Origin of the sequence: Algoriphagus aquatilis (assembly GCF_042657405.1) — a bacterium.
Classification (GTDB): Bacteria; Bacteroidota; Bacteroidia; order Cytophagales; family Cyclobacteriaceae; genus Algoriphagus; species Algoriphagus aquatilis.
Genome location: NZ_JBHSKS010000002.1, coordinates 1 through 57,671 on the forward strand (window position 1 = coordinate 1; position 57,671 = coordinate 57,671).

The 57,671-nt window shown below is 43.0% G+C and carries 51 protein-coding genes and 1 other RNA gene (1 of these 52 running past the window's edge); 13 read left to right on the forward strand and 39 right to left on the reverse strand.

Annotation, left to right across the window (positions count from 1 at the left end; all coding sequences use genetic code 11):
* Positions 1-200: 200 nt before the first annotated feature.
* Positions 201-2,741, reverse strand: coding sequence for a M14 metallopeptidase family protein (locus ACFPIK_RS02280; RefSeq protein WP_377911796.1), 2,541 nt, complete (start codon positions 2,739-2,741; stop codon positions 201-203).
* Positions 2,742-2,877: 136 nt separating this feature from the next.
* Here ACFPIK_RS02280 and ACFPIK_RS02285 point away from each other — a divergent pair, with 136 nt between their 5' ends.
* Positions 2,878-3,645 (forward strand): 3-keto-disaccharide hydrolase, encoded by a 768-nt coding sequence (locus ACFPIK_RS02285; protein ID WP_377911798.1) that lies wholly within the window; start codon positions 2,878-2,880, stop codon positions 3,643-3,645.
* A 199-nt stretch (positions 3,646-3,844) separates the two neighbouring features.
* A complete protein-coding gene (locus ACFPIK_RS02290; RefSeq protein WP_377911800.1) occupies positions 3,845-5,188 on the forward strand; it encodes a Gfo/Idh/MocA family protein in 1,344 nt (447 codons plus the stop codon).
* Positions 5,189-5,250: 62 nt separating this feature from the next.
* On the opposite strand, the gene ACFPIK_RS02295 is transcribed toward ACFPIK_RS02290, so the two are convergent.
* From ACFPIK_RS02295 to ACFPIK_RS02370, 16 genes are all read right to left on the reverse strand, one after another.
* The gene (locus tag ACFPIK_RS02295; RefSeq protein WP_377911802.1) at positions 5,251-6,639 is read right to left on the reverse strand and encodes a glycoside hydrolase family 30 protein; all 1,389 of its coding nucleotides are present in this window, start codon (positions 6,637-6,639) and stop codon (positions 5,251-5,253) included.
* Between the two features lie 63 nt (positions 6,640-6,702).
* Positions 6,703-7,293 carry a hypothetical protein gene (locus tag ACFPIK_RS02300; RefSeq protein ID WP_377911804.1) on the reverse strand — a complete coding sequence of 197 codons (591 nt, stop codon included), beginning with the start codon at positions 7,291-7,293 and terminating at the stop codon, positions 6,703-6,705.
* A gap of 126 nt (positions 7,294-7,419) precedes the next feature.
* A complete protein-coding gene (locus ACFPIK_RS02305; RefSeq protein WP_377911806.1) occupies positions 7,420-7,989 on the reverse strand; it encodes a GNAT family N-acetyltransferase in 570 nt (189 codons plus the stop codon).
* 257 nt (positions 7,990-8,246) lie between these two features.
* Complete coding sequence (locus ACFPIK_RS02310) at positions 8,247-9,209, reverse strand: transketolase family protein (RefSeq protein WP_377911808.1); 963 nt, start codon at positions 9,207-9,209, stop codon at positions 8,247-8,249.
* Positions 9,210-9,233: 24 nt separating this feature from the next.
* Entirely contained in the window at positions 9,234-10,085 is an 852-nt protein-coding gene (locus ACFPIK_RS02315) for a transketolase (protein WP_377911810.1), read from the reverse strand.
* A 9-nt stretch (positions 10,086-10,094) separates the two neighbouring features.
* Positions 10,095-10,544, reverse strand: a complete 450-nt coding sequence (gene bcp, locus ACFPIK_RS02320) for a thioredoxin-dependent thiol peroxidase (RefSeq protein ID WP_377911812.1) — start codon at positions 10,542-10,544, stop codon at positions 10,095-10,097.
* 30 nt (positions 10,545-10,574) lie between these two features.
* On the reverse strand, positions 10,575-12,470 hold the full coding sequence (locus ACFPIK_RS02325; protein ID WP_377911814.1) for a M23 family metallopeptidase: 1,896 nt from the start codon (positions 12,468-12,470) through the stop codon (positions 10,575-10,577).
* Complete coding sequence (locus tag ACFPIK_RS02330; protein ID WP_377911816.1) at positions 12,439-13,050, reverse strand: fumarylacetoacetate hydrolase family protein; 612 nt, start codon at positions 13,048-13,050, stop codon at positions 12,439-12,441. The genes ACFPIK_RS02325 and ACFPIK_RS02330 overlap by 32 nt, the downstream gene beginning before the upstream one ends.
* A gap of 102 nt (positions 13,051-13,152) precedes the next feature.
* Complete coding sequence (locus ACFPIK_RS02335; protein ID WP_377911818.1) at positions 13,153-13,845, reverse strand: SGNH/GDSL hydrolase family protein; 693 nt, start codon at positions 13,843-13,845, stop codon at positions 13,153-13,155.
* A gap of 80 nt (positions 13,846-13,925) precedes the next feature.
* The gene (locus ACFPIK_RS02340; RefSeq protein WP_377911820.1) at positions 13,926-14,963 is read right to left on the reverse strand and encodes a S66 peptidase family protein; all 1,038 of its coding nucleotides are present in this window, start codon (positions 14,961-14,963) and stop codon (positions 13,926-13,928) included.
* Positions 14,964-15,245: 282 nt separating this feature from the next.
* Entirely contained in the window at positions 15,246-15,833 is a 588-nt protein-coding gene (locus ACFPIK_RS02345) for a hypothetical protein (RefSeq protein WP_377911822.1), read from the reverse strand.
* Positions 15,823-16,329 carry an RNA polymerase sigma factor gene (locus tag ACFPIK_RS02350; protein ID WP_377911824.1) on the reverse strand — a complete coding sequence of 169 codons (507 nt, stop codon included), beginning with the start codon at positions 16,327-16,329 and terminating at the stop codon, positions 15,823-15,825. The genes ACFPIK_RS02345 and ACFPIK_RS02350 overlap by 11 nt, the downstream gene beginning before the upstream one ends.
* Complete coding sequence (locus tag ACFPIK_RS02355) at positions 16,326-17,180, reverse strand: alpha/beta fold hydrolase (RefSeq protein ID WP_377911826.1); 855 nt, start codon at positions 17,178-17,180, stop codon at positions 16,326-16,328. The genes ACFPIK_RS02350 and ACFPIK_RS02355 overlap by 4 nt, the downstream gene beginning before the upstream one ends.
* A 304-nt stretch (positions 17,181-17,484) precedes the next feature.
* Positions 17,485-18,777: a D-alanyl-D-alanine carboxypeptidase/D-alanyl-D-alanine-endopeptidase gene (locus ACFPIK_RS02360; protein ID WP_377911828.1), complete on the reverse strand. Its 1,293-nt coding sequence runs from the start codon at positions 18,775-18,777 to the stop codon at positions 17,485-17,487.
* A 1-nt stretch (position 18,778) separates the two neighbouring features.
* Positions 18,779-19,159, reverse strand: coding sequence for a DUF423 domain-containing protein (locus ACFPIK_RS02365; protein ID WP_377911830.1), 381 nt, complete (start codon positions 19,157-19,159; stop codon positions 18,779-18,781).
* On the reverse strand, positions 19,156-19,836 hold the full coding sequence (locus ACFPIK_RS02370; protein ID WP_377911832.1) for a YggS family pyridoxal phosphate-dependent enzyme: 681 nt from the start codon (positions 19,834-19,836) through the stop codon (positions 19,156-19,158). Before ACFPIK_RS02370 ends, ACFPIK_RS02365 begins: the two co-directional genes overlap by 4 nt.
* Before the next feature lie 60 nt (positions 19,837-19,896).
* On the opposite strand from ACFPIK_RS02370, the gene ACFPIK_RS02375 reads away from it, so the two are divergent.
* The 4 genes from ACFPIK_RS02375 (at position 19,897) to ACFPIK_RS02390 (ending at position 22,559) form a co-directional block, all read left to right on the forward strand.
* Entirely contained in the window at positions 19,897-20,520 is a 624-nt protein-coding gene (locus ACFPIK_RS02375; protein ID WP_377911834.1) for a LysE family translocator, read from the forward strand.
* A gap of 311 nt (positions 20,521-20,831) precedes the next feature.
* Positions 20,832-21,512, forward strand: coding sequence for a DUF6992 family protein (locus ACFPIK_RS02380; protein WP_377911836.1), 681 nt, complete (start codon positions 20,832-20,834; stop codon positions 21,510-21,512).
* A 72-nt stretch (positions 21,513-21,584) separates the two neighbouring features.
* Positions 21,585-22,118, forward strand: a complete 534-nt coding sequence (locus ACFPIK_RS02385) for a DUF4136 domain-containing protein (RefSeq protein WP_377911838.1) — start codon at positions 21,585-21,587, stop codon at positions 22,116-22,118.
* 99 nt (positions 22,119-22,217) lie between these two features.
* On the forward strand, positions 22,218-22,559 hold the full coding sequence (locus tag ACFPIK_RS02390) for a zinc ribbon domain-containing protein YjdM (protein WP_377911840.1): 342 nt from the start codon (positions 22,218-22,220) through the stop codon (positions 22,557-22,559).
* Between the two features lie 96 nt (positions 22,560-22,655).
* Here ACFPIK_RS02390 and ald read toward each other — a convergent pair whose 3' ends face one another.
* Entirely contained in the window at positions 22,656-23,771 is a 1,116-nt protein-coding gene (gene ald / locus ACFPIK_RS02395) for an alanine dehydrogenase (protein ID WP_377911842.1), read from the reverse strand.
* A gap of 426 nt (positions 23,772-24,197) precedes the next feature.
* On the opposite strand from ald, the gene ACFPIK_RS02400 reads away from it, so the two are divergent.
* Positions 24,198-26,609: an alpha-ketoacid dehydrogenase subunit alpha/beta gene (locus ACFPIK_RS02400; RefSeq protein ID WP_377911844.1), complete on the forward strand. Its 2,412-nt coding sequence runs from the start codon at positions 24,198-24,200 to the stop codon at positions 26,607-26,609.
* Positions 26,610-26,666: 57 nt separating this feature from the next.
* On the opposite strand, the gene ACFPIK_RS02405 is transcribed toward ACFPIK_RS02400, so the two are convergent.
* Positions 26,667-27,338, reverse strand: a complete 672-nt coding sequence (locus tag ACFPIK_RS02405) for a hypothetical protein (protein WP_377911846.1) — start codon at positions 27,336-27,338, stop codon at positions 26,667-26,669.
* Between the two features lie 379 nt (positions 27,339-27,717).
* Between ACFPIK_RS02405 and ACFPIK_RS02410 the strand changes: the two genes are divergently transcribed.
* A complete protein-coding gene (locus ACFPIK_RS02410; protein WP_377911848.1) occupies positions 27,718-28,404 on the forward strand; it encodes an acyl transferase in 687 nt (228 codons plus the stop codon).
* A gap of 186 nt (positions 28,405-28,590) precedes the next feature.
* Here ACFPIK_RS02410 and ACFPIK_RS02415 read toward each other — a convergent pair whose 3' ends face one another.
* On the reverse strand, positions 28,591-29,748 hold the full coding sequence (locus tag ACFPIK_RS02415) for a sigma-54-dependent transcriptional regulator (protein WP_377911850.1): 1,158 nt from the start codon (positions 29,746-29,748) through the stop codon (positions 28,591-28,593).
* 15 nt (positions 29,749-29,763) lie between these two features.
* An RNA gene (rnpB, locus tag ACFPIK_RS02420) (RNase P RNA component class A) lies at positions 29,764-30,184 on the reverse strand.
* A 433-nt stretch (positions 30,185-30,617) separates the two neighbouring features.
* On the opposite strand from rnpB, the gene ACFPIK_RS02425 reads away from it, so the two are divergent.
* A complete protein-coding gene (locus ACFPIK_RS02425; protein ID WP_377911852.1) occupies positions 30,618-31,181 on the forward strand; it encodes a DUF3109 family protein in 564 nt (187 codons plus the stop codon).
* A 15-nt stretch (positions 31,182-31,196) separates the two neighbouring features.
* Here the strand turns inward: ACFPIK_RS02425 and ACFPIK_RS02430 are convergent, their stop codons facing one another.
* The 8 genes from ACFPIK_RS02430 to rocF form a co-directional block, all read right to left on the reverse strand.
* Entirely contained in the window at positions 31,197-31,904 is a 708-nt protein-coding gene (locus ACFPIK_RS02430) for a GDSL-type esterase/lipase family protein (protein WP_377911854.1), read from the reverse strand.
* A 6-nt stretch (positions 31,905-31,910) separates the two neighbouring features.
* On the reverse strand, positions 31,911-32,264 hold the full coding sequence (locus ACFPIK_RS02435) for a translation initiation factor (protein ID WP_377911856.1): 354 nt from the start codon (positions 32,262-32,264) through the stop codon (positions 31,911-31,913).
* Between the two features lie 55 nt (positions 32,265-32,319).
* Positions 32,320-33,174, reverse strand: a complete 855-nt coding sequence (locus ACFPIK_RS02440; RefSeq protein ID WP_377911858.1) for a universal stress protein — start codon at positions 33,172-33,174, stop codon at positions 32,320-32,322.
* Between the two features lie 70 nt (positions 33,175-33,244).
* The gene (locus ACFPIK_RS02445) at positions 33,245-34,153 is read right to left on the reverse strand and encodes a 1,4-dihydroxy-2-naphthoate polyprenyltransferase (RefSeq protein WP_377911860.1); all 909 of its coding nucleotides are present in this window, start codon (positions 34,151-34,153) and stop codon (positions 33,245-33,247) included.
* 15 nt (positions 34,154-34,168) lie between these two features.
* Complete coding sequence (locus tag ACFPIK_RS02450; RefSeq protein ID WP_377911862.1) at positions 34,169-34,753, reverse strand: glutathione peroxidase; 585 nt, start codon at positions 34,751-34,753, stop codon at positions 34,169-34,171.
* Positions 34,754-34,755: 2 nt separating this feature from the next.
* Positions 34,756-36,546: an arginine--tRNA ligase gene (gene argS, locus ACFPIK_RS02455; protein ID WP_377911864.1), complete on the reverse strand. Its 1,791-nt coding sequence runs from the start codon at positions 36,544-36,546 to the stop codon at positions 34,756-34,758.
* 211 nt (positions 36,547-36,757) lie between these two features.
* Entirely contained in the window at positions 36,758-37,114 is a 357-nt protein-coding gene (locus ACFPIK_RS02460; protein WP_377911866.1) for a GxxExxY protein, read from the reverse strand.
* Between the two features lie 222 nt (positions 37,115-37,336).
* The gene (gene rocF / locus ACFPIK_RS02465; RefSeq protein ID WP_377911868.1) at positions 37,337-38,287 is read right to left on the reverse strand and encodes an arginase; all 951 of its coding nucleotides are present in this window, start codon (positions 38,285-38,287) and stop codon (positions 37,337-37,339) included.
* Positions 38,288-38,472: 185 nt separating this feature from the next.
* On the opposite strand from rocF, the gene ACFPIK_RS02470 reads away from it, so the two are divergent.
* Both ACFPIK_RS02470 and ACFPIK_RS02475 read left to right on the forward strand, forming a co-directional pair.
* Positions 38,473-38,916 (forward strand): hypothetical protein, encoded by a 444-nt coding sequence (locus tag ACFPIK_RS02470; protein ID WP_377911870.1) that lies wholly within the window; start codon positions 38,473-38,475, stop codon positions 38,914-38,916.
* 207 nt (positions 38,917-39,123) lie between these two features.
* Entirely contained in the window at positions 39,124-40,512 is a 1,389-nt protein-coding gene (locus ACFPIK_RS02475) for an arginine decarboxylase (RefSeq protein ID WP_377911872.1), read from the forward strand.
* A 158-nt stretch (positions 40,513-40,670) separates the two neighbouring features.
* Here ACFPIK_RS02475 and ACFPIK_RS02480 read toward each other — a convergent pair whose 3' ends face one another.
* From ACFPIK_RS02480 to uxaC, 6 genes are all read right to left on the reverse strand, one after another.
* Entirely contained in the window at positions 40,671-41,390 is a 720-nt protein-coding gene (locus tag ACFPIK_RS02480; RefSeq protein WP_377911874.1) for a DUF5715 family protein, read from the reverse strand.
* 102 nt (positions 41,391-41,492) lie between these two features.
* On the reverse strand, positions 41,493-42,431 hold the full coding sequence (locus ACFPIK_RS02485) for a UDP-glucuronic acid decarboxylase family protein (RefSeq protein ID WP_377911876.1): 939 nt from the start codon (positions 42,429-42,431) through the stop codon (positions 41,493-41,495).
* 133 nt (positions 42,432-42,564) lie between these two features.
* Entirely contained in the window at positions 42,565-44,346 is a 1,782-nt protein-coding gene (locus tag ACFPIK_RS02490) for an acyl-CoA dehydrogenase (RefSeq protein WP_377911878.1), read from the reverse strand.
* 151 nt (positions 44,347-44,497) lie between these two features.
* Positions 44,498-45,679, reverse strand: coding sequence for a mannonate dehydratase (gene uxuA, locus ACFPIK_RS02495; RefSeq protein WP_377911882.1), 1,182 nt, complete (start codon positions 45,677-45,679; stop codon positions 44,498-44,500).
* Between the two features lie 152 nt (positions 45,680-45,831).
* Positions 45,832-46,653: an SDR family oxidoreductase gene (locus ACFPIK_RS02500; RefSeq protein WP_377911884.1), complete on the reverse strand. Its 822-nt coding sequence runs from the start codon at positions 46,651-46,653 to the stop codon at positions 45,832-45,834.
* Positions 46,654-46,655: 2 nt separating this feature from the next.
* Positions 46,656-48,095 (reverse strand): glucuronate isomerase, encoded by a 1,440-nt coding sequence (gene uxaC / locus ACFPIK_RS02505; protein WP_377911886.1) that lies wholly within the window; start codon positions 48,093-48,095, stop codon positions 46,656-46,658.
* A 180-nt stretch (positions 48,096-48,275) separates the two neighbouring features.
* Here uxaC and ACFPIK_RS02510 point away from each other — a divergent pair, with 180 nt between their 5' ends.
* Positions 48,276-49,301 (forward strand): LacI family DNA-binding transcriptional regulator, encoded by a 1,026-nt coding sequence (locus tag ACFPIK_RS02510; protein WP_377911888.1) that lies wholly within the window; start codon positions 48,276-48,278, stop codon positions 49,299-49,301.
* Between the two features lie 224 nt (positions 49,302-49,525).
* Here ACFPIK_RS02510 and ACFPIK_RS02515 read toward each other — a convergent pair whose 3' ends face one another.
* From ACFPIK_RS02515 to ACFPIK_RS02530, 4 genes are all read right to left on the reverse strand, one after another.
* Positions 49,526-51,202, reverse strand: coding sequence for a RagB/SusD family nutrient uptake outer membrane protein (locus ACFPIK_RS02515; protein ID WP_377911890.1), 1,677 nt, complete (start codon positions 51,200-51,202; stop codon positions 49,526-49,528).
* Between the two features lie 17 nt (positions 51,203-51,219).
* A complete protein-coding gene (locus tag ACFPIK_RS02520; protein WP_377911892.1) occupies positions 51,220-54,237 on the reverse strand; it encodes a SusC/RagA family TonB-linked outer membrane protein in 3,018 nt (1,005 codons plus the stop codon).
* Between the two features lie 468 nt (positions 54,238-54,705).
* The gene (locus ACFPIK_RS02525) at positions 54,706-56,055 is read right to left on the reverse strand and encodes a Gfo/Idh/MocA family protein (RefSeq protein ID WP_377911894.1); all 1,350 of its coding nucleotides are present in this window, start codon (positions 56,053-56,055) and stop codon (positions 54,706-54,708) included.
* Between the two features lie 23 nt (positions 56,056-56,078).
* Complete coding sequence (locus ACFPIK_RS02530; RefSeq protein WP_377912612.1) at positions 56,079-57,401, reverse strand: 3-keto-disaccharide hydrolase; 1,323 nt, start codon at positions 57,399-57,401, stop codon at positions 56,079-56,081.
* Positions 57,402-57,618: 217 nt separating this feature from the next.
* Here ACFPIK_RS02530 and ACFPIK_RS02535 point away from each other — a divergent pair, with 217 nt between their 5' ends.
* A protein-coding gene (locus tag ACFPIK_RS02535) for a THUMP domain-containing class I SAM-dependent RNA methyltransferase (RefSeq protein ID WP_377911896.1) crosses the window boundary here: on the forward strand, positions 57,619-57,671 show its 5' portion. It continues 1,108 nt past the right edge of the window; 53 of the gene's 1,161 nt are visible here — the first part of the coding sequence; it begins with the start codon at positions 57,619-57,621; its stop codon lies off the right edge, out of view.

Sequence of the window (57,671 nt, forward strand, 5' to 3'; positions counted from 1 at the left end):
AGCTGTACTTTAGTCGGATAACCCATATCTAGTCTAATAACTAGATACAATATCCATAAAAAAAGGCCATAACTCCAAATTATGACCTACTTTTTTTCATCGACTAGTAAAGAGCCAAACATCAGGAAATGGCTGTCGAACCTCTGTTCGACAGCCATTTTTTATTCTTCAATCTCTTTTCATCCTCTCATTTTCTCAACCTAATCCATGTTATCCCCATGAAAAATAGCATTCAAAAACAGCTTGTTGGTGCCAAACCAAGCACCTCTGAAATTAGGGCTATCAAAGAAGTGAACAACGCGTCCTTGACCTGCCGAGGAAATGACTACTCCAGCACTCTGTTTTAGTTTATCAAGGTTGCTCGTTGAGATGTAGCCTCCTAAATGAGGATTTGCCGTGTATTTAATCGGAGTCAGGTATTTGTCTGCGGATGGTTTGATGAAAATATCTGTGTTTCGATAGACAGGGAGGTTTTTTCGATGATAGCCATAAGCGATCGGATGAGTCAAGTCCAAATCGGCTAAGTAAATACTTCCTCCTACTTCTTTGGCACCTTCAAAGTCATTGCGGGTATTGAATGGGAGGGAAGCCGGTTCTTTTTCGTCTTTGAGGGTCACTGGTTCTTCTTTGGTAATACATTTTTGATTGAGCCAAAGGGAGGCACTTTTCATGGAGATGATGGTTCCACCACGATTTACCCAATCTTTCAGATTATTGACTTGTCCTTCGGAAAGGGCACTGTAACTGCCGGAAGGAAGAATCAGCGAGTTGTATTGGTGAAGGTTGACTCGGCCAAATTGCTCCATATTCACTTTGGTGATTGGCATACCAAAATGCTGGTCCAGCAGGTTCCAGATTTCTCCCGCTTCATTGGCGTTGATACCTGTACCGACCATCATCAGTACTTTTGGATGTTGCACCGCTGATACCAAATTGGAGCCCAAATCGATGCCACTTAAGTTTAATCCAGTCTGTACTGCGTAGACTTTTTGGGCATTTTTGGCGGCTAATTCTTTGATTTTTACACTGACTTCTGCTGCACTGAGCTTTTGGAAGCCCATCGGAATCATCAAAGTTCCTGCGGGAAAATCCACTTTTCCGTCTTGTGTTTGTGAAGAAAAAGCCCGGTGAACAGACTCGACATGGATTCCTGCTTTTTGGAGTTCAAAGAGCATCTTGGGAGCATAGTAATCTGACCAGTCAATTAGGTAAGCATAAGCTTTTCCTTCAGGAAATGCGAAATAAGGAGCTCTGACTTCTGAGACTTGGCTTCCTGCTTTTGCCGTAGGCGCTGCCGCAAAAGGCATCCCATAAGCTGCTGCCATGGTCCAAGCAGAAGCATCGTAAAACACTGAATCTGCAAACTCTTTCACATATTCAAACATGGTCCGCACCATGCGGTATTGGGGTTGATTGGTAGGTACTACCCAAGACTTTCCTTTTTTGAATGACTGGCCAGAAGCAGTTAAATCGGCTGTGTTTTCAAAGACTTTGATTTTGTGATCGAGAAGAAACTGCACAAAAAGTCTGTTTCTGCTTTCATCAAATTCGTCTCCGAAGACATAATTTTTTGCAGGATCTTTGGCTCCTTCCGCCACCGCAGTTTGAAAAAACTCTCGTAGGTAATCATGCATGTATTCCCGATTATCCAATGCAGCTTCCATGGTGGCGAGCGAGTTTACGACATGGTTTCGGATGGTAAAGGCAAAAGTGATGTCACCTCGCTGACTGCTTTGCACATGGCCTCGGGAGCTGGCAGTTTCAAAAACCAAACCCAACCCGCCATGAATGTCAGGATAAGTCGATCCATATCCCGGATAGCTGTTGTCAAAGACCTCTTTGGTCCAATAGAGACTGCCGATCTGATCCATGTACTTGGCGAAATACTTTGCAAATCGCGGATTGATATCGTCGTAATTCTTTCTCGGTACCACCGGATTTTCTGAGCCATATGGTTTGGTGGGTTCGAAGAAATAGGTGCTGTTGGTGCCCATTTCGTGGAAATCCGTGGTCACGTTAGGATACCATTGATGATACCATTCGACTTTTACCTTGGACTCTGGATGAGCGAGTGGTAACCAGTCGCGGTTTAAGTCAAACCAGTAATGGTTGGTTCGGCCACCCGGCCAAGCTTCGTTGTGCTCTCTATCCAAAGGATCGGCGACAGCCGGAAAACCTTTGTTGGAATTGGCCCAAAGGCTATGTCGGTCACGTCCGTCAGGATTCAGCGTTGGGTCGATGTGAACCACGGTGTTTTCTCTAAGATTATTTGCCAAATCAGACTGTGAAGCCATCAGCCAATAGGCGGTCAGCATGGCTGCTTCTGCAGATGAAGGCTCGTTTCCATGAACTCCATATCCAAGGTGGATGATGGAAGGCATGTCGGCTACAGTTGGTTTTGGCTGAGATGGGTCAGCCAATTGAAGTTGTTTTTGGCGGATTTGCTCCAGATTACCCATGTTTTTGGCTGAGGCAATAATCAGGATGACCTTGGGTCTATGCTCATGAGTGTAACCGATGGTTTGCAGTTTAGCAGTTTCGCTGAGCTGATCGAGTTTTTCGAAGTACTTTACAATCAGGTCGTAGCGCGTGTGCCAGTCTCCGATTGGGTAACCCAAAAACTGAGAAGGTGAGGGGATAGCGGGATCAAATTTTTCTCCGGGGAAATAATATTCCTCCTGGGCAAAGGCTTGTAAACTGAATAAAAAGCCGAAAATCAGTCCGAGTAAAGGTCTGCGCATAGCGGTGGTTTTTTTCAGAAAAGTAGAAAAGTAATAGGGCAATTCCATCAAAAATCCATCAACGGCTTTTCGTTTCACACCTTTTTTCCAGTAATTTATTGGATTAGTGAAGTATCCTAAAATAATCTATTGTACTATGAAAAAATTATTTTCTCTTGCCTTGATGGCAAGCGGTATGATGTTGAGCCAATTGACCCTAGCCCAGCAAAATCCAACCCCACCTCCCATGCCTCCTCAGGCGACGGAATTTTACACGCCTGTTCCTCCTAAAATCACTCCGGGGGCTCAAAACAACCTTCCACCTTCTGATGCAATCGTGCTATTTGACGGAACAAGCCTCAACAACTTTGTTTCTGCAAAAGATGGAAATGCGCCGGCTGAGTGGAAAATCGAAAACGGTGAATTGGTAGTTGTTCGTGGAAAGGGAGATATCCAGTCCAAGCTTCCGTTTGGTGATGCGCAGTACCATGTGGAATGGTCTGCACCTACCGAGATCGTGGGTGAAGGACAAGGCAGAGGCAACTCCGGTTTTTTCCTAATGGGTATGTATGAAGTGCAAATCCTCGACAGCTACGAAAGCAAGACTTACACCAACGGTCAGGCCGGATCTATCTACAAGCAGCATCCGCCTTTGGTTAATCCACTTAGAGCTCCAGGAGAGTGGAATTACTATGATATCATCTTCAAAGCTCCACGTTTTGACAAAAATGGCATGGTAACTTCTCCTGCTACAGTGACTGTCTTGATCAATGGGGTAGTGGTGCAAAACAATGTAATTCTAAAAGGTCCAACTGAATACATCGGAATCCCTAACTACAAGGCTCATGCTGAGGCGTTGCCGATTAAGCTGCAAGACCATGGCAATCCGGTGAGATTTAGAAATATTTGGGTGAGACCGTTGTGATTTATGAATGAAGATTCTTAAAATTTACGATTTTCTAATGACGATTTACGACATATAAATTAGAGTTATGCACCAATTTGGATTCAATCCATTAATTGTCGAATTGTGCAAAAGGGATTGAAACTTCTCAGAATCTCGTAATTCGTAAATCTGAAATCGTGAATATCTCAATAACAAATAACTCAATAACCTAAAAACCATGACTTCAAGAAGAAAATTTATACAAAACACCATGCTGCTAGGAGCCGGTTTGAGTATGCCATCGGTTCTCACTGCGGCTGATTTTGGTCGATTCACAAGGACAATTGGTCCAAATGACCAGATCAACTACGGCTTAATCGGTTGTAAAGGAATGGGCTGGTCCAATATGAATGCCCACCTGAAAATCCCTCAAGTCAATTGTGTGGCAATCTGTGACATCGATCAGAGTGTGCTCGATCAGCGAAGCGAGGATGTATTCAAGTTCCGTGGCACCCGTCCCAAGCAATACAAAGACTATCGTAAAATGCTCGAGGACAAGGATATCGATGTAGTGATCGTTGGTACTCCGGACCATTGGCATTGCCTGAACATGGTAGATGCAGTATCTGCTGGAAAGCATGTCTACGTAGAAAAACCGATAGCCAATACCATTGAAGAATGCCAAATCATGGTCAAAGCCCAAGAACGCTACGGCAAAATTGTCCAGGTTGGACAGTGGCAACGGTCTGGTTCGCAATATGATCAGGCTATTCAATATGTAAAGTCTGGAAAACTGGGACAGATCCGTCTGGTGAAATGCTGGGCATATCAAGGTTGGATGAAACCGGTACCTGTAGTAGCCAATGGTCCTGTTCCGGCTGGAGTGGATTACAACATGTGGCTGGGTCCTGCTCCGAAAAGAGAATTCAATGCCAATCGATTCCATTTCAATTTTCGTTGGTTTTGGGATTATGCGGGCGGATTGATGACGGATTGGGGAGTTCATGAGATCGACATTGCACTCTATGCTATGGGTGTAAGTGCTCCTAAATCAGTGATGGCTTCAGGTGGGAAATTTGCTTATCCAGATGATGCTTCTGAGACGCCTGATACTCTTCAGACTGTGTATGAATACGACGGATTTAATATGCTATGGGAGCATGCTACAGGTATCGACGGAGGAAACTACGGCACCACAGAAGGAATTGCGTTTGTTGGAAACAATGCGACCTTGGTCGTTAATCGTGGTGGTTGGAAAGTAATCCCGGAAACCGAAAACGTAGACGGTCAGCGAAAGCCAAAGGTAGAAGAAGTACCCCATACCCGACCTGCAGGACCTAGTGCTTTAGACCTTCATGCGGTCAATTTTGTAGAGGCCATGACCGCTAACGATCCCAAGTTGCTTAAGTGCGCTATTCAGACCGGGTCAGTTGCCGCGATCAATGCCCAAATGGGAAATATTGCTTACAAGACAGGCAAGAAAGTGTACTGGGATGCTGCCAAAAATCAATTTACTGATGCAGATGCCAACCAATTAATGAAAGCCAATTACCACAATGGCTGGCAGGTGCCAAAAGTGTAAATAGGAAGTACGAAATTAAAACTGCAAACCCTCCGGAAAGATTCTGGAGGGTTTTTCATTGCTTACCAAACCCAAGTTCCGGTAGCTCCGGGACTTAAGGAGCCGTAAATGAATTTTTCATTTTCCTGAATTTTGAAATGAATTGGCTGGGAAGAATCATTCAAAGCAATGAGGACTTTTTTGCCGTCAGGGCGGATGAAAGCTACATTTGGAAGGCCTTCAGCAACACTTGAGTCGATCCTAAATGATCCCGGATCCACAAATTTGCTGGCATGGGCAATCACGAAGTATGCAGGATTACGCGCAATAAAGTCTCCATCAATGGTAACTGCGCCAAGACATTTTTCACATCCACCTCGATCGGTGTGAGGGGTAAGTTCGGGATTCGAGCTGAGGTTCCATTCCAAAACAGATTTGGCCCAGTTGCGGGGAGCGCCGATCAATAGATTTTTCACGTGCCAAGGGATGTCTCCCTCCAAGCTTCCAGGAGCGCCAACCCATTGCTCGGTAAAATAAATGTTCTTGTCAGGAAAAGCCTGATGAACTTCAGAAAGCGCATCAATTTGTCCTCCATACAAGTGAAAAGCCGATCCATCAATAAATGGATTAGCAATTGAATCGCTCAGGACAGTAATGGGATAGTCTGGACGGTCGGCATTGTGGTCATAGACCAGAATCTTGGTAGTGATTCCTGATGCCTGAAATGCTGGCCCGAGGTGTCTTCCAATAAATCGGGCTTGCTGTTCAGGATGCATCAGGAGGGATGGGTTGTTTCCTGGATGTAAGGGTTCATTTTGAATGGTCAAAGCCTCGATCGAGAAACCCAACTTCTCCATTTCCTGGATGTACTTCACCAGATATTGGGCGTAAGCAGGTTCAAATTCCTCCAATAGTGATCCCCCCCGAGAGTCTTTGTTGTCCTTCATCCACTTGGGAGGAGACCAAGGTGAAGCCATCAGTTTGATAGTGGGGTTTATTTCCAGGATTTGCTTTAAGACCGGAATGACATCCAAGGTATCGTAACTAAGGTTGAAGTTTTTCAACTCGGGATCTGTAGCCAATGAATCCTTCAGGTCATTGTAGGAAAAAGGAAACTCATTTAGGTCGGAAGCTGCCACAGGAAGCCTTAGGTAAGACACCCGTATGTCTTTTTCTCCATTTCCAAATAATTCCTTAAGCAAAGCGGATCGGGCAGAATCACTCATGGCCAAAAGATGTTTGGCCGATCCCTGACTCAAGGTAAAACCAAATCCATCCATGGTTTGGTAGGTGGTTTCTGGATCAACCACGATGGTTTCAAGCGAATCTTTAGGACTTTGCACTTCCTTCACCATTTCAAAGAGAATGCCTCCTCTAGGATCCGTAAGCCAGAATTCCTGTATTGGAGTAGGTTTGCTACAGGATATGAAAACTGAAAAAAGTAGAGAAAGGGAGAGGTATTTGTAACTCATCGGATGAATAGATAAGGTCGTAAGAGAGACTTTTTTGAAGTCAGGTAAAGTTAACAAGAAGCTTTAATTCCAGCCCTGCTCCAATCTTTTTAAGATTTCTTCCGGAAAGATAAGTTTGGTGATTGGATCCGTCGGTTTGTATTCTCCAAAATACCATTGCTCCGAGTTGAGCAGCGAAGAGGCAATCAGTGTGCTTTTTGCCCTGATCGTAAAGCTCATCCGCTCTCTATCAAAAGAAATATCCTGACCGCCGTAGACAACTTCAAAACCGGTTGATATTGATTTCAACATGTCAGGATCTTGGTATCTGCTTGGATTTAGGTCAACGATTAGGGTGATTTTATAGTCTACAGGCACGTAGGTAGTATCTCTCCATTCTACCCCTTTTCTGATTTTCAGAATTTCCATTTCCGTGAAATTCATTTCCATTCCGGCATCCGATTCCATTTGGGAATAGAGTTGGACCATTTGTTCCTTTGCGGTAAAACTGAAAACCTTGGGATTGATCATTTCTATGACTGCCTTCCAGTCCTTGTTTTGGGTGGCTTGAAAATACATCTCCAGTCTAGATTCCACTGCGCTGTATTCCTGTTGACAACGTGCCTGAAAGCAAGTCAAAAAAACTAAATAAGAAAATAGGAGGATCTTTTTCATGAAGGCTATTTGAAGAAAATGTACGCTAAAAACCGGGAACTTTGCTAAACAAAAGAAATACACATTTGGAAGCCTAATTATGCTCCTGAAAGGATTTCAATACACCCTGAAAAATTAGCATTTAAATTACTTTTTTGGATAGGGGTCATGGATGATCTCTTTCTTCCAAATCTCAATACCCCGGTACTCCGGGAAAATGTGATCAAAGTCTAAAACGTAATGAAACACTTTTTCGAAACCGCATTTTTCATAAAAACGCTTGGCTTTAGGTTGACATTCCATGACTTCCAACCAAATAGTGTCTAGGTTATTTTCTTTTGCCACTGCTTCACAATGAGACATAAGCAGCCGAGCAATACCTTTTCCATGAACTTTAGGATGAAGGTAGAAACGGTGGATTTTCATCGCATTGGGAAGGTCGATTTCCCTGGGAGAAAAAGGAAAGTCAAACTTCAAAATTCCCATTTTTTCACCTCCCAATTCCACAAAAAAGTAATGAGTAGTTTCCCTGGAAAGCTCCTTGAAGACCGTCTCGGGTTTATAGATCAACTCCACATACCAATCGCCTCCATCATCCCAAATGTACCGATAGCTTGCTCGGTAAACTTCGTCCATGAGTCTGTACAGGAGAGGCTGGTCTTCTGGCTGAATCGGATGTAGCTGTAGGTCTAAGGTTGAATTCAAGATAATCTTCATGGCCTGAAATTAGGAATTGAAGGGGGATTTCTTGCTTGCTGTTTTGCTTTTTGAGGGGAGAGACCTTTGGGGTTTTCAAGAATCCCGAAGGGATGAGATTCATAGGGCAACCTTTGAGATTTTTGAAAATCTCAAAAGTTGCCTTAGCCGTTGTCTCGCTTTTCCGAACGCAGGACTGGTTGAAATAAAAAATCCTGCTTCTGGAGAAGCAGGATAATATAAGTTCCAAACCTTAGAGGTTTGGAAAACCTCAAAGGTTATTTCCTCGCCAAAGCTCTTTTCGCGGCCTTCACGATATTTTCAGCATTCAGGCCATATTTTTCAAGCAGTTGAGTTGGGGTACCGGATTCGCCGAAGCTATCATTTACGCCCACATACTCAAGCGGAGCAGGATTGTGTCGGATCAGAGTTTGTGCAATGCTGTCTCCCAAGCCACCATTGATCTGATGCTCTTCGGCAGAAACGGCGCAACCTGTCTTTTTCACGGATTCCAAGATTGCCTCTTCGTCCAAAGGTTTGATCGTGTGGATGTTGATGACTTCCGCATGGATGCCTTCTTCGCGAAGCATGGCTTCTGCCACTACGGCTTCCCATACGAGGTGCCCGGTAGCGAAAATGGTCACATCCTTGCCATCGATCATTTTCCAAGCCTTTCCGATTTCGAATTTCTGATCAGCAGGCGTGAAGATCGGCCAGCTAGGTCGACCAAATCTTAGGTACACTGGACCTTCGTACTCAGCTATCGCCAAAGTGGCTGCCTTGGTTTGATTGTAGTCGCAAGGGTTGATGACTGTCATGTGTGGGAGCATTTTCATCATGCCCAAGTCTTCCAAGATCTGATGCGTTGCGCCGTCTTCTCCAAGGGTCAAACCCGCATGGGAAGCACAGATTTTCACGTTTTTGTCGGAATAGGCGACCGATTGACGGATTTGGTCATAGACTCTGCCGGTGGCAAAGTTGGCAAAAGTGCCTGCAAAAGGGATTTTACCTCCGATGGCCATACCAGCTGCCAAACCAATCATATTGGCTTCTGCAATCCCGGTCTGGAAAAAGCGATCAGGGAATTCCTTTTGGAAATCGCCCATTTTCAAGGAGCCAATCAAGTCAGCACAAAGGCCAACCACATTCGGATTTTTTCTTCCTGCCTCGAGGAAACCGTCACCGAAACCGGAACGGGTGTCTTTTTTTTCTGTATAAGTAAATTTTAAGTCTAAGCTCATCTTCGTGTCTTTTGGGATGGGAAATCAATAATCACCGAGTGTCTCTTCCAATTGACCCAAAGCCTTGGCCAATTGCTCGTCGTTTGGAGGGGAACCATGCCACTTGTGCGTGCCGACCATGAAGTCTACGCCGTAGCCCATTTCGGTGTAGAGCAAGTTCATTACCGGCTTTCCTTTACCGGTCAATGATTTCGCCGATTCCAAACCTTCGATCACTGATTTCAGGTCGTTTCCGTTTTTCGTCTCGATAACTTCCCAGCCAAAAGCTTCCCATTTGGCTTTCAGATTTTTTAGGTCCATCACTTTGGTCGTCGGACCATCGATCTGCTGACCATTGTAATCTACCGTGGCAATCAAATTGTCCATTCCATAATGAGCTGCATACATGGCAGCTTCCCATACTTGACCTTCCTGTAACTCTCCGTCACCCATCAAAAGGTACACAAGCTTGTCATCTCCATTGAGTTTTTTGGCTTGAGCTACTCCCAAGGCTACAGAAAGACCTTGACCCAACGAACCGGAAGCTACCCGAATACCCGGTAGGTGCTCATGGGTAGCAGGGTGACCTTGAAGTCTGGAGTTGAGCTTACGGAAGGTTTTCAATTCTTCTACAGGAAAATAGCCACTGCGTGCCAGGACTGAATACCAGCCAGCTGAGAGGTGTCCATTGGAAAGGAAGAAAAGGTCTTCTCCTTTACCATCCATGTTGAAGTCAGGGTTGTGGTGAAGCTGGTCAAAGTACAGCGCGACGAAAAATTCAGCACAGCCCAGCGGTGCGCCCGGATGACCGGACTGAACGGCATGGACCATTCTCAGCACATCTCTTCGCAGCTGTGTGCAGATGTTTTGGAGTTCTTCAATTGATTGTTTTTTCATTAGCTAGGTTTACTTAAGGATTTGAGCAGTATGGTTTTTGGTGTCGACTTTCTCGATCACCTCTGCAATTTTCCCTTCCTCATCGATTACAAAAGTGGTTCTGGCTGTACCCATGTACTTACGGCCATACATGGATTTTTCTACCCAGGTACCGTAAGCCTCGTGCACCTTTAGATCTGTATCTGCGATCAAGGGAAAGGGGAGAGATTGCTTTTCTATAAATTTCTTGTGTGATTTTTCATCATCTGAGCTTATTCCGAGGACCACATAGCCGGCACTAAGCAAGGCATCGTAATTGTCTCTCAGGTTGCAAGCTTGGGCAGTACAGCCCGGAGTGGCGTCTTTTGGATAAAAGTAAAGCACCACCTTTTTACCTCTGTAATCGGATAGCTTGATAGTCGCTCCGGTTTCAATTTTTGCTTCGAATTCAGGTGCCAATTGGCCTACTTCTAGTGACATGTTGTTGTTGATTTTAGAATGGAACAAGATTTAACTGATGGTACCCCGCCACTCGGCCACATTACCGGCCATGTCGGTTACCTTGAGTAAAACTGAACCTTTGAGCGGTTGTTCATTCAATGTTTCGGACCAAATTACCGCCTGCTTGTGCTCGTATCGCATCAAGACCCATTCACCGTTGATAAAAGCTTCAAAACTCTTGATGCCTGATAGGTTGTCTTTGATCGTAAATCTCATGCCTTGGGCATTGACCCGGATCGGAGCGATGGTCGGTTTTACATTGTCCTCAGCCAAAACAAAACTACCAAAATTTCTGGTTTTGAAGCGGATTTGACCTTCTATCCATTCACCACCCACAAAACTTCTGGCTCCATTTCCAGCCCGTTGGTACACGTGGGTTTTACTTTTATCCCCTAGATACCCATTCACATTCCAAGTGACTTCGATCGGATTCCAAAGGTATTCGGTAGGTTCCTGTAGCCTCAAAACCGGCGCACTTGCAGGTCCGGAATGGGAAACTCTCAAGTAAAGATCTTCCAAAAGACTGTTTTCTTCAGTTCGAATTCTCAGCTTATCTTTTGCGTGAAGATGTTCTTTTCCTACCGGAAAATGACCGATAATCTCAGGAATGTAAATTTCTGAACAAAGGTCAATCTTGCTTGGGATACCAAATCTCAAGTCCCAGAGGTAGGTTCGACTTTGGGTATCCTGATAGGCAGGCAAAATCTCATAGATCTGATTTCCAATAAAATACTGCGCTAATCCTCCTTTATCGCTCTGCTTGACTTTGATCTTCATGATGTTTTTGAAGAACGTCACCTGAGGAGATACCGGTGCACCACCGTCCGCTAGGGTAGAATCCAGATCTGCTCCGGTCAGCGTGAGATTGACTAATCTCGAATTGCTGTAGGCATCGAGGAGACGAATCTGCACATTTTTTTTCTGACCTGCTTCCACCTGAAAAGCACCTGTCCCAGGAGTATTGGGAGTAAAGAAATCGAATTTCAGATCAGGCTGGTGGTAAAGTCGGGTGAAACGGTTTTGATGGGTATGCAGCAGGAAATGTCGGGTGAAATTGAAATCCACTTTATTTACATGAAGGGTGTAGAGCAGCCCTTTTTCATCGGAGATTTCAAATTTTGGAAAGCCATTTTGATTTTCAGCTCCATCGAGCTTGTCATAGCTTTGGATTTCCAGCCCAACTTTTCCAGTTACGCGGATCGTTTCCGGGATGCGGTAACTTGCCCCGCTGAGTACGGGAGTGAGCTCGATCCGTTGAAATTTGCCATTCACCCGACTGTCGATTTCCAAGGGGACAATAGCGATTTTCTGTGGAGTAGGAGGGATGTTGTCCAGTATCTCTGAAAAGCCGGCCAAAAGTGGATCCATAGCTCTGTCCAAACTGTCGCGGATTTCAAAGTGAAGGTGAGGTCCACCCGAGCTCCCGGTATTGCCACCATTGGCGATCAATTCCCCTTTTTTAACCGGTAGTTCGCCTTTCTCAGGATATAATTCAAGTTCATTCAGTTTTGCCTCGTACATTTTTTTCTTCATCCAAGCATGGATCTTGGGATTGAAGTTTCTGAGATGCCCATATAGGGTGATATGTCCGCTCGGATGCTTGAGGTAAATCACATTTCCATAGCCGAAAGATGAGATTTTGATCCGATGCACCCAGCCATCAGCCACAGCATAGATGGGTTCCCCCTCGACTCCTCCAAATTTGTAATCCAAACCCGTATGGAAGTGGTTGGGACGGAGTTCGGAAAAGTTGCCGGAAAGGTAATTTCTAGCCCCAGGTTTTACAGGTGAGCGGAAATAGCCTTTTTGGATCTCCTGGGCGGAAATTTCAGATAAAAAGAAAAGACTAAAAAGGAGGAAAATCGAGCTTAGCTTATTTGACTTCAAAATCGAGCATTTTTTCATTTCCGATAAAACCTGTTAGGTGATCTCCGATTTTTACGGGACCAACGCCCGCCGGTGTTCCGGTATAAATCAGATCGCCTTTTTTCAAGGTGAAAAATTGGGAAACGTATGCGATAATGGTCGCAAAGTCAAACAGCATCAGGCTGGTATTTCCCTTTTGCTTGAGTTCGCCGTTGATTTCTAAGTGGAAGTCAATGTCTTTCAGGTCTGCAAAAGCAGTCACAGGCTTGAAATCACCGATCGGTGCAGAACCGTTGAATGCCTTGGCAATTTCCCAAGGAAGACCTTTCGCCTTGCATTGGTCTTGGAGATCGCGCGCAGTAAAGTCGATGCCTAGACCAATTTCATCAAAGTATCGGTGGGCAAATTGAGGTTGGATGTACTTTCCTTCTTTGCTGATTTTCAGGACAAGCTCGACCTCGTGGTGGATATTTTCGGAGAAATCCGGGTGAAAAAACGGAGCGCCGCCTTTCAACAAAGCGGTATCTGGCTTGAGGAATACGACTGGTTTTCCGGGTTTTTCGTTTTTGAGTTCTTCAATATGTGCGGCGTAGTTACGGCCGATGCAGATGATTTTCATAGGTTACTTATCAAAGAATGAAAAAGGTGTTCATTAGCCTTTGCGCTGTGAAAATAAGCATTCCAAACTTAGAATTGGTTCTGTCTATATAATTGAAGTAGATCAAAACTCAATTTTTTTCACTTCCTCAATAAGCTTCTCTGTCCATCGGGTATATACCAAACCTGAAGGGTGAAGCCTGTCTTCCGCCATCATTTCCGGCTGACCACCAATGACTCTGTATTCTTGAGTAATATCTATGAATGTGACTTTGTACTTGTCGCAGATGGCTTTTTTGGCAGCGTTGTAGGCATCGATTTCTGCCCCTACTTTCTTTTGATCGGTGTTGCGTGCTTTTGCAAATCCTGTCACAGCCCAATCGGGAATGGAGAGTACGATGACGCGATCATTCTTCCCACGGGCAAAACCAATCGCTCGCTTGAGCATTGCCTCAAAGTCTTTTTCGTAATCCGCAACCGGTCTTCCTCGGTATTGATTATTGACTCCGATGAGTAGCGTGACCAGGTCGTATCCTTTCGCAGAAGGTTGTCTTTCAGTGATTCCGGCGTCCAATTCATCGACGGTCCAGCCGGTCTTCGCGATAATTGTGGCCGGAAAAAATAACTGACCACCTATCGCGTTCATTCGGTCGACGAGCTGATTGGGATAGCGGTCCTTTTCATCCACACCTTCTCCGATGGTGTAGCTATCGCCTAGTGCGAGGTAATTGATTGTCTTTACAGGCATGGGTTCTTTAGGATTGCAAAGGGTAACCAAAAATAGGGAAGAGACAAATGAGATTAGGGAAATGAGCATCTTTCAATAAATAGGGTTCAGTATGCAGATAGAGTTTCTATACAAATTGTTTCAAAAAACTCATGATCCAGCCAGTAATTTTATCCAAATATGGGTTCGAGCATCACGAAGGTTCCGGTATCTGCATTCATACTCACTTTTGCCCCGACAGGTACGATAAACTGACGTGGAATGTGTCCGATCATGGCCCCGATGTAGGCCGGAATTCCCAAAGGAAGAACATATTGGTCCATGATCTGATCGATGGTAAATGCACCATAGCCACCTCCCGGTTTGCAATCCGAACACTGACCAAAAATGAACCCCTTGATCTTAGACAAAGTACCATTCAATTGCAGGGTGCTCATCATTCGATCGATACGGTAAGGATCTTCTCCCACATCTTCAATAAATAAAATAGCGTCTTGAAAATCAGGATAATAAGGAGTACCTGATAAAGCACTTAACACGGTTAGATTTCCACCCAAAATCCTACCTGAGGCTGTTCCGCTTTTCAGAGTTTGAATACGGTTTCCTTTGGCTACCAAGTCATCGCCTTTGGTCACTTCATTCTGGAAAGTCATCAGTTTTTTCTCGAAAAACAGTTGCTGAAACTGCTTGACATGGAAGCTATTCCAACTGCCCGAACCGTTGGGACCATGAAAAGTGGTCAGGCCCGTCTGACTCTGAATGGCGCAGTGCAGAGCCGTAATGTCCGAATAGCCCATCAGGGGCTTTGGGTTTTTGCGGATGGTTTCGTAATCAAGCATCGGAAGGATTCTCGCTGCACCCGAACCGCCGCGCAGGCAGATGACCGCTTTTACTTCCGGGTCTGCAAACATGGCATTTAGATCTCCCGCCCGTTCTTCATCTGTTCCTGCAAGATGGCCAAACCGATTTTTGAAGTTTTCTCCCACTTTTACCTTAAATCCGAGTGCCTCCATCGCTTCTTTCGCATAGGTAAATTCCATGCGGTCGGCTGTGGCGGCTGAGGGAGAAATAATTCCTACCGTATCTCCTTTTTGAATGGCCTTGGGAAAAAGAGTGGCAGCAGGAGAATTACTTTTAAAATCAAAGCCTAGCAAGGATGCCGAAGCGGTGGCAAGGCCGAAAGATTTGAGAAAGGCGCGTTTGTTCATAGAATTCAAATTGGAATTGAAATTACTTTCTTTTCCAACTAAAAGAAAAACCCTGCCAAAATGCATCGGCTGGTACCTTTAAATTTGAAATAGATCTTGGTAAGAACTGGGATTCTCTAGTTTACTGGGTTTTTACTAACTATTAAGGAAATTGAGAGAATTAAGGACTTTAACATGAGGATATTTTTTAAAATTTCATTTCTTGGTTCGAAAACCCATCTTTATTGCCTTAATTCTCTTAATGTTTCAAATTCAAATGGTTATAAATGGAATTGGCGCAAATTAGGCCTTCAATTCCAATAGCATTTTTTCTAGCTGTTCCATGATTGGCTTGAGGGTTTGATCATATTTTTTGATCCTCCTGCGGATGCTAATATGCATGACCGCAAACATCATTACGGTAATCCCGAGATGGGTGCCAATTCGGATGGTCGCAGATAAAGGCTCGAGGAGCACGAAATAAGCCACATTGATTGCTACTGCCAACAAGAATGCATAGAAGTACATGTAAATTCCGGCGATTTTGTAGCGTTGCTTCAATTTGGAAAGTTGGGTTTCGATGTAGGCTTTGTTAGAGAAACTCTCTGAATCTTCACTTGGCTTCAGTGCCGAACTGAAGCTCAACCAACCCACCCAAAGCATCGCTGCGGCGATGACCAACAAGCTCAGTAAGATAGCTTTGCTTTCACCCCAAGGCATTACTGTAAAGAGAAAAACCAAAGTGGAAGGAGTGATGATCGCGATAGCTATTCGTTCTTTCCGCTGTTTTTCTTCGGTTTTCTTAAGACCTGCAATGAGCCCTTGGAGGTCAAAATTACTTGCTTTCTGGCTTTGCCAGAGTTGCTGTATGTCGTTGAAGTTAGTTTCCATGAGGATTGAGTTTTTGGGTGAGAGAGGTTTTGATGCGGTTGACTTTCACTGCCACATAGTTTTCGCTGATGCCGCTGATTTCTGAGATGGTTCTGTAAGGAGTGCCTTCCAAGAGCAAAGTGGCTATGATTCGATCCAGCTCGGGCAATTCGGAAATGGCCTGGTAAAGAAGCTGGAGCTGTTTTTCCTGTTCTTGGGAAAAGCTTTCAGGCTCTGCGAGGTCTAGACTTTCCGGTATTTCGGTCTCTTGATCAGCCTTTTTCTTTTCCTTAGTAGAAAACGTAAGTGCCGTGTTGTATGAAATCCGATAGATCCAGGTACTGATGTCGCTTTCACCTTTGAAGCTCTCGAGATGCCTCCAGATTTTGATCAGTATTTCTTGGAAAAGGTCGTTGGCCAGTTCTTTTTCCCTGACAAAACCCAGGCAGAGTCGGTAGATTTTGTCCTTGTGGCGTTGATACAAGGCTTCAAAATCCTGTTCTTTTTGGGTTCTCATCGGAGAAAGGTGCTTAGTTTTTCCATAAACCATTCCGGATTATCCCACATGATGAAGTGGTGGGCAGTCGGTGCCATCTCAATTTGGACGTTTTCCGCCATGCTATACTGATCGGCGAATGATTTTTTCACGCTTTCCTCTGTTAATCCATAGTTCTTTCCCGAGGCCCAAGCGCCCAAGACCAAGATTGGTATCTTTACTTCCGCCAATTCGTCTCTGAAGTCCGTGGTCATCAACTCGTAGAAAGCCTCCGCCGTGGTGCCTCGGTCACTTTGCATGGACCATTCGACAGCGATTGGGAGTTTTTCAGGATTGATCGTCATCATGGGCATGCTCGCCTGCTGCTGGGCGCGGTATTGCTCGGGACTTTGAGAAAGCATCAGTTGCTTCATCTGGGAGGCCATTCCTACCATGTTTTCTTCGGTGGCTGCGGGATTAAAGGCAGCGGAGTAAAAGGGAAAGGAGTCGACGATGATGGATTTTTGGATAGGATCGGGGAGACTCCGGGAGAGCCTGAGCGAGAGAAATCCGCCCAGGCTGTGTCCGATTAGGGTGACTTTTTCTTTTTGAGCTAAAATGTAATCAGTAATGAGTTTTTCCATGGTAGTTAAAAATCCCGAAGGCATTTCTACAGCGGGATTGGTCCCAAATCCGGGAAGGGTGAGTACATGGCATTCGTAGTTTTTGGAAAGTTGGGCCACCGTTTCATCCCAAACTTCGCCGGAAGATGCCAGTCCGGGGATCAGGATGATTTTAGGCCCTTGGCCAGAAACTGTGACTTTAAGTTCTTGCGCATGTGCTTGGGTGAGACTTCCAAAAATGAAGAGGTAAAGAAGAATTAGCTTGTTCATGGTTTTTGCTTGTTTTCTTCTTTAGACTAAAGAGAGGGAGGAACCTTACAGATTCAGATGAAATTTTTCAAAAAGTTTTTATTGGTCTTTGGGAGCTAAGTCAGTATGGATGTTGTCAGGTTGTCGAGTTGTCCTGTTGACCCATTCTCGAGTTTTCCGGTTGTCACGTTGTTGCGTTGTCAGGTTGTCAAAGGCTCAGTGATTATTTGTACGATAGAAAATTTGGCAACCAGATATCTGGACATTATTGTAAAATATAACTCGACAACCCGATAACAAGACAACCTGACAACTCAAAAAAACTCTAAAACCCATCCCGGACAATCACCATCACCTTTTCCACTTCTTTTCTCACGGTAGATGCAGGGTAGGGGAAGTTGGTATTCATAAAGGCGAAAGCATAATTTTTTCCGCTTTTGGTTTTGACTAGACCGACGAGGCTGTAGTTGTTACTCATGCTTCCGGTCTTTGCAAAAATGTAGGGTTCTGCGGCCTGAAAGCTGTTTTTCAGCGTTCCTGTTTTTCCGCCAATGGCTAGGTATTCATTCAGCTCAGCTTCTGGTAGCAGGCGGTAGAGCTTCTCAAAAAGCGTCACCATCGATCTCGGAGTAAATAGATTGTGCCGGCTGAGTCCGCTGCCGTCTACCCATTTGGGTTGGTCCGGAAGGTCGTTGAGGTAGGTTTTGACCATGTACTCAATGGCCCGCTCAGTGTCCAAGGTCTGGAAAAGGCGGTCTGAAATCATGAAAAGCAGCTGTTCCGCCAGGAAATTGTCACTTTCCTGCATCATTTCTTTGAGGATCGGAGTGAGGGCTGAAGCTCTCCAAACAAGATGATCGGAGGGCAAAGGCTCGGGTTTGTAAATCCATCTCTTCCCAGTTTCGGCTTCAGCTAGTTGGACCAAAATCTCCGGAGAACTCAAAAACGGGATAAAGCGCTCTCTACCTACATAGATGGAAGGATTGTAATAGAACCGATTGCTGTGAAAGTCCCGCTCAAGTTCTTTGACACGCTTGGAAGTGGGGACTATCTGATTTTGGAAAAAGGAGGGTAGCAGCTCCAGTTTGGCTCCATTTTTTTGAATCTGAACCAAGTTTCCATAGATCGGAAGGGAACTGCGCTCGGCGGAATAGTCATAGTAATAATCGTCCCATTGCCATCCATAGCCCAAGGCAGGAGAAACCTGATTGGCGTCGGAATACTGAATGACGGAGTGATTGCCAAGAACCTTTTGAAAGTCCGGCTGAGCAAATTCTTTATACTTCCACGTAGGATCGCCGGATCCCCAGATTTTCAAGGTGTCTCCTGCGGAAACATATCGGAGCGTTTGTGTGCTGTCTTGAAGAATCACCAAGGAAGCAAACAGGGTAAATAGTTTGGTGGTAGAAGCTGGAAGAATGCGGATTTGGCTGTTTTTCTCAAATTCCACATGTTGTGAATCCAAATCATATAGCATAAACCCGGTCAAATGTCCGTTGAAAAAGCTCTCGGGTCCCAAAGCTTTTTCTAAAGCGAGGTAGTTTTCCTGCTTGATTTGGGCGGAAAGCTGTTGCTGAACCAGCAGGATCAAAAAAAGAAAAAAGCCTCTTTTGATCATATCAGGCATTTTTCAAAACAGCATAGGCCAAAGCCAACCAACCCAAAATAAACCCAACTCCTCCGATCGGGGTGATGGCACCAAGCCAGGTGATCCCAGTCAGGGAGAGAATGTAAAGCGAACCCGAGAAGATCAAAATTCCTAGAAACATGCCCCAAGCAGCAAGACTCAATCCTTTCCACTCCGGCTTGATCATCGCCAAAATCCCCAATCCCAACAAGCCTAAGGTATGGTAAAAATGGTAGCTGACGGCAGTTTCGAAGGTGTCCAACCGTCCGTATTTAATCAAAATCGGTTCTAAGCCATGGGCTCCAAAAGCACCAAGACCTACAGCTAACGCGCCGGATATCCCGGCAATTGTGAGTATGTTTTTACCAGTCATCCTTGTGAATAGTTTCTTGCTCCAAATATGGCCGAACCGATCCGCACCATCGTACTGCCTTCTTCCTGCGCGATCTGATAATCTCCACTCATGCCCATGGAGAGTTCGGTCATTTTCATAAAGTCAGGTAGATTGCGGCTTTTTAGTTCATCGAAAAGCTGCTTCAATCCACGGAATTCTTGTCGGATTTGTTCCTGATTTTCGGTGAAGGTCGCCATTCCCATCAATCCTTCGATTTTGACATGGGTGAGGTTTGTGAACTCCGCCGAAGTCAGCATTTCCTCCAACTCAGCCCGGTCAAAACCGAATTTGCTTTCCTCCATCGCGATGTGCATCTGAAGCAACACGGGAATCGCCCGATTGATTTTTTTTCCCACTTTGTCGATTTCCTTTAGCAGTTTGAAGGAGTCCACACCATGAATCAGGTGGACAAAGGGAGCGATGTATTTGATCTTGTTGCTTTGCAGGTGGCCGATCATGTGCCAGTGGGTATCCGCAGGCATCTCGGGTTGCTTGGCTTGGATTTCCTGCACTTTATTCTCTCCAAAGTCACGGATGCCAGCTGCGTATGCTTCGCGAAGGTCTTCCAAGGGCTTGGTTTTGCTTACTGCGATAAGGGCACAGTCGGGATTGACGAAAGATTTTTTGACAGATTCAAGATTCGCTTGGATGCTCATGTGGTAAACTTTGCGTGGGGTGGACAAACAAATATAGGTCAGGACAAGCTACTTTTGGAGATGCAAGCTGCGATTTTGGAAGGAATTGGAATGGGCTTATTACTGTCTATGATGGTAGGGCCTGTTTTTTTTATGCTGATCACGACCAGCATGGAACAAGGATTTCGAATCGCCGCTGTATTGGCCTTGGGGATTTTGGTCAGCGACCTGATTTACGTGTTGATTACGTACTTTGGCGTGAGCTTTTTGACCCAATACCCTTTGATAGAAAAGGGCTTGGGTTATGTGGGGGGCTGTATTTTGGTTGGTTTTGGGATCAGTTTTTGGAGGAAAAAAGTCAGCGATCGGCCTAATTCCGGAGGACTGATTTCAGTAAAAGCCAAGAAGCGAACCGCCTTTGCCAAAGGATTTGGAGTAAATGGGGTCAATCCTTTTGTGATGTTGTTTTGGATTTCCATTGCCAGCTTGGTGTCTTCCAAAGCCGAATGGGAATCAGGAGATCGATTTTTTTACTATTTCGGCTTGCTGTTGACCGTGTTTGGAATTGATATAGGAAAAGCCTTTGTGGCAGGAAAACTAGCTCACCTGATGACTCCGAGGCTAAGAGGATTTTTGAATAAAGGCGTAGGAATCCTGATCTGCTATTTTGGGGTGAAGATGATTTGGGATACTTTGAAACTATAGGGTCCGATGTCAGTTGTCTGATGTCCGATGAAGCTGTCAGGCTAAGCACCTGAGAGCCGAGAGTCTCGAAGTCGAAGCACTTGATCTATAAAAGAGGGGAGAACCAAGACGGAAGGTTGGAGAAGAAAGCCTAAACTTTTCCAAAGTTCGAAACTTTGGAAAAGTTTGAACACCACTCTTTTCTACAAACAATAATGAGTTATCGAGCTCTATATTAAAATATCGAACGTCGAAAGTTGAATATCGAATAGCGAAAAAGGCAACCTCGAACCTATGGAAGTTCTGGATGTGTTATCCAAGCCAAATACAAAATGTCGGATATCGAACGTAGAACAACGAACGTAGAACGATTAAAAACCAATCATAAAATTGTAGGTTTAAGAATTATGCAAACACCGACTCAACCTGCTCTTAAATCAGCACTGATTTTATTTTTCTTTTTGGTTTCCATTCCATTGATGGCCCAGGAAATTCCCGCTCTACAAGACTTCAACCAAACAAGGCTCGATTACAACCGAAGTGGAATGCTGATTTTGGGATCTTGGGCTCTCGGAAATATGGTGTGGGGCGGGATAGGAGCGAACCAAAGTACCGGTGAGGTCAAAGCTTTTCATCAAATGAATATGTATTGGAATACAGTAAATCTTGCCATTGCAGGTTTTGGGTACTATCAAGCGACCAAGGAAGTTCCGGGTACTGATTTCTGGGCCACCCTAGAGGCTCAGCAAAGCATAGAGAAAATCCTTCTGGTCAATTCAGCTCTTGATGTAGCTTATATGGCCGGAGGATTTTATTTGAAAGAAAGAGGACTAAGAACCGACAATACCAGATTGGTTGGATTTGGGAAATCGGTGATTTTGCAGGGGGCTTTTTTGATGGCTTTTGATGCGGTGATGTTCGGGTTTCATCAGACTCATGGAAAAGAAATTCCGGGTTTGATACAAAATGTCAGTTTGGGTCTCTCAGGAGTCAATTTTAGATTGAATTTCTAAATAGCAGGTTGATTTTAAACTAATTATTGAATAAATCGTATTTTTAGTCAATTGGTAAATAGACCTTGAAATATGAAGAACTTCTTTCCTTTACTCGCTCTGATTTTTGTTTTAGGTTCCTGCAAGGTTTCCGAAACCGTCACCGTTGATTCCATTGCCAATGCAGAAATGCTGGAAGGATATCAAAACTTTAAACTAGTAGAGGAAGATTATGCAGATAAACGGAATGAACGAATCAAGCTTACCTTTAGGGACAAACTGCTCGAATATGGTTTTGAAGAATCTTCCGAAAATCCTGATTTTTTAATCCAGGGAGTGGTAGTTACCCGCAAATTCATCCAAGAACTTGGGCAGACTTCTTCTATTCCGGGCCCTTTTTACAGTGCAAATAATTCTACTAATAATAGCGGTGGTGGCACTAGTGGTGGTAGGAGTACCTTTGTAGTGAATCGAGGAATGATTGGGAAAGTGATTTTTTTGATTCAGGATGCTAAAACCAATGAAATCGCATGGATGGGTGTCAGCACCGGAGTAATCTATGGAGGTGGTCTGTTAAATCCAGAGGATTTGGATTTTGCACTGCATGAATTGTTGGCCTCGCTTTAAGAATAATTTTTTGCTCACCCGTGCGGTCATTATGGACTTAGCGGAGCTCACTGTAAGGGCAGCCAAAGGTTTGGTATAAATTATTTTTATCTTTGGACTATGGAAAATTTATCACCTTGTCCCAAATGTAAATCTGAGTACACCTATGAGATGGATGGCCAAATGGTCTGTCCTGACTGTGGATTAGAGTGGAACCCCTCTGAAAGTGAAGAAGAAATCGAGACCGGATTGGTCGTGAAAGATTCCAATGGGAATATTCTGGCGGATGGAGATTCGGTAGTCACCATCAAAGATCTTCCTGTAAAGGGTGCGCCAAAACCGATCAAAGCTGGCACTAAAGTGAAAAACATCCGATTGGTGGAAGGAGATCACAATATCGACTGCAAAATCGATGGATTTGGATCGATGGCTTTGAAGTCGGAGTTTGTAAGAAAGGCCTAGGAAACACCTGCCAGGTTTTCAAAACCTAGCAGGTCTAGGCAATAAAAAATCCCACTGAGTCTCTCCAGTGGGATTTTTTATAAAATGGATTAGTAATTAAGCCAAGAAGTTTTCTACCGGAGTGTATGGCATATTAAATGCATCTGCAACCGCTTTGTAAACGATCTCTCCGTTGATCACATTTAGTCCAGGGACTAATTCCGCATTTTGCTGTGCTGCCTTTTTCCAGCCTTTATCTGCAAGTTGGATGGCGTAAGGAAGGGTAGCATTGGTCAAAGCAAGAGTAGAAGTGTATGGTACAGCTCCTGGCATGTTGGCTACGCAATAATGAACGACATCGTCTATTACAAAAGTTGGATTTTCGTGCGTGGTAGGCTTACAGGTCTCGATACACCCTCCTTGATCCACTGCAACGTCTACCAATACTGCACCTTTTTTCATGTCTTTGAGCATGTCTCGGGTGATCAAATGCGGAGCTTTTGCACCCGGAATCAACACGGCACCAACAATCAGGTCGGCATGTTTGATCATTTCGCGGATGTTATATTCGTTGGACATCATGGTTTTCACATTCTTTGGCATGACATCGTCTAGGTATCGCATTCTGGCAAGGGAAACATCCATAATGGTGACATCAGCTCCCATTCCGGCTGCCATCCAAGCTGCTTGTGTACCTACGATTCCACCCCCTAGGATCAACACCTTGGCAGGAAGAACTCCGGGAACTCCTCCAAGAAGGATACCTCTTCCACCCAATGGTTTTTCGAGGTAATTAGCTCCTTTTTGAATCGCCATTCTTCCGGCTACTTCTGACATAGGTACTAGAAGAGGAAGGCTGCGATCCGCTTTTTCAACCGTCTCATAAGCCAAACAAACCGCCTTGCTCGCTACCATCGCCTTGGTAAGTGGCTCATATGATGCAAAGTGAAAATAGGTGAATAAAAGTTGGTTTGCCTTAATCAGTTTGTATTCTGATTCGATTGGCTCTTTCACCTTCATAATCATTTCGGCGATTTCATAGTTCGCTTCGATGGTAGGCAAAATCGTAGCACCTGCTGCCTCATATTCTGAGTCGGCAAAACCACTTCCTACGCCAGCGGTATGCTGTACATATACTGTATGGCCTCTCTTGATCAGTTCTTTGGCACCGGCCGGAGTAAGTGCGACGCGATTTTCATTGTTTTTGATTTCCTTAGGGACACCTATAATCATGGCTAAGTTTATTTGGATTTAAATGATTCGCCGCAAAGATAATAAGCTATAATTTTCAAAAACTCATTTAAAGAATTGTATTTGGATACCATTTTGTTTTTATGTCAAAATCCAAATGATGTTTTTATTTATTTTAAATTCATTTATAAAATTTTGATTTTTCATTTTTTGAAAACGAAAATTTTGAAAAAAAATTTCAAAAAATTTATCCAATTTTCAATTTTAGGTTTCTTGGGATTCACCCATTAAAAGTCTGTCAATTTTCCTTATTCAATATAAAATTTTATCAATTTGATAAATTAGCTAATTATGCCAAATAAATATTGGATAATGCCCTAATGGGGAATTTGCACAAACGAGCATTTTGTCTATTTTTGATCGCACTAGTAATTGCAAACCCAAAATAGCTTTAGTAAAATCGATTCTATGGAAGTCAAAATTCACGCAAAGACCCAAGCCAATTCAGATCTCCAAAAGGAAGCAATATTGGATGATTTTAGAGTTGCCGTCATGAGTAGACATGCTTCCCTCATGGGAAGGAAAGAAGTATTTATGGGGAAGGCCAAATTTGGGATTTTTGGTGATGGTAAAGAGCTCGCGCAGATCGCCATGGCCAGAGCTTTTAAAAAGGGAGATTTTCGATCAGGATACTATCGTGATCAGACCTTTATGATGGCTTTGGGCGAATTGACCGTGAAGCAATATTTCGCTCAGTTATATGCTCATACCAATGTTGAGGCAGATCCTGCAAGTGCAGGAAGATTGATGAATGGGCATTTTGCCACGCGCTCAATCAATGAAGACGGTACTTGGAAGAATCTTACCAATCGATATAATTCAGCAGCAGATATTTCACCTACGGCTGCCCAAATGCCAAAGCTGCTAGGCTTGGCCTATGCTTCTAAACTTTTTAGAGAAAACAAAGGATTAAAGTCCCTGACCCAGTTTTCGGTCAATGGTAATGAAGTGGCTTGGGGAACAATTGGTAATGCCTCCACTTCGGAAGGTATGTTTTTCGAATCTATTAATGCAGCCGGGGTACTTCAAGTTCCCATGGTAATTTCAATTTGGGATGATGGCTATGGCATTTCTGTTCCTCAGGAATTCCATACTACCAAAGGCAGTATTTCGGAAGCTTTGACAGGGTTTCAGCGAACAGAAAGTGAAAAAGGTTTTGAAATTCTCAGAGTAAAAGGTTGGGATTATGAAGCTCTGAATCAGGCATTTACTTATGCAGGTCACATTGCAAGATCTGAACATGTTCCTGTCTTGATTCATGTGGAGGAAATGACACAGCCTCAAGGCCATTCTACTTCCGGTTCGCATGAACGCTACAAGTCAGCTGAGCGATTGAAGTGGGAAAAGGATTGGGATTGTATTGCAAAATTTAGAGACTACATCACTACCAACGGAATAGCAACTGCAGACCAGTTGGATGCAATAGATGCTGAAGCTAAAGCTGAAGTTAAAAAACAGAAAGAAGCAGCTTGGCAAGAGTTTTCAAAAGAGATTAAAGAAGAGCTTGAGACAGCTGTTCAATTGATCAAAGCTGCAGCTGAACTTTCATCCCGCAAGGTTATCCTACTTCAAATGGCAGATGATCTTAAAAAGACCATCAATCCGATCCGTAAGGATGTGATCAGCACTGTTAGGAAAATATTGCTCATTCTTCGTGCGGAAAATGAATCTGTAAAAGGGGAGTTGAAGTCCTGGTATGAAAAGCAGGTAGAAAAAAATCACGACCGATACAGCAGTCATTTATACGTGGAAGATTCGTTTTCTTCTTTGAAAGTGAAGGAGGTTTTTCCAATGATCGACGAAAAGTCTGCACTGGTGGATGGACGTGAAGTATTGCAGGCATTTTTCGATTACACTTTGGAAAATGACCCCAGGTTTTTCGCTTTCGGAGAAGATGTAGGGAAAATTGGAGATGTGAATCAGGCCTTTGCAGGTTTGCAGGCTAAGCATGGCGAATGGAGAGTCACCGATACCGGGATCAGAGAATGTACGATCATTGGTCAGGGAATTGGGACAGCCCTTAGGGGTTTGCGCCCGATGGCCGAGATTCAATACTTGGATTACCTTCTGTATGGTTTACAGATGCTTTCCGATGATTTAGCTTCATTGCATTACCGTACTAAAGGAGGTCAAAAAGCACCCTTAATTGTTCGCACAAGAGGTCACAGACTAGAAGGCGTTTGGCATGCTGGTTCTCCAATGGGTATGATCCTTTCCAGTTTAAGAGGCATGATAGTGGCTGTGCCACGTGACATGACTCAGGCTGCGGGGATATATGCTACCTTGCTTCAGTCTGATGATCCTGCGATAGTCATTGAGTGCCTAAATGGCTATCGACTGAAGGAAAAAATGCCTCATAATATTGGTAAATATACAATTGCACTGGGTAAGCCTGAAATTCTCAGACAAGGCGAGGATGTCACGGTGGTTACGTATGGTAGCATGTGCAGAATTGTGATGGAAGCGGCTTTAGAGTTGGCTGAGATTGGGATTTCAGTCGAGGTAATTGATGTTCAAACACTACTTCCATTTGATACCTATGGTATCATTGGAGAATCAATTCGAAAAACCAGCCGGGTCATTTTTGCGGATGAAGATGTCCCAGGAGGCGCCTCAGCATTTATGCTTCAGCAGGTGCTCGACCATCAGGATGTGTTTAGATTTTTGGATGCAGAGCCTCAGACTCTTCCTGCAAAAGCTCATCGTCCTGCTTATTCTTCAGATGGAGATTACTTCTCCAAGCCAAGTGTGGAAGATGTAGTCGAAAAAGTCTATCTCCTGATGCATGAGTCCAATCCTAAGAAATTCCCATCTCTTTAATTAAAAAGTAACCTTTAATGAAAAATGGCGCTTCAATTTACGAAGCGCCATTTTTCATTATTTCTTAGTGATTTGTCGCAATGTCACTTGAGGACTTGAGACTTCATTAGATCTGTTGAGTGCTCTATCTTGTATCTGTACGTCAATTCTCAAGGTATCATTTCTGAATATGGATTCCCATCCTGAGGAAAGCATCCGATAGGCGATACTTCCTTCTACCGGTTGACCTTCTTCTGTGGTCAAGACTCGAGGAAATCTCCCATTGAAGGTGGTGAAAAATGGCGGATCCTGCCATCTGAATTCTGTGAATCTACCATTTCGCTTAATGTAAAAACGAACGAAAATATTGTATTGGTTTTCGTTTTTCTCAACCCAAACCGTATCTCGTACTGTTGTATTATTTACAATTGGATTGATCACCCAATCTACTGGATTGTAAGTTGGGGCGTTACTGGGTCTACGGGAATAGGTAATTAAATTGCCTGCGGCGTCTCTCTTGTAATTCAATGGATTAAAAGGAGGATTGATATCTGTTGCAGATAATCCCAAATCACCTTCTGCATCCTTAAACCTCAATGTCAAAATCAGTGAATCTTGACCTGAGGTAGGGGCGTATTCCAAACTTGAAAATTCAATTTCAGGTACACTTGGAAAATTTTCGGGTGGACTAATACAGGACGTGCCGAAAAGCAGCCCAAACAATATTCCCGAATAACTTTTGAATCGCATGCGATGGAGGTAAATTTGCTTTCTAAAATACAGGAAGTTTTCCCCTTTGAAAAACTCAAATTATAAAACGATGTTGGAATTCAAAAGTTTTTCGGAAAGGCTGGATAAATTGACCTCCGACCAATTTGAAGACTTTGCTTTAGAGTTGTTTCAATTTCAGTCACGTTCCAACCCGGTTTATGCATCCTATTTGAAAGCGAGAAGGATTAATCCTTCATCAATAAAGGAAATAACTTCAATTCCTTTTTTACCGATTCGTTTTTTTAAAGATAAGGAAGTGGTCAGCGGACCTTCCACTGCTTTTTTTAAGTTTTATTCAAGCAGTGGTACCACAGGTATGGTTACCAGTAAGCATTTGATTTGGTCAGAATCATGGTATTTGTCTCATTCAAAACGAATTTTTGAATCTTTCTATGGCGATCTGAGTGAATTTCATGTATTGGCACTTTTACCGGCATATCTTGAGCGCCCGGGTAGCAGCCTGGTTTCTATGGCCAAGTTTTTTATTGAAGAAAGTGGATCTCCCCATAGCGGCTTTTATTTATACAATCAAAAAGAGCTACTCAACAAACTCGCATTTCTATCTTCGGATGGAAAAAAAGTCTTATTGCTAGGGGTGACATTTGCTCTGTTGGATTTGGCTGAATCAGGATTGGCATTTGAAAAAATGGATAATCTAATTGTGATGGAAACAGGAGGAATGAAGGGAAGAAGACGAGAAATGATTCGTGAAGAAGTTCATGACTCATTGAAATCCTTTTTTCAAGTGGATCGAATCCATTCTGAATATGGGATGACTGAATTGATGTCTCAGGCTTATTCTCAGGGTGAGGGGAGGTTTTCTTTACCTTTATCCCTGCGCATTTTTCTCCGGGATGTAAATGATCCTTACAGCAAAACTGTCAAAGTCCAAGGAGGAATCAATGTAATAGATTTGGGAAATTTTCATTCCTGCGCATTTATCGAAACACAAGACCTTGGTAAAATCGATGAAAAAGGAATGCTGGAGGTCTTAGGAAGATTTGATAATTCAGAATTGCGAGGCTGTAACTTGTTGGTTCAGTAATTGCTATCTAAAAAATAATTGGACATATTTATCGAACTAAAACATAACCAAATGAAAAGATTTGCCTCAATAGCACTTTTAATCGGGATATTGGCACTTGGAGCGTGTGCTTCCAGTAAGCCTTGTCCAGCCTATGCCAAAGCTCCTGTCTCCCAAAAAGCCAACAGTTAAAAAAATATGCTGACCTCAATAGTCAGCATATTTTTTCACATCTTCTAGGCTAATAGTCTGTTCTCCAAGAATGACCAGTCTTTCGACCACGTTTCTCAGTTCCCGGATATTTCCAGTCCAGGGAAATTCCTGAAGTTTGGCCACTGCTTCTGCGGTAATTTTCTTTTTGGCATCTCCATTTTCCTGAGCGATATCTTCCAGGAATTTTTCAATTAGCAAAGGAATATCTTCTTTTCGGTCTTTTAAGGCAGGTACCTGAATCAAAATTACGCTTAGGCGATGGTAGAGATCTTCTCTGAATCTACCTGCTTCGATTTCTTTTTTCAAATCCTTATTGGTAGCAGCCAATACCCTTACATCCACCTTAATATCCTTATCACTTCCTACCCGATTAATTAGGTTTTCCTGTAGTGCTCTCAGCACCTTTGATTGAGCAGAAAGCGACATATCACCGATTTCATCCAGAAACAAGGTACCACCTTGTGCCTGTTCAAACTTTCCATTTCGTTGCTTATGAGCTGAAGTGAAGGCACCTTTCTCATGGCCAAACAATTCTGACTCGATCAATTCTGAAGGAATGGCGGCACAATTGACCGCTACAAATGGTTCATCTTGCCGATTGCTTTTTTGATGTACCCAATGCGCTACCAGTTCTTTACCGGTTCCATTCGGGCCTGTGATCAAGACCCTGGCATCCGTGGGCGCCACTTTTTCGATGGTGTCTTTTACCCGAGCGATGGCAGGAGATTCTCCTACCATGTCAAACTTTTTCGAAAGTTTTTTCTTGAGCACTTTGGTTTCAGTGACCAGTTGTTTTTTGTCCAGGGCATTTCTCACTGTAAGCAAAAGCCGATTGAGATCCGGAGGTTTTGGAATAAAATCAAATGCCCCTTTTTTAGTCGCTTCAACCGCTGTCTCTATACTGCCGTGGGCAGAAATCATGATAAACTGTGGGGATTTGTCTAGGGCTTTGGCTTGATCGAGTACCTCGATTCCATCCATTTTGGGCATTTTCACGTCGCACAGTACCAAGTCAAAGTCTTCTTCCTTTATTTTTTGAAGTCCATCTTCTCCATCTTGGGCTTCGGTGACTTCAAATTTTTCATATTCAAGAATTTCCCTGAGGGATGCGCGAATAAACCGCTCGTCGTCGATGATCAGAATTTTAGGCATAATGTAAAGTAAGTAAAAAAGTGCAAGTCTGTAAGCCGGGTTCTGTCCCCTGATTTCTCAGGGCTCTTGTCATTTATCTCGATCTTGATTCACACCAAGACTCTATCGATCTACCCACCCCGGAATCTTCCCCCAAAGAGAAAGAATCGAACGAGCAGCTCTTTGCCCGAGGCCTATTTGATCTTTCAACCCATAAGGTTTGCCATGCCTCCTTCATCACTGTCGGAGCGGTGGGCTCTTACCCCACCTTTTCACCCTTTCCCTTCGTGCCGATAGCTATCGGCATCAGGGTGGTTTATTTTCTGTGGCACTTTCTGTCCCCTGACCGTCACCAGTCAAAGGCCTTCCTGTTAGGAAGTATGGCGCTCTATGTTGCCCGGACTTTCCTCCCTGTCCCGATACGTACCGGGATCAAGGCGACAAGACGACTTGCACGATGCAAAGTACGGGATTTTAAAGGAAAGGATTTGGGAACTTGACGATTTTAAGATTCCTCGCTTTATCGGTTTCGTGCCTTTACTTGGTGAATAGAAAAATTAATGGGCGAAAACGATTTTAGTCCTTCCAATTTGGTGCTGTCATGGCAATCAATTATCCGCAGTTTTACTGTTTCATTTTTAGCAATTTGCCGCATTAATGAATCCCAAAGCCAATGATCCATCACTTTTTTGAAAAAAAATGACTTTTTTTTATTGAAAGGAAAACTTTATCGCAATAAGCCTGTTCTATCATTATAAAGGCTTAAAAAGCTTTTCTTCATAGTGCTGGGTTGAGCCGCTCCGAAAGGAGCGGTTCTTTTTTTTGCCTATCCGAAACTGGTTGGTTGGCCTCCTTCATATTGCTTACCTTTGGAAAAATTTGAATTGTGTATGATTCTGGTAGGAAACGCGGTTTTGTCTGACGATATAAAAGAGAATTTTTTTGTCTGTGATTTAGAAGCCTGCAAAGGGGCCTGCTGTGTAGAAGGTGATGCCGGAGCGCCACTTGAGGACGAGGAAACCAAGATTCTTGAGGAAATTTATCCTATTGTCAAGAATTACATCACTGAAGAAGGAAGAAAAGCCATTGAAACACAGGGTACGTGGGTTTTTGATAAAGACGGAGATAAAGGAACCCCAACCATAGGGGAAAATCGTGAATGTGCTTACGCTTTGTATGATGAGCGAGGGATTCTAAAATGCGGCATTGAGCAAGCTTACCTCGATGGAAAAATAGCTTGGAAAAAACCCATTTCCTGTCACCTCTATCCGATTCGTGTGACCAAGTACGATGAATTTGATGCGCTAAATTACGACCGGTGGCATATTTGTGATCCTGCGTGTCAACTTGGCAAAAGTCTTCAAGTTCCTCTATACAGATTCCTTAAGGAGGCCTTGGTAAGAAAATACGGAGAAGCTTGGTATGAAGAGCTCATTACCGAAATTGAAGGATAAAACCAGCCTTAAAGGCTAAATAAAACCTGCTCTTCGAATGCCATCTACAGCAAACTCTGCTATTTTTTGGTAGCCCAAATCCGATGGATGAATTTGGTCTTGCGAAAAAAAGTCCGGACTCAAATCCAGAGAAATAGGCTCAAAAATCAGGTTGAGATGTTCTCTTGATAGTTCAGTCATTTCTTTTTGCAGAAAATTTCGTTGTTCTTTCAAAAAGGACCTCATTCTGAAGGAAAAAGCAGGAAAAAGATGAACTGGTGGAATGTCTGCCAAATAAATCCAATCAGGATGTAATTCAGAGGAAATTTGGTCAATCAAGCTTTTGAGTTGTTGGTGAAAAACAGAAGGGGCAGTAAGCTTGAAGCAATCATTTGCTCCTAAAAATAGGACTAAGCCGCTAATCTTCCCTGAAGGTAAATAGTCTGAATTTTTATAGTAGTCGTAGGCTGAGCCTGCTTTTAGGCCATTTTTGCCTATGTTTTTTATTTCCCAAGAGGTCCCCAAAATTCGATGAAAATTACCTGCAAGTGTATTTTCTTGAGAGCTAGCACCCACTCCTGAAGCGGTGGATTCTCCCAAAATCAAAAGAGTCGAAGTTCCAGATCCAAGAGATAGATTCTCAGCAATCGATGGGAGTTTGATTCCTTTACGGCGAATTCCGGATGCTTCATTAATTAAAAATGGGAGGTATGGTAGAAGCTTTAGCCTGAAAAACCAATACATGAACAATCAGCCTCCGGCTTTTTTTGCCCCATATCCCGCCTGTAACAATACCTGCAAAACTTTGTCTCGGTGATCTCCCTGAATTAAAATCTCTCCATCTTTTGCCGAACCACCGACTCCGCATTTGTTTTTTAGCAGTTTTCCCAATTCTTTTAGGTCATCTTCTGTACCGATAAACCCTTCCACCAAAGTCACCTGCTTTCCTGCTCTGGCTTTTTTGTCCAAAAGGACTTTCAGTTTTTGTTGAGAAGGTGATAAAGTCTCTGATTCGCCTTCTTCTACAAAGTTGTATTCGAAACTATCCGAGGTGGAATAGACTACTCCATCTCTTTTTTTCCAGTCGTTATTTTTTTTGCTCATGGGTTTTATTAAAAAGCCTGTCTTTTGGACAGGCTTCAAAGTTAAGTATTTCAGTTTAGTTCGCTTTAAAGGTCCAGACAGGTCTTTTCGAATGATTCACCACATCCTCAGCTATGCTGCCTGTGATCAAATGGAGAAGTCCAGTGCGACCATGAGTTGTCATGGCTATCAAATCCGCATCAATATCATCTGCAAACTCAATTATGCCCGATTCCTCACTTAATGAATTGTAAACCTCTGCTTTGATATTTTCAAAGTTGTGCTTTTGGACAAAAGTTCGGATTCTGGACATCGAATCTCTTGTCGATTCAAAATTTCCAGGAGTATTTACCACCACAAAGTAAAACTGAGCATTAAAGAGGTTTTGAATTCTTTTGATTCGGGAAGCGACTTCATCTGCAGAGTCTCTAAAGTCTGAAGCAAACACGACCTTTTTCATCGTGCTTACGTCTGTCTCACTTTTGATGGTGATCACGGGACAGGGCGATGTTCGGACGATTTTTTCAGTATTGCTGCCCACCATAATTTCTTCCAAGCCAGAAGTTCCTTTTGATCCCATTACTACCAAATCGGGTTTTGCTTCATGGATTGCATCCGAGATACCTTTAAATGCATTGCCAAGAATAAGCTTAGTTCTCAGTGTGAAATCTGAATTTGCATATTCTTTTTCAAGCGCCTCAAGTTGTTTTTTTCTTAAATCTATCAACTCTTTGAAGAAGAGTTGATTCTCAAAATCAGGGATTGGATCCAGGCCACCACCCATGGTGCCAACTCCTGTGGACAGAGGAATTTCTACCACGTGAAGAATCGTAATAGAAATTTTTGAGTAGTTGGTTGCCAGGCTTTTGGCAAAATTTAATGCATAAGTTGCCGTAGTTGAAAAGTCAAATGGCACGAAAATACTGATCATAGCTTTTGGGTTTTATTAATCCAAATTAGGGATTAAAAACTAGCAGAAAAGGACTTTTGTCAGCTTTTGATCAAATCAACAAACCAATTCCAAAAAGTATGGTCCAAAGTAGAGTGCTGATCGCCATCTTTTTCAAATATGGATCAGTAGCTTCGGAGGATTGCGCATTTTGTACTCCCAAACCCACTTTTAGCATCATAATTCCTGCAAGGACCGCCAATAGAGTGAAGTAATTATTGCTGGATAGTGAAAAAAGAATTAATGTCAAATAGCCTATCCCGATCAAGGCCCAGTTATAAAAAACAGCCTTTTTTCGGCCGATTCTTACAGGGATTGATTTTTTACCTGCTTTCCAGTCTGATTCGATATCTCTGATATTGTTGATATTGAGTACGGCAGTGCTAAATGATCCCAATGAAATGGCAATCAACACAGCCAAGGGTTCAAAACTCAAGGTGTGGAGAAAATAGGTGCCCAGCACTCCCGTCAATCCAAAAAAAACAAATACCGAAATATCACCCAAGCCAGCATATCCGTAAGGATTGCTTCCGGATGTATAGGTAATGGCAGCCCAAATAGCTGCTAATCCAATTCCCAAAAAAAGAAGAAACATTTTCCAATCTTCCAGTGCCAAATAGATCAAAAGTAGCCCTGAGATCAGCGAGAGCATACCAAAGAGATACATGGCCTTCTTCATCTCTGCCAAAGAAATAATGCCGGATTGCACCGCTCTAATGGGGCCTTGACGATCGGCAGAATCCGCCCCATGCACCGTGTCGCCATAGTCATTGGAGAGGTTGGATAGGATCTGTAAGAAAATGGTGGTAAGAGAGGCCAAAAGCAAAATCTCCCACCGAAAGGCGTCTTTCCATTTAGCCAGAAAAGAACCTGCTAAAATGCTTGCTAAGGCTAAGGGTAAAGTACGAAGCCTGACTGCGTGCAGCCAGGCCTCTTTTTTGGTTGTAAATTCTTTTTTCAAAGGAATTCAGTCAATTCAAGCTTCGATGAGTTTTAGAATCTGTTCGTCCAAAGGAGTCACAGAAGAAGGGAAAAACTTCACCAATTCACCTTTTTCATTGATGAAGTATTTGCAGAAGTTCCAGCTTGGCTCCTCATTATTCCAGCCGTTTTGTTTAGCATCAGATAGCCATCTGTAAAGCGGATGCTTGTCAAAACCCTTTACTGATACTTTTTCAAACATAGGGAACGTCACGCCATATTCAGTGGAGCAAAACTCTTTGATCTCTTCGTTTGATCCGGGTTCTTGACCGCCAAAGTTATTGGCAGGAAAACCCAACACGATGATTTTATCACTGTGGTTCGCATAAAGCTCCTGAAGCTGAGCATACTGCTTGGTGTAGCCGCATTTAGATGCCACGTTGACAATCAGAAGCTTTTTGCCTTTAAAAGAAGAGAAATCAACTTCTTTACCATTGATGTCTTTCATTTTAAAATTGTAAAAAGAACTTTCCATAGTTTGATCGTAGGATGGGTGGAAACTTGCTGCGTCAGTCGGACGCTGTAGGGTTTTGCCGCAGGCAAAAAGGAGTACCGATAGGGTGATTAAAAGGATCTTCATAGTTACATTCGTTCTGGAACCTGTATACCGAGCAAACTCATTCCTCTTTTGATTGTTTTGGCTGTATGTGCAGAAAGTGCCACACGGAACGCCTGAATCGATAAATCTTTTTCATGGAAAATCGGGAGGTCCGCGTAAAATCGGTTGTATTCCTTGGCCAAATCAAACAAATACTGCGCGATAATGGAAGGGGAGTAATCATCAGCAGCCATTTTGATCTTGCGATCAAATTCATTCAATAGTTGGATCAAACCGGTTTCGGACTCGGCTAAATCTGATACTCCGGAAAAATCGGCAGCCTTGTAATCCACACCGATTTGTTCTGCTTTTCTAAGGATTGCAGCGATTCTGGCGTGCGAATACTGGACAAAAGGACCAGTGTATCCTTGGAACTCAATAGATTCCTGGGGATTGAAGAGCATTCGTTTTTTGGGATCCACTTTGAGCAAGAAATATTTCAAAGCTCCCAATCCCAAGATTTCATATAATTCATTAGCCTGCTCTTCGGTAAATCCTTCGATTTTGCCAAGTTCTTTCGTATGATGCTCGGCTGTTTCAATCATTTCCTGGATTAAATCATCTGCATCCACCACGGTGCCCTCTCGGGATTTCATCTTTCCGGTAGGCAAATCTACCATACCGTAAGATAAGTGGTATAGCCCAGAACCATAGGAACGGCCCAACTTTCGCATGATTTTAAACAAGACGTCGAAGTGGTAGTCTTGCTCATTACCAACTACATAGACTGATTTGTCAATTTGAAAATCTTTGTATTTCAAATCGGCTGTTCCTAAGTCTTGGGTGATGTAAACAGAAGTTCCATCTGCTCTTCGTACGAGCTTTTCATCCAAACCTTCGTCAGTCAGATCTACCCAAACTGATCCGTTTTCTTTTTTGAAAAACACACCTTTGGCAAGGCCTTCTTCTACGATATCTTTTCCGAGTAAATAGGTGTCTGACTCGTAGTAAAACTTGTCGAAGTTGACCCCCATTTTATGGTAAGTCGCGTCAAATCCGGCATATACCCACCCATTCATTTGCTTCCAAAGGGAAACTACAGCTTCATCTCCTGCTTCCCATTTACGGAGCATTTCCTGCGCTTCAAGTAGGATAGGAGCATTTTTCTTGGCATCCTCTTCCGATTGGCCACCAGCAATGAGTTCTTTGATTTGGTTTTTGTATTCGATATCAAATTTGACGTAGTACTTTCCGGCTAAGTGGTCACCTTTCAAACCGGAGCTTTCAGGTGTTTCACCTTTGCCAAAGTGCTGATAGGCCACCATGGATTTGCAGATGTGAATTCCTCGGTCATTGACTAAGTTGGCTTTGATGACTTCGTATCCGTTTGCTTTGAGAATTTCTGCCACCGAATAGCCGAGGAAGTTATTTCTTAAATGTCCAAGGTGTAGTGGCTTATTGGTATTGGGTGAGGAGTACTCCACCATGACCTTTTGACCATTTGGGGGGAGTTGGCCTACGGCCGGATTGCTGTAGATTTTTTGGAAAAGATCCAGCCACACACGCTCGTTGAGCACCAGGTTCAGGAATCCTTTGACCACATTGAAGTCGCTTACCGCAGGCACATTGGCTTTGAGATATTCACCGATGAGATTTCCGGTATTTTCAGGAGTCGTTTGGGAGATTTTCAAAAAGGGAAAAACTACAAACGTGTAACTGCCCTCAAATTCCTTTTTGGTAGGAGCAAGGCTGATTTGCTCCAAAGGAAGATCATGGTTGAATATATTCTGGAATGCGAGCTGAATGCCCTGGGTAATGGATTCTTGAAAGTTCATATTTTAAACCACAAAGGTCTCTAAGTTGAAATGAGAGTTCGCAAAGGTAAGATTACTGCGTTGAGCCGCAAAGGTCACTAAGTTGAAATGAGAGTTCGCAAAGGTAGGATTACTTAAATTAATGGAAAAAGCAAAGGAATAAATGCCAAGTTCACATACTAAAAAGTAGATTTTCTAAATCGGTCGTTGATTACTCTTTGAAGTCCGAATTTTAAAGGATTACATTGAAATTCATAAGAAGACCAAGTTTGTAATTCCCTAAACTTAGATAATTGATTATTTGAGCTAAATGAAGATCATTCAAATATTCAACCGATTTGAGTTCCAAAACCAGCTTGCTTTCTACGAGAATATCGATTTTATAGGCTACTTCTATTCGAATGTCATCCATTTCGAGAGGAAGGATTTTTTCAACTTCAATGTTAAACCCTTCATTCATTAACTTTCTAGCTAACACTTTTTTGTAAGCATTTTCCAAAAGTCCGGGACCTAAAGCTTTGTGAACCTCAATAGCACAGCCAATTACTTTGTTTGCTAATTCGTCCTCAGAAAAATGTGAAAAAGACATGATTGAAAAATTTTTAATTACTAGAATTTACTATTCATCTGAAAATCAGGATATAAATTACCTTAATTATTTTAAATTAATTAGGTGGCACTTGGAAAATAATTTGTGTTGACCATTAAGCTCCGGGTGACAGAAATACTTTGAGAACCCTATTTCAAACTTTGTAAGCTTTGAGATAAAAACTCTTTGTGCCCTCTTTTTTAACTTAGTTAACTTGGCGGCTTAAAAATTATCCACCAGCGACTTGGTAGTGATTTCCAAAACATCAAAAGCGATTTCGGCCATGGTGTTTTCGGTGTCGAGGGTTGGATTCACTTCTACGATTTCCCAGCAGCAGACACGTTTGTCCTTGATCAATTCTGCATTGAGCTGGATCGCTTCTTCCACAGTCAGGCCATTGGGTACAGGAGTGCCTGTTCCTACAGAAATGGAACTGTCCAAGCTATCCACATCGAAGGAAATGTAAAGCTGATCACAGTCCTTCAAGATGTGGAGTGCTTCTTGGGCTACTTTTGAAATCCCCAATTCCCTGACCTCAGCAGTACTGAAGTTTTTGATTCCATAGTGTTTGATCAAAAAGTCCTCAGGTTCCTCGGTGTCACGCACGGAGATAAATACAATATTTTTTGGATCTATTTTGGGAGTATCGCCTCCGATTTTCTTGATTTTTTCCCAATAGGAGAGGGTTTCCGTACTGGGTTGGTTGATTTTGCAGTCAAGATTATCCAACTGTGCTACCATAGCCAGAGGCATTCCGTGCATATTCCCTGAGGGGGTAGTGTAAGGGGTGTGCAGATCAGCGTGAGCATCAATCCAAATCACTCCTAGGCGCTTTTCTGGATGGGCTGCTTTGATCCCCATGATCGTGCCTGCCGCGGTGCTATGATCTCCTGCCAAAACGATGGGGAATTTCTTTTCCAAGCGGAGAGACTCTATCGTGGAGTATACGTTTTTCAAAACCTGATACACTCCATCGATGTATTTAGCATGAGGATACTTGTTTCCTCTCCAAAGGAAATTATTGGCATCTGGTACATTGATTGGATCGAATTGGGTGAAAAAATTCGACTTTTTGTCTAAGCTAGCGATCTTGACAGCATCTACTCCAAGACTCGCGCCTCTTGTTCCAGCTGCAATTTCTGAGCGTACTTCTACTAGTTTAATTTTTCTCATTAGGTTAAAATTTGGGTTTTGTGTTTTTAAAAGTCTGAAACAAAACTACTCAAATGCCCCAATTTATCGCATTTGAGCAGGATTGAATAATTTTTTCACTAAATAACCTATAAAAATTATAGGGAATATAGGTTTATAAATTTTTCTACTTACTTTTGAGCTCTTACAAATAAACACTAGTTCTTATGAGCCTAGCCTTACCCATCAGCAATTTGGAAATCGCATCACCTGCATGGACTGTAACTTCTACACCGGAGTTAATCAGATTTAATCTTGGTCAGCAGGAAATCCTCAAGATCTTTTCTCAACCGATTGCCAACAAAATGCAGGGTATGTGTCGTTTTGAACGAGGTTTTGAAAAGTTGCTTCCTCTATTTAGAGGGTTGATTCTGCTCGGTAAGCCATCCTCCTTGAGCTTGATTTATGATTTTGATCGAGCTCAAGCGTTTTTCACTTTTTCTCAATCAGAATCCCAAGAAGTGGAAAGGTTCTTCAACAGTGTCATCGAACTTCTGAAAAAAGAACTCAAGTTTAAGCAGATTCTAGAAAAAGTGATTGAAAACAATCGAAGATTTCAGGCCGAACAAGCCCTGCTTCAGGCTTCGCTTCATCGTGTGACTTGGGATTGATACTCAAACAAGTAATTGAATTAAGGACAGATCTACGGTAGACCTGTCCTTTTTTATTTTCCGCGGTTGTTTTTTCCAGATTATCCTCAATCGAAACTCGTTTGGATTTGTTATCGCTCTGTGAAGTTTTCACTATTGCATTTGATATACCCCAATAAAAGAGCAATTTTTGCACCCTTAAATTTCCGTAGTAAATCCCCTTGGTAAATGAATAGATACATTGACTTGATTCAGCAGACATTTGACTTCCCTACCAGAGAGTTTCATGTTGAGAACAATGAGCTTTTTTTCAACGGAGTCAATCTGATGGAAATCATCGAAACCTACGGTACGCCACTCAAGCTGACCTATTTGCCTAAAATCTCGGAAAACATCCAAAATGCGAAACGGTATTTTGGTAATGCCATGGCGGCACACAATTACCAGGGCAATTACACCTATTGCTACTGTACCAAGTCTTCCCATTTCAGCTTTGTCCTTGACGAAGCTTTGAAAAACGATATCCATATCGAGACTTCTTCGACTTTTGACATACCGTTGGTTCGCAGTCTATATGCTAAAGGCAAAATCACCAAAGACACCTACATCGTCTGCAATGGATTCAAGAGGGAGAAATACAAGGAATACATCTCCGAACTTCTGAATGACGGGTTTAAGAACTGTATTCCGATTTTGGACAACCTTACTGAGATCGATTATTACCTCGAGCATGTGAAGGTGCCTTTTCAAGTGGGGATTCGAATTGCTTCAGACGAGGAGCCGAAGTTTGGGTTTTACACCTCCAGATTAGGCGTGCGCTATAATGACATCATTAGCTTGTACGAGGAGAAAATCAAAAACAATCCTCAAGTCAGCCTGAAGATGCTTCATTTCTTTATCAATTCAGGGATTAAGGATACGGCATATTACTGGTCCGAATTGACCCGATTTATCCAAAAGTATGTGGATTTGAAAAAAGTTGCCCCAAGCCTGGATACCATGGATATCGGTGGGGGTTGGCCGATCAAGACCAATGTGTTTTTTGACTACGATTACCAATACATGGCAGATCAGATCGTCAAAAACATCAAGTGGATGTGTGCCAAAAACAACACCACCGAGCCCAATATATTCACCGAGTTTGGAAGCTACACCGTAGGGGAGAGTGGGGCAGTGCTCTATTCCGTGCTGGAAGAAAAACTGCAAAACGACAAGGAGCTTTGGTACATGATCGACGGGTCGTTTATTACCCAGCTTCCGGACAGCTGGGGTCTCAATCAGAAATACATCATGCTTGCGGTCAATAATTGGGATGAAACCTACCAGGGTATTTCCCTAGGTGGGCTCACCTGCGACAGCATGGATTACTACAACTCAGAAGCTCACCAATTCAATATTTACCTTCCCAAAATCCAGGAATCAAAGAAGCAGTACATCGGCTTTTTCCATACCGGCGCCTATCAAGAATCACTTGGGGGCTATGGAGGCATTCAGCACTGCCTGATCCCTGCACCTAAGCATGTGCTGATCGATCGGGACGAAAGCGGTGAAATCAAGCATTGGCTTTTTGCCAAAGATCAGACTGAGGAGAGCATGTTAAAGACTTTGGGATATTAGAAGAGGGAAGACAGGAGACGGATACTTCGACTTCGCTCAGTGCTGGCGACAGAAGAAAAAAAGACCGCTGAAAAGGCGGTCTTTTCGGTTTTTTAGAGGGTATTCGTTCAGTTGGCTTTTATACCATCATCCGCTTTGACTGTCGACCGTTGACTAATTCACCTCACTGTCACATGATAGCAGCTTTGTCTTCGCTCCTTGATGACGTATATTTTTCCAGTTTGCTGGAAGTGATTAAGTACCTTTTCCAAGTTTTGTTGTGCTTTTCCATCCCACTCTCTGATGCCATTAAATCGGATGTAAGATATATCGAAGGAAATCCCATAAGAATGAGAGCTATTGCCGTCTGTCGCATTTCGATTTCTTCGCTTGAGTGCTTTTTGCTGAGACTCGGTCCGCGTGGCAGAAGATACCGTAAAGAAATTCCCTTCCCCTGCTAAGGCTTCGTAGGCTTTGCCAAGCTCTTCAAGTACCGCTTTAGAATCAGGAGTGATGAATGGAAAACTGTGGGTCAAAGAATCCACTCTGTATCCACGTCCCTGGCTGACATCTACCAAGGTACTGTCATGAATTTTTTGATAAAGTTGGTATTCGTCCTGAATGAGTCGAAGGTCCTTGAGTTCTGCGGCAGTCAAATGCTCTTCATAGGTGTCTTTTTTTAGCCTTCCGGAAAAAGAAACCAATTCATTTGGATCAAATTCTTTCTCAGTGACCACTGGCAGTGTTGACAGTTTGACTTCTTTTTGAGGTGAAAAAAGGCCCTCATAAATACTGATGAATTCATTTTTGATCTCAGGCTGAAAATGTAAAAGGGCCAGAAGCCCAAGTGTAAATAATATCAGAAAGGTGGTGACAAATAGAAGGGTGGAGGACTTCATAAAGCAATTAACTGAGATCAGGTTGACTTTCAAGTCATTTTTGATCTCAGCGGTAAAATAGATTGAAATGAAAAAGACCGCTTGGAGGCGGTCTTTTGAAGTTTATTCGCTCAGAATCGAATCAAAATAAGCGATAGTCTTGACCAAGCCTTCTCTAAGTGGAACTTTGGGTTCCCATCCCAGCTCCGATTTGGCCAAGTCGATGACTGGTTTTCGTTGCATGGGGTCATCCTGGGGCAGTGGCATAAACACCAGTTTACTTTTACTATTAGTCAATTCAAGCACCAATTGAGCCAATTCCAACATGGTAAATTCTCCCGGATTACCAATATTCACAGGGCCGGTAAATCCGTCTTTTGAATTCATCAATCGGTACATGCCGTCGATGTTGTCATCTACATAGCAGAAAGAGCGAGTTTGATTTCCTTCGCCGTAAATGGTAATATCTTGGCCTTTCAGTGCCTGCACGATGAAGTTGGAAACTACTCGACCGTCATTGGGATGCATTCTTGGACCATAGGTGTTAAAAATACGCATCACCTTGATGGCTACCCCATGCTGACGATGGTAGTCAAAGAAAAGGGTCTCTGCACATCTTTTACCCTCGTCATAGCAAGCTCGAGGTCCAATTGTATTGACATTTCCCCAATAGGATTCTGGTTGCGGATGCACATGTGGATCGCCGTAAATCTCTGACGTGGAAGCCTGAAGGATTTTTATTTTGAGTCTTTTGGCCAGTCCCAACATATTCATCGCACCAATTACAGATGTTTTGGTGGTTTGAACCGGGTCAAACTGGTAATGGATAGGGGATGCTGGACAGGCTAAGTTGTATATTTCATCGACCTCCACATACAAAGGATGCGTAATGTCATGGCGAAGGAGCTCGAAATTTTTATTATCCAAAAGATGATGAATATTCCTTCGATTTCCGGTGAAAAAGTTGTCCACGCATAGTACTTCATTCCCTTCACTGAGGAGCTTGTCGCAGAGATGGCTGCCCAAAAAGCCACCACCACCGCTTACTAAAATTCTTTTCATTGATTATTTCTTAGGTGAAACAAGTTGGCCAAAATTAATTAAATGTGAATGAATTCAAATTTTAATACCCCTTGCATTTTGTAGATAATCTGTATTCTTTTTTGGGTGGTATAGGGATGGATTACTATTCCATTTAAAACCAATCGCTTTGCATTTTCACGGTTGGAAAAGAAGTGGAATGAAATCTTGAGATCAATCCCTGAATTTTGACCAATTCATATTCCATGTAATAGGTGGCCGTTTCAATTTTCCCGAAGTAAAAACCCTGATCACTTGCTCCTTGGCTGAGGGCTTTTTGGGCCGAAACAGCTTGCCGAAGCCACATCCATCCGATACATAGTATGCCTGTAGCTTCCAAAAACAGACTGGCATCTGCCATGAATTTTTCAGGATCCAGATTTCGTTTGAAGAGCAATCCACTGGCGGCATGACCAAATCTTTTCACCACACTTTCAAAATCTTCTGTGATTTGATTTAGCTCTTCTTCCTGCTTGGCTTGTATGATGGTTTGTTCTATATGGGCCTGTAATTTTTTCCAGCCCAATCCTTCGTGCATCCAGATTTTCCTGCCCAACAGATCCAAACCATGGATTCCGGTGGTGCCCTCATGAATCGGATGAATTCGGGACTCTCTAAAATATTGCTCTACCGGGAAATCTGTTGTGTAACCTGCACCGCCAAGTACCTGTACCGCCATGGAAGTACTCAGTACACCCATTTCGGATGGGTAGCTTTTGGCGATAGGGGTAAGTAAATCCAATAAGGCCTCCAGTTCAAGTTTTTCTTCTGCATATGCCATTTGTGAAATTTTATCGGAAAGGATTCCGCAAAATACCAGCAAGGCTAACGCTCCTTCGGTTACGCTTTTTTGGAAAAGTAACATGCGCTTGACATCCGCATGCTCAATGATTGGAACTTGGGGCCTGTTGAGGTCTTTCTCGGATATTTTTCTTCCCTGTGGTCGCTCTTTTGCATATGCTAAAGATGCCTGAAATGCAGCAGAAGCAATCGCAACGGCATTCATCCCCACACCTAGGCGGGCCTCGTTCATCATTTGAAACATGTATTTGAGGCCTTGATTTGGCTCCCCTACCAAATACCCTTCACATCCCTCAGTTGAACCAATCATCAAATGGGCAATAGGAGCACCCTTGTAGCCCATTTTATGGTAGATACCTTGCGTCAATACATCGTTTGGAGTACCGTCCAATCGGATTTTTGGAACCACAAAAAGGGAAATTCCTTTAGTGCCTGAGGGAGCTCCGTCGATGCGGGCGAGCATCAAATGAATGATGTTTTCACAGGCATCATGATCCCCTGCAGAGATGTAGATTTTTTGTCCTTTGATCTTAAAAATTCCGGCAGTGGAAGTTGGATAAGCAGTGGTGGTCAGATCGGAGAGCGAACTTCCAGCATCTGGTTCTGTCAGGGCCATGGTGCCTTGCCATTTGCCAGCGTACATAGCTGGGGTAAATTTTTCTTTCAGCTCAGACGAACCAAACGTCCGAATCAGATTTGCAGCACCTGTGGTCAAAAAAGGAAAAACACTAGCAGAATAATTGGCGGCTTGAAAAATAAATCCTGCAGCCATGTGGAGTGTCCAAGGCAATTGTTGTCCTCCTTCTTCGTATGAGAAAATGGCATTGATCCAGCCGTCCTCTCCAAACTTTTGAATGATGGATTTCAAGCCTTGATGAACCTTAATTTGGCCATTTACCAATTGAGGCTCTTGACGATCCATTTCCTTAAAAATGGGAAAAAGAGATTTTTCAGCTATTTGCTCAGCGGCATCGAGGACTAGTGTAAAGGTCTCCTTGCTATGATCAGAGAAATAAGGGATTTGGGTTAGTTCGAGACAGTTTTGGTTTTCAAAAAGCTGAAAATAAAGGTCTCTTTTTGAGTAAAAGGAAGGCATAAGGGCGTCTTTTGGGCTTGTGTGGGAAGTTACTGGAAAACTCACCAATGCGTTGAATTTTTCCAAATTTTCAACCTTGGGAAAAGTTGATTGAAAAAAAATCCCCGACAAAAAACATTGCCGGGGATAGATTATGGGGTAATTAATACCGTTATTTCTTGTTTTTTACCCAAAGTAAGGCTTCTTCTACACCTCGGATTTCAGCGAGTCCTTTGAGTCGTCCGATCGCTGTATAGCCAGGATTTGCGGTTTTTTTATTCAAATCGTCCAGCATTTGATGGCCGTGGTCAGGTCTCATCGGGAGACTCTTGCCTCGTTTTTCCTGCCACTTTAGGATCTCATCGATCACATCGACCATGGGTACATTTCCCTCCAGGTGGTTGTCCTCGTAGAAGTTACCTTCGGCATCGCGTTTGGTACTTCGGAGGTGGATAAAATGGATTCGATCTCCAAATTCTCTTACCATCGCAGGCAGGTCGTTGTCAGCTCTTACTCCATAGCTTCCTGTACAGAAAGTCAATCCATTGTGATGACTCGGGGTTTGGCTGAGGATTCTGCGTGCATCAGCTGCTGTACTTACGACTCGAGGAAGTCCATAAAGTGAGAATGGAGGATCATCAGGGTGGATGCACAGGTAAACCCCAACTTCTTCGGCCACAGGTGTGATCGCATCAAGGAAAAGACGAAGGTGATCTGCCAGTTTTGGTGCGTCTATTCCTTCGTAGGTTTTGAGCATCGCACGAAACTCGTCCATGGTATAGCCAATTTCCGAACCAGGCAATCCTTTTAGGATATTGTCAATGATGAGTTGTTTGGCTTCAGGAGAAAGAGCTTCGTAATACGCACGGGTAGCTTCTATTTCTTCAGGAGCGTGTTCCTGAAACGCTTCAGGTCTCTGAAGGATGAACAAATCAAAGGCAACTACAGCTTTTTTCTCATAGAGAAGCGCTTTAGCACCATTTGGAAGTTCGTATTCCAGATTGGTACGAGTCCAGTCCAGAATAGGCATGAAATTATAGCAAACGGTGAAAACTCCTTCGGCCGCCAGATTTCTCAAGGTCTGTTTGTAATTTTCGATCAACTGTAGGTAATCACCAGTCCTGGTTTTGATTCGTTCGTGTACAGGAACTGATTCTACCACAGACCAAGTAAGTCCGGCTGCTTCAATGATATTTTTTCGCGTTTTGATTTCTTCTCTGGACCAAACCTCACCGTTGGGGATGTGATGTAATGCAGAGACAATTCCGGTAGCCCCCGATTGCCTGATATCTCTAAGGCTTACCGGGTCTTTGGGTCCATACCAGCGCATGGTTTGCTCCATTCTATAGCTCATGGAAATGGTGTTTTAGTTATTGAGTTGTTAGTTAATCGTAATAGAGTTATTGGTAATTGGCTTTCTGGAAGGTAAAGGTTAAACGATATGTGTTAAAAGTTAAATCGTCATGCTATTGACGAAAAACAAGTAACTATAAACTCTTAACCATTTTACACTCCTGAATAGGCGCTGAATCCTCCGTCCACCGCCACAATGGTACCTGTGACAAAGGCGGAAGCATCACTGCAAAGCCATTGCAAGGCGCCTAATAAATCTTCAGGCTTTCCGAATCGGTTCATTGGGGTATGTGTGATGATTTGGTTGCCGCGTTGGGTCAGACTTCCGTCTGACTCGGTGAGTAGCGTTCGGTTTTGTTCGGTCAGGAAGAATCCCGGCGCGATGGCGTTGACACGGAAAGTTGGTCCATGCTTATGCGCCAACTCTACCGAAAGCCATTTGGTAAGGTTGTCAATTGCAGCCTTAGCTGATGCATAGCCCATTACCCGGGTCATGGGCCGAGTTGCGGCCATGGAAGAAATATTGAGAATATTTCCTTGGCCATTTTTCAGCATCAGCGGGAGCAAGGCTTTAATTGGCAATACGGTACCCAGGTAATTCAGATCAATCACTTTCTTTAATGAAGCGGTATCCAAATCAAGGAAGTTTTGATCAGGTCTGATGACAGCACCAGGCATATTTCCGCCTGCGGAATTGATCAGGGTGTCTATTCTGCCATGTTGGGCTTCAATGACTTCTGCCATTTTCTTTAGAGAATCCTCATCGGTGACATCCGCATAGTAGCCCCAAGCTTTTCCTCCTTTGGAATTGATCTCGCTGACCAAATCACTGACTTTTTCGGGGCTTCGTCCAAGAATTAGTACTTCTGCGCCTTCTTGTGCCAGATGAAGTGCCATCGTATGACCGAGTACGCCTGTGGCTCCGGAGAACGCGATTTTTTTACCTTGGAGAGAAAATATAGTCGAAGGATTCATTCTTATAAGTTGAAATTGTTTCGGGAAAAGTTGAAGTAATTTTTGGCATTGTGGTAGCAGATGTCTGAAACTAGTTTTCCAAGCCATTTTTCATCCCAAGGCAATTCTCCATTTTCTACATCCTGACCGAAAAGGTTACATAGAATCCGTCTGAAGTATTCATGTCTTGGGAAGGACAGAAAGCTTCTTGAGTCTGTCAGCATTCCAATGAAACAGCTGATCAATCCCATGTTGGACAGGGTATTCATCTGCTTTTCCATACCGTCTTTTTGATCAAGGTACCACCAACCTGAGCCAAACTGTACTTTTCCCTTAATCGATCCGTCGTTAAAGTTACCGATCATCGTAGCAAAAACTTCGTTGTCTCGAGGATTTAGATTGTAGATGACACTTTGCGAAAGCTGATCTGTGGAATCCAGTTCATTGAGGAATTTGGACAAAGGCATCGCCTGACTGAAATCTCCGATGGAATCAAATCCTGTATCCGGGCCAAGCACCGAAAGCATTCGGGTATTTGTATTTCTCAGTGCTCCCAAATGAAACTGCTGCACCCAACCTTTGGAATGGTAGAGCTTGCAGAGTTTTTTAAGCACTTTGAATTTAAAGTATTCGATTTCCTCAGAATTAGGGAGATTTCCGCGAAGCACTTTTTGCAAAATACCATCAGCAGAAAGTCTGGAATCAGAAGAGTAGTACAAATTTTCCAAGCCATGATCGGACAGTCTGCAACCTCGGGAATGGAAAAAGTCCACTCTCTTGGCGAGCGCTTCGATTAACGTATCAAAGGAACTGATCTCTATCCCTGCAGCAATTCCAAGTTTTTGGAGATAGGATTTATAAACTTCTGGATTTTCTATGGCAAATGACTTATCTGGCCTAAATGCAGGATACATACCTACTTGTTGATTCTGGCTTAGGTAAGCCGTATGATGCTCAAGGGAATCTACCGGATCGTCTGTAGTGCAGACTACTTCCACCTTCATTTGTTCCAATAGACCCCTAGCCCGAAAATCTTCCTCTTGGAGAATGGAGGTAGTTTTCATGTATATATCATTTGCATTGGAAGTGGTCAGTAAATCGTCTATTCCAAAATATCTACTGAGTTCCATTTGACTCCAATGATAGAGTGGATTGCGCATGGTATAGGGCAAAGTGAAGGCCCATTTTTCAAATTTTTCCAGATCTGAGGCATTTCCCGTGATAAATCGCTCATCGACACCAAGGGTTCGCATGGCTCTCCATTTGTAGTGGTCACCTGCCAGCCAGATTTTACTGATGTTTTCAAACTTCCTGTTTTGGGCAATTTCGGCAGGAGGGAGGTGGTTGTGGTAATCTATGATGGGCAGGTGTTTGGCGTAATCGTGGTAAAGGATTTTTGCAAAGTCATTCTTCAACAAAAAGTCCTCTGAAAGAAAGGTCTTTTGGGTTTGCTCAGTGATCATATTCCTGGATTAGTGGACAGGGTGTAGAGGTTACAAGGATAAATTTATTCTTTCTGTGCGGCTAATATTTTTTAAAATACGGAAACGATTGCAAGCATTATTTTTTAAGTAGGTGAAAAACAATTTTGATTTAGCTAAAAAAAATATGCATCTTTTTAGAACAATTAACCCAAAACAATCATGAGTGCCGGAGTAAATTTAAAAGAACTGGCTGCAGAGCTTAAGCTTTCGCCTTCTACGGTGTCCCGAGCGTTGAATGATAGCTACGAGATCAGTGAGGCCACCAAAAAAAAGGTGATCAGCATGGCTGAAAAGCTCAACTACCAGCCTAATCCTTTTGCCAGAAGTCTTAGAGAAAATAAAAGCAAAACCATTGCAGTGGTTATCCCTGAGCGGATCAGTAGTTTTTTCTCAAAAGTGGTTGACGGAATAGAAGAAATTACTCAGCAATATGGCTATCATCTTCTAGTCTACAGTACTCATGAAGACGTAGACCGAGAGAAAAAAATTGTAAATCTCTTGATGAATGGTCGGGCTGATGCCATTATTATGTCGGTGTCCAGTCAGACAAGTGATATTTCACACTTGACCCGATTGCATGAAAGAGGATTTCCACTGGTATTTTTTGACAGGATATGTGCAGACATTCCTACGACCAAGTTTATCACCAATGACTATGAAAGTGGATTCGAAGGTACTAAGCACCTAATTCAGCAAGGATGTCGAAAAATTGCCTTTTTGATGCTTTCCAAGGAGCTTTCTATTACCAAAGATCGATACAGAGGGTATCTGGATGCATTGAAGCAGGCCGGGCTTTCACCTGAGCCCCAACTTAACATTACCTGCTACCAAGAGGAGGAGCAAAATGTGGAAGCTATCCGTCAATTGCTTATTTCTCCCAATCGCCCAGATGGAATTTTATCTTCAGTAGAAAAGCTCGCGCTCGCAACCTATCATGCGGTAAAGCGTACAGACTTACGGATACCGGATGATTTGAAAATTATCAGCTTCTTTTCCAATCTGAGTATTGCCAGTTTGCTGCATCCTTCTTTGACCACAATTACCCAGCCGGCATTTTCGATCGGAGAGGAGTGTGCCAAACTGCTGATGAAAAAATTGACCAAGCCAAGACAACCAGACTTGCCCAATCAGACCATCAGTATTCCTTCTAAAATCACAATTAGATCTTCAACGATCGTCACATAACTTGTTATTGGTTTTTTTAATTATGAAAAAGGCCCTGAGATTTCAGGGCCTCTTTTTTTTCTTTGCTTTTACGGTTGATTATTTACTTTGAAAAATTAATTCACCTTTTTTCCATTTGGTCTAAAGGAAAACCGATTGGTAAAATGAAGTTGTTCTGGAAAAATAATGGGTAAAAAAAAGGTCCTGAAAATCTTCAGGACCTTTTTAACACTCAATACAGATGATTAATAACCAGGATTCTGAGGGAATGCATTGGCGCCACCTTCAGCTCGGTCGATCTGATTTTGAGGAATTGGTCTCAACACATGGAATTCCTTAATGTTTGGAGCTCCTTGTGGATTGTAAAGTTTTACTCTCTCAATCAAATTACCCCAACGCTTAAGATCCAACCATCGGAACTGTTCACCTGTCAACTCTCTTGCTCTTTCCTCCATCAAGAAATCGAAAGTCATTTGATCAGCAGTAATTTCCATAGCTGCTTCTTTTCCTGGCCAAGCTGCTCTTCTTCTTACGATATTGATGGTAGCAGTAGCATCAGCTATTTTGCCTTGGCGGAATTGAGCTTCTGCAAGCAGAAGATAGGTCTCAGCTAATCTCATGGCGATAAAGTCTCTTCCTCCTTCGAATTGAGTCAAATCTGCTCTTCCTGGATCGATGTGCTTGGACAAAGAAGGGAACAGTTTTTCATCATATCGACTTGGTACAAGAACTTGGTATTTCTTTTTAGCTCTTTCCGCAAGTGGGACTTCAACTCCAGGTAAATACATAGTGGTATCACCCTGTGCAAAAGTCAAAGTTGTTTTGCTATTGTCAAAACTTGCATTGAATGTCCCTGGGCGATTAGATCTGTACGTATCCTTAAATGACTTTTTGTATCTGCTGTCATTTTCGCGGTTTTGATAAACCGTTTCCATGGCATATACAGTTGGTCTGTATCTTTTGAAAGGACGGCCATTTTCAGTATCTCTACGCATCCCCGGTTGAGTATCGTATTCCATCAAATAGAACACGTGAGAGTTGTTCCCTCCACCATTGGTCAACTGGACTCTTGTGTATTGTACTGACCAGATTACCTCATCATTAATTTCATTTCCAAAAGCGTGAACAAGACCGAAATCAGGAAGAAGCTTCAATCCATAGTTTGCAATTACATTCTTGAATAAGGGTTCCGCTTTGGCAAAATCATCTGCTGCTTTAGCAGAAGATGTTCCTTTGGTTACATAAACCTTTCCCAAAAGGTGTTCAGCTGCTGCTCTTGTTGCTCTTCCATACTGAGTAGCCGCTTTTTTAGCTTCCAAGCCTGGAATCGCCTCGGTCAAGTCCTTGATAATTGAGGCATAGATTTCAGATTCAGGATTACGCTTAACCACTTTGGTCGGAACTTTTGTCTCTTCCAATCTTAATTCAACCGGGCCGAATAATTGGACCAGGATGAAGTAATGGTGAGCTCTGATAAACTTGGCCTCTGCGATACGCTGGGTTTTGACTGCGTCAGAAACACCTGTAATGTTTGGGGCACGCTCAATCACTGCGTTGCAGGTATTGATTCCTCTATAGAAATCATCCCAAAGTTCCCTTACCTGACCATTTTGAGAGTCAAATTGGTTGGTGTAGGTGTTCATGAATTTCCAAGAACCATCTGCACCGTTAGTGTAGATATCGGTACCAAATTCTGTCAAATTATGACCTCTCTCCGTACCATACCAAGATCTCATTGAACTATAAGCGGCACTGACCGCATCATCAAGGCCTTTTGGAGTATTCAGATACTCTGCACCAATTTGAGAAATAACATCCTCCTGAAGAGCGTCTTGGCAGGCTTGAGTAAATGTTAAGCCTAATACCAATGACCCTGAAAGCAAGAGGGATTTAAATTGATTTTTTATTGTCAGATTTTTCATTGTCTTCATGCTTAGGATTAAAATTTAGCATTAATACCAAAGGTGTATTGAACTACAGGAGGAGCAATGTTAGCGTTGATCACACCGCCTTCTACGCCTTGTTCCCCGTCGATAAAGGTCTCTGGATCGATTCCTTTATGTACTTTTCTATATTCAGAGAAAATGAATGGATTTTGGATACTTGAATAGAGTCTCAAGCTGGTCAATCCAATCTTCTTGGCAATGTCAGAGCTGAAGTTGTAGCCAAAGTTGATGTTTCTCACTTTCACGAATGTTCCATCAAATAGTGACATGGAGGAATTGTATTTAGGGAATTCCTGGTTCTGATTTGGTCTTGGATAAGCGTTGGTTGGATTGGATGGTGTCCAATAATCCACAGCAAGGTTGTTGTATCGACCAAAGAGAGAGTTAAAGCTTTGGTGGAACTGGCTTCGGATCATCGAACCGAATCTTCCAAACAAGAAGAAGGATACATCAAAACCTTTATAATTGAATCTGTTGGTCATACCCAAAGCAAAATCTGCAACTGCTGAACCCAAGATTACACGGTCCAAAGAGTTAATTCTTCCGTCACCATTGGTGTCTTGGATTTTTATTTCACCTACTTTATCTCCGAAGCTGGCAGCTAAGTCTTTTTCTGAGGTTTGCCAGATACCGATCTTCTTCAAATCATAGAATACGGTCAAAGGCTGTCCAATAAATCTACCAGCAGCAATGTCGTCTCCGTTAGGAAGAGAAACGATCTTTTCTCGGTTTCTGGTGAAAATCACATCAGTTGACCAGCTGAAGTCACCCTTTTCAATATTCAAAGTAGAAAGTGACATTTCAATACCTCTATTTTGGGTCTCACCGATGTTGGTGGTGAATCCGCCAAAGCCAGTAGAGTTTGGAAGAGGCTGAGGAGCCAAAAGGTCAGAAGTATTGGTTACGTAATATTCAATCGAACCGAATACTCTGTTTTTGAAGATAGAGAAGTCAAAACCAGTATTAAATGTAGTGGAAGTTTCCCATCTCAAATCAGGGTTTCCAATCGTGTTTGGCCAATAACCAAAAGCAGCCGTGTTGTCCCATGAGTAAGAAGTTCTGGCCAAAAGAGCTTGTGTTTGGTATGGCGTAATCGCTTGGTTACCGATGGAACCGTAGCTTACTCTGAATTTCAATTGATCTACAAATGAGGAATTTTTCAAAAACTCTTCTTGGTGCATGTTCCAACCGAAAGCTGCAGAAGGGAAGAAACCAAACTTGTTGTTTTCGCCGAATCTTGAGCTACCATCGGCACGTGCAGACGCAGTCAATAGATATTTGCCCTTGTAATCGTAGTTCACACGACCCATGTAAGAAAGTAATGCCCACTCTACCAAATTGGTACTTGCACCTGTAATCTGAGAAGCATCTCCCAATCTATGATATAACTGAGAAGGAGCTGGAATACCCAACACGCTAATAGAAGATTGCTCAAAACGGTCTCTTTGGAAAGACTGAAGGGCTGTGAAATTCAAATTGTGAACTGAATTGAATGTCTTCGTATAGTTCAGAATGTTTTCCAAAGTATAGTTGAACTGGAATCTGTCATCCACACTGCCGGTAGGATCAGCACCTCGACGGGAATTGGTTTGAGCACCTGTAAATCTTCCGTTTCTTCTTACGGTGTAGTCAGGGCCGAAATTTACTCGATAAGTCAAGCCTTTGGTTATTTCCCAATTCACATACAAGCTGTTGAAAATTCTGGTTCTGTAGGTTTCATCTACCTGAGCACCTGGTACAACTTCAGCAAATGGATTGGTTCTCAAACCATCAGAAGTAGGAAGGAAAATCAAATTTCCTTCGTCATCATAAGGTTTTCCTAGCGGATTTTCTTGTAGTGCTCCACCGATTGGGTTGAAGTTTTCACCATTTCTTTCACTCATTGTAAATAGAGTGGAAGTACCAATGCTTACATTTTTGGTGATTTTATGATCCAGGTTGATTCTAAAAGTATAGCGGGTAAAATCCTGATTGATAATCACACCCAAATCTTTGAAGTAGTTTCCAGATACGAAGAAAGTGGTTTTGTCATTTCCGCCAGAAACTCCCACCTGATGGCTTTGGATGTTTCCTTGTCTCATCAAGCCTGCCACATAATCTGTGCTTCTGCCCAATGCGATACTTTCCAATTCTACAGGCTCAAATATCTTTTTGTCGGCTTCTTCTGTTGCTGGACCTTCAGGGTAAGCTCCAGTAGCTCTTCTTGATTCTCTTTTATATTCGGCGAATGCAGGTCCATCGAATACTTCGATTCTACCCAATTCACTAGAGATACCGTAGTAGCTATCTAGAGAAACTACAGTTTTTCCAGCACCACCACGCTTGGTTGTAATCAAAACAACTCCATTGGAACCTCTAGAACCATAGATCGCTGTAGCAGAGGCATCTTTCAACACTTCCATGGAAGTGATATCCTGAGGGTTGATGTCTTCCAGTCCACCCACAGTTGGGATACCGTCAATTACATAGAGGGGCTCATTGGAAGCGTTGAACGAACGACGACCACGGATACGAACTTGTGGCGCAGAACCGGGCTTAGAACCGGGCTGAACCACGTCCACACCTGCAGCACGACCCTGAAGGGCTTGACGAGCATCTGTAATTGGAAGTTCCTGGATTTCTTTATTGCCTACTGAAGATATCGCACCCGTCAGCTGGCTTTTCTTTTGAGTACCGTAACCGACTACTACCACTTCTTCTAAGTTGGATACATCCGGATTTAGAGAAACGTCAATCCTGGTTCTACTTCCAATAGTTTCTTCAATATTATTGTATCCAATAAAGGAGAAAACCAATACTCCGGAAGCTGGAGCGGCGATGGAATACTTTCCATCCAAATCGGTTGTGGTGCCACGGGTGGTACCTTTTAGAAGAATCGAGACACCTGGCAAAGGCATGCCCGTTTCATCCAATACGGTCCCACTCACTTGCACATCTTGAGCTTGCACAAATCCTGCGCTAAGCATCAGCATGAACACCACCGAGAGGTAAGTGTAAAACTTTTTACGCATAGTAATTAGGGGTTATTGTTATAGATAAATTGGTTACTTGTATGGAGAAGTCCGATTGTGGACAAGTGGACAAAAACCGAACTTTTCGATACTAAAAGGTAGATAGAAGGAAAGGTATGATCAAATTATCAAACCCCGGAATTACGGAATCGATTGCGAAACAATTCCGTAATTTCGAATAAGTTATCTGTGATTTTTATTTTTTACCAAACAATATTTGGAATAGCTAAATCTGTTTATTTCCTGTTATAAACCGTCTAATTTTTATCTTTTTCAAATCAAAAAATCATAGTAAAAAATTATAAATAACATTAAAGTTTATATGCTATTTCTTTTGATTACTTCTAATCAAATGCTAAAGTATAATTCTTGGTTTACCCCAGTAGACAAAAAAACACCCGGCCTTGAATCAAAGCCAGGTGAGTGTAATTAAGAAAACCAATCAAACGAATTACCTGATGAGTATTTTTAGATTTTGGGAGGTTCCCAGCCTTTTTCATATTCTCTTGACCAGAGTGCCATTGCTTTTGGAGAATTGGTGATGTGTCCATTTTTCGGATCACAAACCAGTTTTTCGCCAGTTCGGCTACTGATATTGGCCAAGTGACAAAGCAGAGTAGAAACCGCGCCTTCCTCGATGTTGGAGTTTTGTTTTTCCTTGCCTCTTACCGCATTAAAGAAATTAACCACATGAGTGGTACTCATATCGCCTCCGCCGCCGAGCACAGTTCCTCCTTCGTTGTTACTGGCTAGGTTTGACTTTATTTCTTTGCCTGTTCGGTCAAATTGCTTGTAGCCACCGCGATCAACATACACCGAGCCTTCGGTTCCGTAAATGATTGTTCCTCTATCCGAACCATAGGTTTTGTAGTTGTTTCGGCTTTTTCCTTCCCATTGGATGATTCCACCATTTGCAAACTTGAACGTAGCATCCATGGTATCATACATGGTCCAACCGTCCTCGGGGTAATGCATTTTTCCTGACACCACTATCACCTCACTTGGATAATCCACCTGTAATGCCCACCGAGCCACATCCAGCTCATGGGTTGCATTATTTCCGGTCTCTGCTGTACCATAATCCCAACCGTACCAATGCCAGTTGTAATCCCAAGTATCGTGCATGTAAGGCTTGCGAGGGGCAGGGCCTTGGAAAAGATCCCAATCCAAGCCTGCAGGTGGTGCCTGCTGAATTGGATTAGGAACAGCACCTCGGTTGTTGCTATAGAAGGCCTTTGCCATGTACACTTTTCCGATTGCACCATTGTGAATTGCGGAAATGATTTCGCGGCTTTCCGGTGCGGAGCGCTGTTGGTTGCCCATTTGGACTACTTTGTTGTACTTTTTTTGAAGTGCAATCAGCAATTCACCTTCACGAGGATTGTGTGAGCAAGGCTTTTCTACATAGACATGTTTGCCCCGATCCAAGGCAAGCCAAGTACCTGGCGCATGCCAATGGTCAGGTGTGGCATTGATCAATACATCAACTTCCTTGTCATCCAGTACTTTAAAGATGTTTTGCTCTTGCTTCGGTTTGTAATCAATCCACTTTTCAAAGTTTTTAGCGGCCTTGGGCATCTGGGACTGCATGGCGTCGCACAAGTAAAGGAGATTGACATTGCTGCTTTTCAGCCCAATGGGCTCATAGAACGCTCCCAATCTTCTTCCCAAACCAGCAATGGCCACATTCAAGCGGTCATTGGCTCCTAGGATTTTAGCATAGGATTTTGGGGAAAATCCCACTGCTCCAAGTGCGGATAGTCCCAGCGTAGCGGCAGCACTTTTTTTTATAAATTCTCTTCTGTTGGATTTGCTCATGATTCAATAGGTTTTACTACCAATTATTTCAATGGCTTGATTTTGATGTTTTTATAGCTCACTTCATCTCCATGGTCCTGTAGGAGGATTCTGCCTTCTTTGGCTTCTCCGAAGTTTGGCCAAATCTTGTATTTGCTTATTGCCACGAGGTCACGGTATTCTTTAGATCCTCTGACATATTCTACCACTTTGACACCATTGATGTAATGCTCCACTCGATTGTCAGGATAAACTACGACTCTGCCTTGGTTCCATTCTCCTGGTTTTCTGACAAAACGAGGCTGTTTGTTGGCTTTGATCAGGTCGTAGAGAGATGCCAAAGTTCTATTTCCGTCTATACCTTGCTTGGCGTCAGGATGGTTGACATCGTCCAAAATTTGGTATTCCAAACCAATTGCAGAGCCTTTGTTTCCTTCCGAAAGGGTTACAAAATACTTCACTCCACTATTTGCACCTTCAGTAATTTTGAAATCAAAGGCCAAATCAAAGGCGCTGTACATCTCGGTAGTCACAATGTCCCCAAAGGAATTGGATTCGCTACCGTCTGACTTTTGAATGGTCAAAATTCCATCTTTGATATTCCAACCTTTTTCAGGGAAAGTGTTTTTATATGCACCTACCCAGCCATTGCTGGTTTTTCCATCAAAAAGCAGCTTCCAACCGTTTTTCTTTTCAAGGTCAGTGAGTTCATTTTTTAGTGTGCTTACCACAAATACATCGCCTTTGAAGGGAATTGGCTTCAAGTTTTCAGTTTGGATTCTGACATTTCTGAAATAAGTCTTTCTTCCTTCGTCTTCTTTTTTCTGGATGCTGTGTACTTGTAATCCAATAAAACCTTTGGCATCCATGTCATCTACGAAGTAGGCTACTTCCTGACCATTTACCCAAGTTTTGATGGTGTTTCCGATGGCTTCGATGCGATAGGTATTCCATTCACCCATTTTGAAAGCAGATTTGGCAGCAGGGTTGAGATCTAGGGTGTAAAACCACCCTCTTCTTGCTTCATCGTATACGCCTCCAGACCAAGCACGAGGTGTAGGATCTGCTTCGATCTGATAGCCAAATACCAAGCCTTCGCCATTTCTTGCTGCCGGGTCAAATTGACCTCTTGCCATGATCCCGCTATTGGAAGATATGTGGTTGATTTTGAGGTCGACTTCCAGAATAAAATCTGTGTACATTTCTTCGCTGACAAGGAAGGTATTACCTGTACCATGTACTGCTGTACCCTCGATGACTCCGTCTTTTACTTCAAAGGTTGCCTTTCCGGCAATAGCTTTCCAACCGCTCAGGTCTTTGCCATTAAAGAGGTTTTTCCAGTTGCCGTTTTGTGCTTGAGCCGCCATCGTAAACAGGGTCAAGACGGCTAAGCATGCGATTCTTAGTTTCATAGGGTTTTTCGTATTTGAATTAGCTAAAATTGACCAAATCGAGGGGGAGGGACAATATTAGATGGATTCAATTTACGAAAACGATTGCGAGTTTTTCGTATGAAAAGGGGATAGGCGGTCAGGTATTTTTTGGAGTTCTGAGGTTTGAGCGATCTGTTTAGTACTTTTGCGCATGCTTGATTTTAATCAAAAAGGAAAAGTATTCATTACCTGCAAAGACCGTTC

Bases quoted from the DNA above. Each gene is read 5' to 3' on its own strand.
- uxaC (WP_377911886.1), bottom strand. From the start codon at position 48,095: ATGATCACTGAGCAAACCCAAAAGACCTTTCTTTCAGAGGACTTTTTG.
- ACFPIK_RS02370 (WP_377911832.1), bottom strand. From the start codon at position 19,836: ATGAGCATCCAAGCGAATCTTGAATCTGTCAAAAAATCTTTCGTCAAT.
- ACFPIK_RS02470 (WP_377911870.1), top strand. From the start codon at position 38,473: ATGAGCCTAGCCTTACCCATCAGCAATTTGGAAATCGCATCACCTGCA.
- ACFPIK_RS02335 (WP_377911818.1), bottom strand. From the start codon at position 13,845: ATGCTCATTTCCCTAATCTCATTTGTCTCTTCCCTATTTTTGGTTACC.
- ACFPIK_RS02435 (WP_377911856.1), bottom strand. From the start codon at position 32,264: ATGAGCAAAAAAAATAACGACTGGAAAAAAAGAGATGGAGTAGTCTAT.
- ACFPIK_RS02405 (WP_377911846.1), bottom strand. From the start codon at position 27,338: ATGCGATTCAAAAGTTATTCGGGAATATTGTTTGGGCTGCTTTTCGGC.
- ACFPIK_RS02380 (WP_377911836.1), top strand. From the start codon at position 20,832: ATGTCGGATATCGAACGTAGAACAACGAACGTAGAACGATTAAAAACC.
- ACFPIK_RS02300 (WP_377911804.1), bottom strand. From the start codon at position 7,293: ATGAAAAAGATCCTCCTATTTTCTTATTTAGTTTTTTTGACTTGCTTT.
- ACFPIK_RS02400 (WP_377911844.1), top strand. From the start codon at position 24,198: ATGGAAGTCAAAATTCACGCAAAGACCCAAGCCAATTCAGATCTCCAA.
- ACFPIK_RS02310 (WP_377911808.1), bottom strand. From the start codon at position 9,209: ATGAGCTTAGACTTAAAATTTACTTATACAGAAAAAAAAGACACCCGT.
- ACFPIK_RS02530 (WP_377912612.1), bottom strand. From the start codon at position 57,401: ATGGCGGCTCAAGCACAAAACGGCAACTGGAAAAACCTCTTTAATGGC.
- uxuA (WP_377911882.1), bottom strand. From the start codon at position 45,679: ATGAGCTATAGAATGGAGCAAACCATGCGCTGGTATGGACCCAAAGAC.
- bcp (WP_377911812.1), bottom strand. From the start codon at position 10,544: ATGTCACTAGAAGTAGGCCAATTGGCACCTGAATTCGAAGCAAAAATT.
- ACFPIK_RS02520 (WP_377911892.1), bottom strand. From the start codon at position 54,237: ATGCGTAAAAAGTTTTACACTTACCTCTCGGTGGTGTTCATGCTGATG.
- ald (WP_377911842.1), bottom strand. From the start codon at position 23,771: ATGATTATAGGTGTCCCTAAGGAAATCAAAAACAATGAAAATCGCGTC.
- ACFPIK_RS02430 (WP_377911854.1), bottom strand. From the start codon at position 31,904: ATGTATTGGTTTTTCAGGCTAAAGCTTCTACCATACCTCCCATTTTTA.
- ACFPIK_RS02345 (WP_377911822.1), bottom strand. From the start codon at position 15,833: ATGGAAACTAACTTCAACGACATACAGCAACTCTGGCAAAGCCAGAAA.
- ACFPIK_RS02340 (WP_377911820.1), bottom strand. From the start codon at position 14,963: ATGAACAAACGCGCCTTTCTCAAATCTTTCGGCCTTGCCACCGCTTCG.
- rocF (WP_377911868.1), bottom strand. From the start codon at position 38,287: ATGAGAAAAATTAAACTAGTAGAAGTACGCTCAGAAATTGCAGCTGGA.
- ACFPIK_RS02385 (WP_377911838.1), top strand. From the start codon at position 21,585: ATGAAGAACTTCTTTCCTTTACTCGCTCTGATTTTTGTTTTAGGTTCC.
- ACFPIK_RS02480 (WP_377911874.1), bottom strand. From the start codon at position 41,390: ATGAAGTCCTCCACCCTTCTATTTGTCACCACCTTTCTGATATTATTT.
- ACFPIK_RS02390 (WP_377911840.1), top strand. From the start codon at position 22,218: ATGGAAAATTTATCACCTTGTCCCAAATGTAAATCTGAGTACACCTAT.
- ACFPIK_RS02415 (WP_377911850.1), bottom strand. From the start codon at position 29,748: ATGCCTAAAATTCTGATCATCGACGACGAGCGGTTTATTCGCGCATCC.
- ACFPIK_RS02295 (WP_377911802.1), bottom strand. From the start codon at position 6,639: ATGAGTTACAAATACCTCTCCCTTTCTCTACTTTTTTCAGTTTTCATA.
- ACFPIK_RS02525 (WP_377911894.1), bottom strand. From the start codon at position 56,055: ATGAGCAAATCCAACAGAAGAGAATTTATAAAAAAAAGTGCTGCCGCT.
- ACFPIK_RS02285 (WP_377911798.1), top strand. From the start codon at position 2,878: ATGAAAAAATTATTTTCTCTTGCCTTGATGGCAAGCGGTATGATGTTG.
- ACFPIK_RS02355 (WP_377911826.1), bottom strand. From the start codon at position 17,180: ATGAACAAGCTAATTCTTCTTTACCTCTTCATTTTTGGAAGTCTCACC.
- ACFPIK_RS02490 (WP_377911878.1), bottom strand. From the start codon at position 44,346: ATGCCTTCCTTTTACTCAAAAAGAGACCTTTATTTTCAGCTTTTTGAA.
- ACFPIK_RS02510 (WP_377911888.1), top strand. From the start codon at position 48,276: ATGAGTGCCGGAGTAAATTTAAAAGAACTGGCTGCAGAGCTTAAGCTT.
- ACFPIK_RS02315 (WP_377911810.1), bottom strand. From the start codon at position 10,085: ATGAAAAAACAATCAATTGAAGAACTCCAAAACATCTGCACACAGCTG.
- ACFPIK_RS02515 (WP_377911890.1), bottom strand. From the start codon at position 51,202: ATGAAAAATCTGACAATAAAAAATCAATTTAAATCCCTCTTGCTTTCA.
- ACFPIK_RS02350 (WP_377911824.1), bottom strand. From the start codon at position 16,329: ATGAGAACCCAAAAAGAACAGGATTTTGAAGCCTTGTATCAACGCCAC.
- ACFPIK_RS02290 (WP_377911800.1), top strand. From the start codon at position 3,845: ATGACTTCAAGAAGAAAATTTATACAAAACACCATGCTGCTAGGAGCC.
- ACFPIK_RS02325 (WP_377911814.1), bottom strand. From the start codon at position 12,470: ATGAAAAAATGCTCGATTTTGAAGTCAAATAAGCTAAGCTCGATTTTC.
- ACFPIK_RS02375 (WP_377911834.1), top strand. From the start codon at position 19,897: ATGCAAGCTGCGATTTTGGAAGGAATTGGAATGGGCTTATTACTGTCT.
- argS (WP_377911864.1), bottom strand. From the start codon at position 36,546: ATGAACTTTCAAGAATCCATTACCCAGGGCATTCAGCTCGCATTCCAG.
- ACFPIK_RS02280 (WP_377911796.1), bottom strand. From the start codon at position 2,741: ATGCGCAGACCTTTACTCGGACTGATTTTCGGCTTTTTATTCAGTTTA.
- ACFPIK_RS02485 (WP_377911876.1), bottom strand. From the start codon at position 42,431: ATGAAAAGAATTTTAGTAAGCGGTGGTGGTGGCTTTTTGGGCAGCCAT.
- ACFPIK_RS02500 (WP_377911884.1), bottom strand. From the start codon at position 46,653: ATGAATCCTTCGACTATATTTTCTCTCCAAGGTAAAAAAATCGCGTTC.
- ACFPIK_RS02460 (WP_377911866.1), bottom strand. From the start codon at position 37,114: ATGTCTTTTTCACATTTTTCTGAGGACGAATTAGCAAACAAAGTAATT.
- ACFPIK_RS02305 (WP_377911806.1), bottom strand. From the start codon at position 7,989: ATGAAGATTATCTTGAATTCAACCTTAGACCTACAGCTACATCCGATT.
- ACFPIK_RS02365 (WP_377911830.1), bottom strand. From the start codon at position 19,159: ATGACTGGTAAAAACATACTCACAATTGCCGGGATATCCGGCGCGTTA.
- ACFPIK_RS02330 (WP_377911816.1), bottom strand. From the start codon at position 13,050: ATGAAAATCATCTGCATCGGCCGTAACTACGCCGCACATATTGAAGAA.
- ACFPIK_RS02440 (WP_377911858.1), bottom strand. From the start codon at position 33,174: ATGATCAGTATTTTCGTGCCATTTGACTTTTCAACTACGGCAACTTAT.
- ACFPIK_RS02475 (WP_377911872.1), top strand. From the start codon at position 39,124: ATGAATAGATACATTGACTTGATTCAGCAGACATTTGACTTCCCTACC.
- ACFPIK_RS02450 (WP_377911862.1), bottom strand. From the start codon at position 34,753: ATGAAGATCCTTTTAATCACCCTATCGGTACTCCTTTTTGCCTGCGGC.
- ACFPIK_RS02360 (WP_377911828.1), bottom strand. From the start codon at position 18,777: ATGATCAAAAGAGGCTTTTTTCTTTTTTTGATCCTGCTGGTTCAGCAA.
- ACFPIK_RS02425 (WP_377911852.1), top strand. From the start codon at position 30,618: ATGATTCTGGTAGGAAACGCGGTTTTGTCTGACGATATAAAAGAGAAT.